The sequence below is a fragment of the Kitasatospora sp. NPDC036934 genome, from assembly GCF_055608425.1.
This window is the reverse complement of sequence record NZ_JBVJQR010000001.1, coordinates 281,476-337,241: the sequence shown is the minus strand read 5'-3', so window position 1 is coordinate 337,241 and position 55,766 is coordinate 281,476. Positions and strand designations below refer to the sequence as shown.

Sequence of the window (55,766 nt, the reverse complement as noted above, 5' to 3'; positions counted from 1 at the left end):
CCGGCACCCCGGTCGGCAAGTACGGGCTCGCCTGGGCGGCGACCATCGTGATCTCCGCCGTCATCATGGCCGCGCTCCCCGCCCCGCGCGAGAACGCGCCCGAGGGGAACGCGTCGCGGGAGAACACCCCCGCCGCCGCCGAGCGTCCGGCGGAGCAGATCGAAGAGGTAACCGTCTGACCGACGCGTCCCTGCGTTCGCCGCACCACCCCGGACCGCCCGGTCGCCCGCTCACCCGAGCGGGCGACCGGGCGGTTCGCTTTCCGACCGTGCGACGGTGTGCCCGCAGCGCGGCGGCGCGCCCGCCCAGCCCAGCCCCGGCAGGCTGCGCAGCTCCCCGGCCGGGGCTGCCCCGCCCTATGCCCCGTGTCGCAGGCCGCGCACGGAGGGGACGAGGAGGGGGCAGAGGGTGAGGGCGATCCACAGGAAGCCGCCGACCAAAGCGACCCGGGACGCCCCGAAGGCATTCGCCATGGGGGCGGCCGAGAGCTGCCCCGCCGGAATGGCGATGAAGGATCCGAGATTGTCGTAGGAGGAGATCCGGGCGATCTTGTCCTTCGGGATGTTCTCCTGGATCGTGGTCTCCCAGGCGATGCTGTACAGCCCGAAGCTCAGACCCGCGACGAACGCGGTGGCGGCGAGCCAGTACGAGTTCGCCACCAACCCCAGAGCGATCAGCGGAAGGCCCACCAGGCTCGCGCACAGCTGCGCCACGGGCAGAAGGCGCCTCACGGTGACCCGGTACATCACCACCGCGATGAGCAGCATGCCGACGGCCCTGACGCTGAGCACCATGCCCCACGAGGTCTCGCCGATCCGCTCCTTCGCGATCAGCGGTCCGAGGACCGTCCAGATGCCGACCTGGATGCAGTTCGCGACACCGAACGAGGCGACGATCGTCCAGACCCAGGTCCTGGACGTGAACTCCGTCCACCCCTCCCGGAGGGCGACGAAGGCGCCGGCCTTGCGCGGCGGGGTGTTGCCCGGCACGCCGATCCGGAACATGCAGACCGCCGCGACGGCATAGGTGGCGGCGTCGACGGCGATGGCCCACCCGCCGTTGGCGGTCACCACGATGGTGGCGGCGACCGTCGGCCCGAGTACCTTGGTCGCGTTACTGGTCGATCCCAGCGCCGAATTCGCGCGCTGGATCTGCGGCTTGGGGACGATGTCCGGAACGATGCCACGCAGCGCCGGGTTCGTGAAGGCCGCCACCGTTCCGTTGACGGCTTCCAGGACGATCAGCGAACCGAGGTCGTAATTCCCGGAGATCAGCAGGAACGCGACGACGGCCTGCGTCAGGCCGGCCCCGAGATTCGACGCCAGGAGTACCAGTCGTCGCGGGAAGCGGTCCCCGACCACACCGCCGGCCAGGGTGAACACGATGAGTGGAACGGTGTTGGCGGTGAGCACCGCACCCATGTCGCCGGCGCTGTTCGACGCGTTGAGCACGGCGAGGGAAAGCGCCACCGGAGTCATCGCACTGCCGAGCAGCGAGACCAACCGTCCGGTGAAGAACCATCGGAAGGCCGGCAGTTGGAAGGGACTGGCGACAACCGTTCCCTGATCCGGGTCGTCAGCTGTGGCTTCGGTTTTCAGGCTCGTTCCCTTGTCCTGCTCAAGACGTGCGGAACCCGGCTGGAGGCGACCGAGACTACCGCACCGACGAGTCGCAGCCGCAGTGCGGTCCCGTGCGCCGAACGCTTCACCGGCGCCTCATCGGCCTGCCGCCGACAAGGACTTGGTATGAGCACGGCAAAGGCTTCGCGCCACCGTGTCCGCCATCTGGACGGAGCCGCCGCCGAGTTGGTGTGGTGTCCGGGCTCGACCCGCACGGACAAACCTCCCACACCCTCACACTCGGGAGCAGACGCATGCGCACACCCCTCAAGGCCGCCGCCCACACCCTCACCGCGCTGGCCCTGGCCGCCTTCGGCAGTACCACCCTGGCCGCCGGAGCCGAGGCCCAACCCGCCCCGGCCACAGCCCACTTCGGGACCAAGCCGCTCCACCCCGGCGCCACCGGGCAGCACGCCGCGACCAGCAGCAACACCCTGTCGGTCCGCTCCGCCGCGACCCAGGGCGTGGTGTCCCCCACCCCCAAGGTGTACCTGGTCTTCTGGGGCACCCAGTGGTCCGCCGACCCGGCCGGGGTCGCGACCGACATGCAAAACATGTTCAAGGGACTGTACGGCAGCCAGGACACCTGGGGCACCATCCTCAGCCAGTACTGCGAGGGCGTCGCCAAGGGCACCACCAACTGCGGCACCAACGGCGTCCACGTCCAGCACCCGGCCTCCTCCCCGTTGGCCGGCGTCTGGTTCGACAAGACCGCCGCCGCGCCCACCAGCGCCACCAGCGCCCAGATCGCCGCCGAGGCCGGCAAGGCCGCCGCCCACTTCGGCAACACCACCCAGGCACCCAACCTCAACGCCCAGTACGTGGTCGTCTCCCCCACCGGCACCCACCCGGACGGCTTCCCCAACTCGGGCTTCTGCGCCTGGCACGACAAGACCAGCAGCTCCTACGGCACCCTGGCGTACACCAACCTGCCGTACATCCCGGACATGGGCGCGGGTGCCTGCACCACCTTCACGGACGGCCGGATGCTCTCCGGCATCGAGTCCACCGAGACCCACGAGTACGCCGAGACCGTCACCGACTTCTGGCCCAGCATCGGCTGGAACGGCGGCGGCGGCGAGATCGGCGACGAGTGCGAGAACCTCGACGCCTACGTCACCCTGAGCTCCGGCACCTTCGACCTCCAGGGCCTGTGGTCCAACAGCGCCAACAAGTGTGTGACGCACGGCTAGTGACGCAGCGACGTGGGCCGTGGGGCCAGCCCGGCCCCACGGCCCACGGCTCACGGCTCACGGCCCACGGCCCACGGCTCACCCCAGGCTCAGCACCGCCTCGGCGAAGGCCTCCGGCGCCTCCTGCGGCACATTGTGCCCCACCCCCGGCAGGGTCCTGACCTCGCACGGCCCGGTGAACCGCTCCGTCCCCCGCTGGTCGGCGGGCGCGATCACCCCGTTGTCCCCGCCCACCAGCACCACCGTGGGCACCTCGATCGCCGGCCGGGCGGCCAGCCGCTCCTCCAGCGCCCGGTAGCGCGGGTCGCCCTCCACCAGTCCGTACCGGTGCCGGTAGGAGTGCACCGACACCTCGACGAAGTCCGGGTTGTGCAGGCTGGCCGCCGACGCCGCGAACGCCACCTCGGCGGCCGGCCAGGTCGGCGACCACAACCGCCAGAGCAGCCGGCACAGTTCCTCACGGTTGCGCTCCAGCCCCCGGCGACCCCGCTCCGAGTGGAAGTAGTACTGGTACCAGTAGTTGTGCTCCGCCTCCGGCGCGGCCGGCTCGACCGCCCCGGCGATGTCCTGGACGGTGTAGCCGCCCGCCGTCACCAGACCGTGGACCCGCTCCGGGCCGGTGGCCGCCACCACGCAGGCCGCCCGCCCGCCCCAGTCGTAGCCCGCGAGCACGGCCCGCCCGATCCCCAGCGCGTCCATGAAGTCCGTCAAGTCCTGGCCGAGCGCGGCCTGCTGGCCACTGCGCGGGGTGTGCTCGGCCAGGAACCTGGTCGGCCCGAAACCGCGGAGGTACGGTGTCAGCACCTCCCGCCCGGCCTCCGCGAGCAACCGGGCCACCTCGTCGTAGGCCCGCACGTCGTAGGGGAAGCCGTGCAGCAGGATCACCGGAACATCGGCCTTCCGGCGCCGCTCACCGACCCGGTGGTAGGCGACCTCCAGCACCGGCGTCGTCACTCGGTGCAGCTCGCCCGGCCCGTGGGAACTCGCAGTCATCCGGCCATGCTCGCACGCCCGACACGAGAACCCCTGACCCAGGGTCAGCTGCGGCCCGGCCGGTTGCGGCCCCCCGGCCCCCCGGCCGTCAGGACGACGGCGACGCCGTCGGAGTTGGATCACTGGCGCCGGGAACCGAGGGTGAACTCCAGGTCCTCGCCGGCGAGGTAGCCGAGCAGATGACAAGCTCAAGACCCACCGCCACCACATATCCGGTTCCGTCGGCCGCGCCACCCAGTTCCTCGACCTCGGGCTGGCTACGTGAGCACCTGAGGGGCCTGCCCCTGCCGACCTCGCCGCCGGCCACGCGACAAGAACCCGATCGCCGCGCTGGCCGCGAAGGCGAACGCGAAGACGGTAGTGACTGATCTCGAGAGCACCAAGGCCACGGAAAAGGGCGACCCCGCCACCGTCCACGGCGCCTACCTGTCGGGCATCCGGGCGGCCGAGGAGATCGCCGGCTGAACCAGCCGACCGCACGACGAAACCCTCCCGAGCCCGAACACACCTCACGGGCCCAGCCGGAACTCGTCGTGCGGACCTCCGACACGGGCCGCAGTCGTCACACCAGGTCTACGAGGGTCTCCCCGGTCGCCGCAGGCGGGGTGAGCATCGGAACGTGGCGCACCGCGCGGCCCTGCCGGTCGAGCCGGCGGCCCATCCGTTTGACGGTGTGCAGGGTGACGGTGCGCTCGCGGAGCTCCAGTTCGGGAGCCCGCTCGGCCAGCATCGCCTCCACCACCGCGATGTCGGCGGCCGTGCGCAGCCACAGCGCGAGCAGCAGGTTGCACGACCCGGTGACGGAGGTGCACAGCCTGGTCTGCGGCAGCCGGGCCAGCATCGAGCCGACCCGGTCGAGTGCCTCGTGCGGAACTGCCGCGCGGTAGCCGACGATCACCGGCCAGCCCGCCAGCCGCTGAACGAGGTCGCACCGCAGCAGCAGTCCGCGCTGGCGCAGTCGCTGGTTGAGGTGGCGGCGGACGGTGGACTCGCCGATGCCGGTGCGGGCGGCGAGTTCGGTGTAGCCGGCCCGGCCGTCCTCGCCGAGGGCCATCAGCAGCGCGAAGTCGGTCGGGCCGTACGACGGCAGTCCGGGCGGCTGCGCGGCGGGGTCCGTCGGGACGGAGCCGGCCAGCCCGGCTCGCCGGTCCCGTGCCAGTGCGCGGACCTGCCAGGCGCTGCCCTCCAGGTAGGTGCGCAGGGCGAGCCGGGTGCGGGTGACGCGGACCTCCGGCCTGGTGCCGATCTCGTGGACCAGCCGTCCGAGCCCCGGCAGGTCGTTGGCGCAGACGGACAGCAGCAGGTCGAAGTCGCCCGCCACGTGGTCGATGCTGAACACCCAGGGCAGTTCGGCGAGCGCTTCGGCGAGCGGTAGCGCTGTTCCGGCCCGGCACTCGACCTCGACGTAGGCGACCGGCGCGGTACCGGGGGCGGCGTACGCGGTGACCCAGGCGAGGCCGGCAGCGGTGAGCCGTTCCCAGCGCCGGGCGGCGGTGGTGGCGTCCACGCCGAGGGCGGGACCGATCCGGGTCCAGGGCGCGCGGGGGTCCGCCTGGAGGGCGTCGATCAGAGCGAGGTCGAGTTCGGAGAAGGCGTTGCCGGATTCCGGTGCGGCGCCGGGTCCGGTGCCGGTTTCCTGCATTTCGGGTTCCTCTCCGTCGGCGGGCCGGATTCTGTGTCCACCCTCCGCGCCGCAACGGCCTACTTTAGAGAGGAACGCCCGTGGCCACCTCCCCCACTGCCGCCACGCAGGCCCCACCCCGCCCGGAGAGACGGGAGAGACTCGACCGGACGGCCCGGATCACGGTGGCGCTGCTGTTCACCGCCTGGCTGGTCGACTACGTGGACCGCCTGGTGATCAACCTGGCCCTGCCGTCGATCGGCCGGGAGTTCGGTCTGGACCGCACCGAGCAGGGCCTAGCGGTGTCCGTGTTCTTCCTGGCGTACGCGCTGTGCCAGATCCCGGGCGGGCTGCTGGCCGACCGGTTCGGCGCCAAGCGGACGGCCGGCTGGGCACTGCTGGTCTGGTCGGCGTTCACGGCACTGACCGGGCTGGCGGGCTCGTTCACGGTGCTGCTGGTGGTGCGGTTCCTGTTCGGTGCGGCCGAGGGGATCTTCCCCGCCGCCGCGATGAAGGCGATCAGCGAGCGCACCGCACCCGGTCAGCGGATGGGCGCCAACGGTCTGGTGTCCAGCTCGAACGCCCTGGCGGCGGTGGTCGCGCCGGTGCTGGGTGCGCCGCTGATCGTCGCGTTCGGCTGGCGGTCGACGTTCTTCTCGATCGCCGCGGCCGGGGTGCTGGTGTACGCGGCACTGCGGCTGTGGCTGCCCGACCGCACCCAGGCCGCGCCGAAGGCCCGGCCCGGCGGGAGCGGTGTGCGGACCGTGCTCGGCTCCGGGGTGATGTGGCGGTTCACCGGGATGTTCTTCGGTTACGACCTGATCGTCTGGGGCCTGAACACCTGGGTTCCGACCTACCTCAACGACGAGCGCGGGCTCTCGCTGACGGCGGCGGGCACGGCTGCCCTGGTGCCCGCCGTGGCGTCGGCGTTGGCCGCCGTCGCGGGTGGACGCCTCTCGGACCGCCTCGGCGGCAGGCACGGCCTGGTGGTGGCACCCGCGATGGTGGTGGCCTCCCTCGGAGTGCTGCTGATGACCACGGCCCACTCGCTGACGGTGTTCGTCGGCTGGCTGACGCTGGCGGCGTTCGGCGCGGGGCTGAGCTTCATGCCGATCTTCGCGGTGCCGATGCGGAGCCTTCCGGCCGAACTGGCGGGCTCCGGCTCCGGGATGATCATCTTCGGCGGCCAGCTCGCCGGTGTGGTGGCGCCCGTGGTGATGGGCACCCTCGCCGACGCCGTCTCCTTCCGCGCCGCCTTCGCCTTCCTGGTGCTCGGCGCGGCTCTGGCCGCCGTGCTCTCGCTGACCACTCCGCAGAACACCGGGGCCTTTCTGGCCGCCCTGCACCGCCGCCGGCCCGCCGACCCGGCCACCGACCCGGTCGCCGACCGTACCGAAACCGACAAGGAACGCGCATGACGAACACCGACCGACTCACGCTCACCGAAGGCATGGACCGCCGCCTGCCCGATCTGGAGGCGCTCTACCGGGACCTGCACCGCCACCCCGAGCTGGCCTTCCAGGAGCACCGCACCGCCGCCGTGGTCGCCGCCGAGCTGCGGGCCCAGGGCTGGGAGACCACCGAGCAGGTCGGCGGGACGGGCGTGGTGGGCGTGCTGCGCTCGGGTGACGGACCGGTGGTGCTGCTGCGCGCCGACATGGACGGCCTGCCGGTCCGGGAGGCGACCGGGCTGCCGTACGCCTCGACCGACACCGCCGTGGGCGAGGACGGCGAGGAGTTGCCGGTGATGCACGCCTGCGGCCACGACATGCACGTGGCGTGCCTGCTCGGCGCGACCGGCCAGCTGGCCGCGCACCGGGATGCCTGGCGGGGCACCGTGGTGGCGGTGTTCCAGCCCGCCGAGGAGAACGGCGAGGGTGCGGCCGCGATGGCCGCCGACGGGTTCCTCGACCGCTTCCCGCGCCCTGACGTCTGTCTCGGCCAGCACGTCGGGCCGCTGCCGGTGGGCGTCGCGGTGACCCGGCCGGGGCCGGTGATGTCGGCGTCCGACAGCTTCCGGGTACGGCTGTTCGGTCGGGGCGGCCACGGCTCCTCGCCCGAGCACACGGTGGACCCCGTGGTGCTGGCGGCGGCCGTGATACTCCGGCTCCAGACCGTCGTGTCCCGCGAGGTCGGTGCCAACCAGTCGGCGGTGGTGACGGTCGGCTCCGTCCACGCCGGCACCCGGCAGAACGTCATCCCGGACGAGGCCGAGCTGAAGGTCAACGTCCGGACCACCGACACCCGGGTGCGCGAGCGGGTGCTGGCCGCCGTCGAGCGGATCGTCCGGGCCGAGGCCGCCGCCTCGGGTGCGCCCAGGGAGCCGGAGATCACGCCGCTCACCGCGCTACCGCTGACCGTCAACGACGCGGCGGCCACCGAGCGGGCGGTCGCCGGTCTGCGCTCGGCGCTGGGCGACGCGGCGGTGTTCCCACTACCGTGGCCGCTCGCGGGCAGCGAGGACTTCGGTAACTTCGGAACGGCCTTCGGCGTGCCCTCGGTCTTCTGGCACTTCGGCGGCACGGACCCGGCGGCGTTCGGCGAGGACGGGATCACGGCGCTGATGTCCGGCGAGTTGCCGGCCGGTCTGCCGTTCAACCACTCCCCGTTCTTCGCGCCGGTACCGGGCCCGACCCTCGACCGCGGCGTTCGTGCCCTGCTGGGCGCGGCCGCCCAGTGGATCGGCGGCGACCGGTAGCACCATGTGTTTCGAGGGCTGGACCGCCGGGTCGGCGGTCCAGCCCTCGACGCGTTCGGCGTGCGGCTGAGACGGCCGCTCGGTGCGCTGAGCGTGCCGGTGGTCGGCCGCCGACGCCGACGCGGCCAGCCGAGCCGGTTCCACTGTCGGTCACCGCTTCGGGCAGGCCGGCGTGAGCCAGCCGGCGCGCGCCCGCAACGGCCGGCACCCTGACTCCGTGCGTGGTGCGTGAGACCGCGACGAAGACGGCTACCAGCGTGCCGCCGAGGACGAAGCGATTCACCGGCCCCGGCCGCTGACCGGCGCCCGGCACGCCGAAACCTTCGACCCCGTCACCCTCACCCGGCTGGCCGCCGCACTCGACACCTCCGCCCGAGAACTGCTGGGCGGCAGAACGGATGCCCCGCCCACCCGGCCCCCGTCCACGGCGCACGCCGTCCTGGCGGAGCTGCCGGAAGAGGAGTGCTGGGCCAAGCTCGCACCCGGCGGGATCGGCCGGGTGGCCCTGTCGACGGACAACGGACCCGTCGTACTCCCGGTCAACTACCGCATCCAGGACGGCACCGTGGTCTACCGCACCGGCCCCGGGAGCACCCCCGCGAGCGCCGTCGGCCACCGCGTCGCCTTCGAAGTGGACCACATCGACGAGGCATTGCGCGGCGGGTGGAGCGTCCTGCTCTCCGGCACGGCGGTCCGCGTCGACAACCAGGTGACCGTCGAACAGCTGGCACGCTGGGACGACCCGGACCCGTGGGCCGGGGGCGAACGCAACGTGTGGGTCGGCATCGCACCCGCCACCATCACCGGCCGGGCCATCCGCCTTCCACCAGCAACGTCGCCCGAGGGCGGGCCCGAACACCCGGGAGCATGAGATGAAAGCCGCAGTCGGAGACGGCATCATCGTCGAGGACGCCCGGGTAACCCACCCAGCGGTGCGGCGCGACCATCCCTCGAAGGTGGTAGGCCCCCAGGTCCGATGAGCGGGCTCGCCATGGCATACGCACGTGCGCCGGCCACCGTGGACGACGCCCGGTACATGCTCGCGCCCGCGCTGGCGGACCCCGACCCGGTGGTGATCTTCGAACACGGCTCGCTCTACAGCGCCACCGGCACCCCGGACCCGGGCGCTGCCCCGGTGGCCCTGGACAGCGCGGCCGTCCGCCGGACCGGGACCGACGTCAGTCTGATCACCCACGGCGGATCGCTCGGAAAGGCGCTGGAAGCAGCCGAGCGACTCGCCGGCGACGGCATCGACGCCGAAGTCGTCGACCTGCGGACGCTCCGCCCGCTGGACGACGCGACGATCCTCGGCTCCGTCGCACGCACCCACCGGGCGGTGGTCGTCGACGAGGGCTGGCGTACTGGAGGGCTGTCGGCCGAGGTGGCGGCGCGGATCGCGGAGCAGGGGTTCTACGACCTGGACGCACCGGTGGAGCGGGTGTGCGGGGCCGAGGTGCCGGTGCCGTACGCCCAGCAGCTGGAGGAAGCCGCCCTCCCGCAGGTCGAGGGCATCGTGGCGGCGGTCCGACGGGCGGTCGGCTGAGATGACCGAGTTCACCATGCCCGCTCTCGGCGCCGACATGACCGAGGGCACGCTCCTGGAGTGGTTGGTCCACCCGGGCGACCGGGTGGACCGCGGCGACATCGTGGCGGTCGTCGACACGACCAAGGCGGCGATCGAAGTCGAGTGCTTCGAGACCGACACGGTCGAGCGGCTGCTGGTCGAGCCCGGGACGATCGTCCCGGTCGGTACGGCCATGGCGGTCATCGCGGCGGAGGGGCCCGAGACGGCCACAGCTGCCCCGGCGCCCCGGCAGCCGACTCCCGGCGGGCGGCCGGCCCCGGGATCACCCCCCTGGTCCCGGGGAGGGACGGTGGAGGTGCCGCGATCGCGACGGCCGATCGTGCCTGTTCGGCCGGTGAGGAGTGGAAGCCATGACCGGGACCGGGGACCGTATCGCGGAGCTGTTCCGGATCAAGGCGAGCCGGGTGCTGGACCGCCTGGAGGATCCCAGGGAGGTACTGGACTTCGCCCACCTGCAGCAGCTTGAACTGCTGCAGCAGGTGCGGCGCGGTCTCGCAGACGTGGCGACCAGCCACAAACGCGTGGAGCTGCAGGAGGCCGCGCTGCGGACCTCGGAGCGGCGGCTGGAGGAGCAGGCCCAACAGGCGCTCGCCGTCGGACGGGAGGACCTGGCCCGCGACCTGCTGACCAACCGGGAGCGCGTGCGCGGCCAGCTGGCCGACCTGGCGGAACGGGAGCCACTGCTGGAAGCGGAAGAGAAGCGACTCGTCGGCGTACTGCGCGGCCTCGCGGAAAGGGTCGAGGAGTTCCGTCTGCGCAAGGAGACGCTCAAGGCCGAATACACCAGGACGGAGGCCGAGACGCGCGTCGCCGAGGCGGTGTCCGGCGTCGGCCGAGACCTGGGTGACGTGGGTGCCGCCGTGCAGCGCGCGAACGACCGGATGGAGCAACTTCGGGCTCGTTCGGCGGCGCTGGACGAGCTCATGTCCTCCGGCGCACTGGAGGACATCACCAGCCCGGCCGGGCCCGACGAAGCCCAGGGCGAGCTGGAGCGGATCGCCGCGGACCGGGAGGTGGAGGCCGAGCTCAAACGCCTGCGGGCGGGGCAACCCGCCGTCTCCGCCCCCGAGGGCGAAGGCGAGGGCGGGGGAAGCACAGACCGCAGGTGCGCCGAGTCCGGCGGCGAGTCGTCGGTGTGAGTCGGCCCGGGCCCGGAGCCGGGGGCCACCCGCCCCGGGGGCCTACCGGCCCCCTGCGGAGCCGCACGTACGCTGCACCTCGGCGGCGCGCACCGGCGACACGACGCCCGTCGTCCGGCAGGCGGAGCGGCCCGTTCGGACGTCCCGGTGGCCGTCCCACCGTTGGACGGTGGCTTTCACCCCCCTGCGGCGGTTCAGGCGAGTGGCACGACGACGACGGGAACGTGGGCGTGGTGGACGACCTCAGTGCTGGTGGAGCCGAGGGCGAGGCGGCCCCAGGCGCCGGCAACACGGGTACCGACCACGAGCAGGCCCGCGTCCCGGCTCGCGTCCAGCAGGACCTGAGCGGGGCGACCTCGCTCGCAGCGGACCTCGACCTCGACGAACGGCTCACCGACCTGCCGACGTAGCTCCTCGACGGAGTCCGTCACCTCGCGGGCGACGACGTCGTGCAGGTGGGTCGGCAGTGCGCCGCCCGTGCGGGGCCACGAGGGCGTGCCCAGGTCCGAGGGGTCGGCGCGGCCGGAGCCGTAGGCGCGCACGGCCCGTACGGCGACGCCGCGCACCTGCGCCTCCCGCAGGGCGAAGAGCACCGCCCGGCGGGAGGTCTCCGAGCCGTCCGTGCCGACCACGACCGGTCCTACGGGACCCGGCGCGGAAGTGCTGCTCACGGGGAACCTCCAATGTGCGCGCCTCAACCGTGCGGGCGGCCCGGCTCCGCGGATCCGGCTGCGCCGACGGCGTGCGGTCGCCGGAGCGCCCACCTCCCTTCATGCTCCCTCGCCACTGCCTCCCCAGCACGTCGCGCGGGGCCCGTCCGGGAGCCGACGGAAGGCCATGGCGCGCGGTCGTTCGCGCGCGCCCGGCACGAGGGGGATCGTGGGGATTGGGAGGGCAGCCCACTGAGGAGCCCCGGGCATGCCGCACTCCCCGGATCCGAAGGAGGGCCGGTCATGTACTTCGTCGACCGTGTGGACGCGGGCCGTCGCCTGGCCGAGCGGGTCAAACACCTCGCGGGCCGGGAGGTGGTCGTCCTCGGGCTCCCGCGCGGTGGCGTGCCGGTGGCGGCCGAGGTCGCGAAGGTGCTGCACACGCCGCTGGACGTGATCGTGGTGCGCAAGCTCGGCGTGCCGTTCCAGCCGGAGCTGGGCATGGGCGCGATCGGCGAGGGCGGGGTGCGCATCGTCAACGAGGCGGTCATGCGGGCGACGCGGACCTCCGAGCAGGACCTCGCCGACGTGGAGGCGCGGGAGCGGGTCGAGCTCGACCGCAGGGCACGGCGGTACCGCGGTGACCGGCCCAGGGCCGAGCTCGCCGGCCGTACGGCGGTCGTGGTGGACGACGGCGTGGCGACCGGTTCGACCGCGCTGGCGGCCTGCCTGATCGCCAGGGACTCCGGCGCGGCCCGGGTGGTCCTCGCCGTTCCCGTCGCCCCGGCGGGCTGGACCCGCAGGCTGGCGGACGCGGCGGACGAGCTGGTGGCGCTGTCCACGCCCGGGGACTTCTACGGGATCGGCCAGTTCTACGAGGACTTCGCGCAGACCACCGACGCCGAGGTGATCGCCTGCCTGGACGAGGCCGCCGTCCGGATGGGCGGACGCCGGCCGCCCGACCCCGCTTCGCGACCGCCCGCACGGCCCACCTCGGCCAGGGGCGACGATCCGGGGATCGTCGTGGACGCCGGGCCGGCACGGCTCGGCGGGCAGCTGACCGTACCCGACGGTGCGGCCGGGATCGTGGTGTTCGCCCACGGCAGCGGCAGCAGTCGGCACAGCCCGCGCAACCGCTTCGTCGCAGCCGCGCTGAACCGGGCCGGCCTGGCCACCCTGCTGTTCGACCTGCTCACCGAGGAGGAGGCGTTCGACCGGGCGAACGTCTTCGACACCTCCCTGCTCGCCCGCCGCCTGACCGACGCCACCAACTGGCTGCGCGGCCGCGGCGACCTCGGCGACCTCGCGGTCGGATACTTCGGCGCCAGCACCGGAGCCGCCGCGGCACTGTGGGCCGCGGCGGAGCCCGACTCCCCCGCCCGGGCGGTCGTCTCCCGCGGCGGACGACCCGACCTCGCCGGACCCCGCCTGCCCGCCGTCACCGCCCCCACCCTGCTCATCGTCGGCGGCGACGACCACGTGGTCCTCGGCCTCAACCAGCAGGCCCAGGCACGTCTGAACTGCGAGAACCAACTCGCCGTCATCCCGGGCGCCACCCACCTGTTCGAGGAACCCGGGACACTCGAACAGGCCGCCGACCTGGCCGCGCAGTGGTTCACCGCCCACCTCGCCCCGGCATCGGCCCCCGCACACTGAGGCCGACACCGCGGGACCGCTACGGCCGAGGCCGGTACCGGCGGGAGAACACCGCCACCGACACGAACCCGCCGGCGTACAGCGCGAGGACGGTCCCGACCGGGTGCCCGGTCGGGGCGAGGCCGTCGACGGCCAGTCGGGCCAGAGCGGGCAGGACCGCCGCCACCCGCAGACCGACCGCCGGATCCACCAGCGCGGCGTGACCCGCGAAGGGCCCAAGAGGCCGCAGGGTCGGTGCCGGGTCTCCTGTGGCAGGCTGCGCCCGCGAGGCGGAGTCTGGAGAAGAGGGGTGAAGAAGGCGGTCTTCAGCGCAAGGCGCCGTCGGCGCCACTTCGGACGCGCGCTCGAAGAGACCGGGCGATACGGCTGCGCTGGTCCCGAGCCCGGCAGCGCCGCCCGGCCCGAGCGGATGTCCAGGAGCAGGAGGAGTGATGACTGACCCCGTGATCGTGGGAGTGGACGGCTCCGAGCGGAGTCTGCGGGCGCTGGTGTGGGCCGCGAGCGAGGCGGCGCTGCGCGGGTGCCCCTTGCTGATCGCCCATGTTCTTCCAGGCTGGGAGGCCGACTTCCCGTTCTTCCCGCCAGGGCGTTCCCAAGGCCGCAGCCGCCGGGGCGCGGAGATCCTGGCCGAGGCGGTGGCGATCGCCAAGGAGAGCCATCCGGGCCTCGAAGTGGAATCCGACCAGGTCCCGGGCTCCCCGGCCGAGGTGCTCCGCGATGCAACAGAGCGGGCGCGCTGCATGGTGCTCGGCGCCCGCGGCGAGGGAGGGCTCGGCAACCTGCTGATGGGCTCCGTCAGCCTCCAGGTCGCCGGCCACGCGGCCTGCCCGGTGATCGTGGTCGGCGCGATCACCACCGGTCACGGGCGCGTCCTCGTCGGCACCGACGGCTCCGAACACTCCACCGCCGCTATGGAGTTCGCCTTCGAAGAGGCGTCCCTGCGCGGCGACCGGGTTCATGTCCTGCGGGCCTGGAGCATGCCCACCGCACCGGAACCGTCCGAGGCCGAACCCTCTCCGGACGCGGTGGAAGCCGAACACCGCAGTCAGCTCGACGACCACCTCGCACCCCTTCGGCAGCGGCATCCCGGTGTCGAGGTCGAGACGACCCTGGTCCGGGGGAAACCACTGCCCGAACTCGTCCGCGCCTCCGATCGGGCGGACCTCGCCGTGGTCGGCTCACGCGGCAAGGGCGGCTTCCACGGCCTGGCCCTCGGATCGGTCAGCCACGGCCTGCTCCACTACGGCATCTGCCCGGTCGCCGTCGTACGCCCGTAGCCCGGCCCACACCACCGCGTAACCGTCGCGCCGAGGCAGTTCCCGGCGTAGAGCGGGGTCGTCCACCGCGTCCGCGGTCCCGTCGTGGTCGGCGCCCCCGGCGGGAGGCGACGCCCGGGGGGGGGAATCGACGCCCACTGACTGTCCGGAGGAGAGCAGGCCATGCAGCACCGCGCCGTGCAGGACGTGATGACCCGGGACGTCGTCGTCGCCCACCGTGAGACCACGTTCAAGGAGATCGTCGGGCTGCTCCACCGCAACGACATCACGGCCGTGCCGGTCGTCGACGACCAGGACCGTCCGGTCGGCATCGTGTCCGAGGCCGACCTGATCCGCAAGGAGGCCGGACTGCTGGAGGAAGACCATCCGGTGCTCCGCTGGCTCCACCCCCACGAGCGCTACCGCGCCGAGGCGGAGATCGCCGAGGAGATGATGACCAGCCCGGTCGTCACCGCACGCGCCGGCTGGACCCTGGCCGAGGCCGCCCGGGTGATGCACCGCAAGAAGCTCAAGCGGCTGCCCGTGGTGGACGCGGAAGGCCGGCTGACCGGCATCGTCAGCCGCAGCGACCTCCTGCGGCCTTTCCTTCAGGACGACGCCTCGATCCTTGAGGAGATCACCCACGACGTCCTGCTCAACGCGCTGTGGCTGTCCGCGGACGCAGTCGAGGTCACTGTCGATGACGGCGTCGTCACATTGACCGGAACGGTCGCACGCAAGAGCCTCATTCCCGTCATCGAAGGCATGTGCCGCTCGCTGGACGGAGTGGTCGCCGTCCGCCAGACACTCGGCTTCGACATCGACGACACCCGCACCACCAAGTCCACGGAGCGCGGCATCGTCGGCCCGGCCCCGGGCCCCCACCACTGAGCGCCCCGGTCAGAACGGTCCCCCAGCCGGGAGGCAGCGCCTGTGCAAGGCCCTCGTGAGCGCACGGTCACGGTCAGGGCCGCTGAGGAAGGCGGACGGGAACGACGGGCGAATGCCACCGTCGCGGTGAGCACGCAGCCGCAGAGCTCGCGACGGCAACGTCCGGACGACCGAATCGGCGCATTCACATCGACGACTCGCCTCCGCACTCCGCGCGCCTGGTTCCTGCTTCCCACCCGTCCTCGGGCTGTCACCGCCTCTCCTGCCGGCATCGCCGGAGGCACTCGGCAGCGCCAAGGCGACATGTCCCGGAGGGCGACCGGACGGGCAGACTGCGGGTCCTCACGTGTGGAGTCCGTCTCCTTGCCCTTCCGGTGCTCCCGCGGCTCGTGAATGATGGGGAAACTCCGTTGACGTACGAAGCGAAAGGCTGGTTGTCCATGAGTGATCACGTCCATGTGCGGCTGTCCGGCGATCTCGCTGTGAACGGCGACGGCGAACTCGTGGAGCAGTACCACTGCCGCTGCGGCGCAGCCTGGACGAAGACCTACGAGACGGCGGGGGACACCGAGCAGTGACCCGTGGCGGGCCGCCGCGGCCGCTCGGCGCGCGGCGTGAAAGGGCCGATGCGCCCGAACATCGACCAGCCCGTCGATGCCGTACGCGTCGGGGCCGCCGCCGGCTGTGATCCGCTCCTTCGCCAGAGCGCCCACCCTCCACATGCACGCGGCGCGGCAGCGTGCGGCAGCACGACCGCGGGCCGGGGCACGCCTGGACGGACGGTCCGGCGCAGGCACGGGCGCGGGCGCTCACTCCTGCCCGCCGGGCCCCTCGAGCGTCCGCCGGATGCCGACCCCGTCGCGACTGGCAGGTGCCGGCGCGTTCCGTTCGGGAGCTGGGGAACGTCCCGGCGGCGTGCGGAGCGGAGCGGTGCGGGCGGCGGCGTCGCGCCGATGATTGCGCGCACGACGTTCCCGTCCACCGTCTCCTGCGCCATCAGCAGCGCGGCGAGGTCGTCGAGCTGGCGGCGGTGGTCGCGCAGGGGGTCCACCGCCCGCTTCTCGGCCTGCCGCAGCAAACGCGCCACCTCTTCGTCGACCAGGCGCTGGGTCTGCTCGGAGTGGGAACGGCGCAGCCGGTCCTCCAGGTTCTCGCCGAGGTACTGGGGGGTGCCGCCGGGCGCGTAGCCGACGGGCCCCGGAGCGCCGGAGAGGCCGAACTCGCGGACCATCCGGGTGGCGACGACGGTGGCGTTGGCGAGGTCGTTCGCGGCGCCGCTGGAGCCCTCACCGAAGACGATCAGTTCCGCGGCCCGGCCGCCGAGTTGGACGGCCAACAGGTCCTCCGGGTAGCCCTGGCTGTAGAGGTGCCGCTCGGCCTCCGGGAGCTGTTCGGTGGCACCGAGGCTCACGCCGGCGGGCAGGATGGTGACCTTGGCGACCGGGTCGGCATGCTCGCACAGGGCGGCCATCAGGGCGTGGCCGGACTCGTGCACGGCGACCGCGCGGCGCTCCTCCGGGAGCAGCGCGTTGGAGGAGTCCCGACGCCCCAACAGGACCCGGTCGCGGGCGGTGTCGAGGTCGTGTGCGGTGATGACGGTGCGCTCGGCCCGTACCGCGTTGATGGCGGCCTCGTTCACCAGATTCGCCAGATCCGCCCCCGAGAAGCCCGGGGTGCCCCGGGCCACGCGGTCGAGGTCGACGTCCTCGGCCAGGGTCTTGCCGCGCGCGTGGACGGCGAGGATCGCCGAGCGCTCGGCCTGGTTCGGCAGCGGCACGGTGACCTGCCGGTCGAAGCGGCCGGGCCGCAGGAGAGCCGGGTCGAGGGAGTCCGGGCGATTGGTGGCGGCGAGCACGACGATTCCGGTGGACTGGTCGAAGCCGTCCATCTCGGCGAGCAGCTGGTTGAGGGTCTGCTCCCGCTCGTCGTTCCCGCCGAGCCGCGCACCGCCACCGCGCCGGGCGCCGACGGCGTCGATCTCGTCGATGAAGATGATCGACGGGGCCCGCTTGCGCGCCTCCTCGAACAGGTCGCGCACCCGTGAGGCGCCGACGCCGACGAACATCTCGACGAACGCGGACCCGGTCACCGACAGGAACGGCGCTTCCGCCTCTCCGGCGACCGCCCGGGCCAGCAGCGTCTTGCCTGTGCCCGGAGGGCCGACCATGATCACCCCACCCGGACCCTTCGCGCCCGCGGCCGCGTACCGCTCCGGGCTGCGCAGGAAGTCGACGACCTCGCTGACCTCCTGCTTCACCCCCTGGTACCCGGCGACGTCGGCGAACCGGGTGTTCGGCCGCTCCGCCTCGATGATCCCGTCCCACCGTCCCAGCTGCACGGACGACCCTTCTTCTCCCTCCCCGAGGCTCAGCCCCGTCTGCGAAGGGTCCGGGTGCGAAGTGTGCTCGGACTTGGAGGCCACGGTCCCCGTGTTCACGCGTCCCACGCCCTTCCGGCCACGACGTCCAGGACAGCCCACAGTTCCTGGTCGTCCTCGGTGTTCCGGACCAGCACCGCCGGGCCCGCGAAGCCGAGCAGGCCATGGTGACCACGCTCAGGAAGGAGCTGATCTGCTGGACGGCGGTCTGCACCTGCTCCTCCTTCGCCGTGCTCGGCCCGTACGCCGGCTGAGGCCGCCGGGCCGGGTGCCGGACCGTCCCGTCCCTGGCCGACGACAGAACGCGTGCGCCGCGCCGATGTGATCGGTGCGGCGCACGCGCCGCTGCGGGCGGTCCGGAGGTCACCCGCCGTCGGCGGGCTCCGCATTCTCCCGCCCGGGCTCCCGGATCACGACGACCGGACAGGAGGCGTGCTGGACGCAGTGCTGCGTGACCGAGCCGAGCAGGGCCCCGGTGAAGCCCCCGTGACCGCGGCTGCCGAGGACGAGGAGCTCGGCCCCCTCGGCGGCCATCAGCAGGACTTGGGCCGCGTTGCCCCTGGCGACCCGCTCCTGCACCTCGACCGGGCAGTCCCGGCCCGCCTCCTCCGCGACCGCCTCGGCGAGGGCCTTGCCGGCGAACCCGGCGAAGTCCCCGTCCAGCATCGGCATGCCCAGGCCGTAGTAGACCGGGTACTCCCAGGTGATGACCGCCTCCACGGTGGCTCCGACCAGGGCGGCCTGCCGCAGGGCCCACCGCAGGGCAGCCCGGGAGGATCCCGAGCCGTCCACACCCACCACGATCCGCGGTTTTGCCGTCGTGTCGTTCATCTCGTCCACGGTCCTTTCCTCCGGAGGTGGGCGCGGTTCAGCTGCGCAGGTCGAAGACGAGGCGGGCTGCGACCTTGCCGCCCAGCACCTCGTCGAAGCAGGCATTCACCTCGCCCAGCCGACGGGTCTCGCGGATCACCCGGGTGCGGCCGAGAGCGTGCAGACGGAAGACCTCGGCGAGGTCCTCGCGGGTACCGACGATCGAGCCGATCACCTTGGTTCCGTTCAACACGGCCTCGAAGACCGGGAGTTCGAGCTTCCCGTCGGCAGGGAGGGCGACCAGCACCAGCGTCCCACCGCGTCGTAGTGCGCCGTAGGCCGCCTGGAAGGAGGCATTGCTGACGGCGAGGGCGATGGCGGCGTGGGCGCCGCCGAGGGCCTGCACCTCCGCGGCGACGTCCTGGGTGCGGGCGTCCAGGACGTGGTCGGCGCCGAGTTCGCGGGCGAGGGCCAGCTTGTCGTCGGTGACGTCGACGGCGATGGTCTCGGCGCCCGAGATCCGCGCGTACTGGAGGGCGAGGTGGCCGAGTCCGCCGATGCCGGAGACCAGCACCCGGGTGCCGGGGCGGGCCCCGGAGACCTTGAGCGCCTTGTAGGTGGTGACGCCCGCGCAGGACAGCGGCGCGGCGTCCAGCGGGTCGATGCCGTCGGGGACGGGGACGACGTAGTCGCCGTGCGCGAGCGCGTACTCGGCGTAGGCGCCGTCCACCGAGTAGCCGCTGTTGTGCTGGTCGAGGCAGAGCGTCTCCCAGCCGGTCACGCACTGGTCGCAGCGCCCGCAGGCGTCGGCCAGCCACGGGATGGCGACACGCTCGCCGACCCGGACGTGCCGGACCCGCTCGCCGACCGCCTCGACGACGCCCACGCCCTCGTGTCCTGGCACGAACGGCGGGGAGGGCTTGACCGGCCAGTCGCCGTGCGCGGCGTGGATGTCGGTATGGCACAGCCCGGAGGCCTCGATCCTCACCCGCACCTGGTGCGCGGCCGGCTGCGGCACCGGCCGGTCCTCGATGACCAACGGGGCGGTGAAGTCGTGGACGACGGCGGCCTTCATGGTGTTCCTGCCCTTCACGGAGTGGGGCGGCGCCCCCTGCGGTGGCGCGTCGCCTCCATCTCACCGCCTCCGCCGGGTGCGCGCCGGGGCCGGGTGGTGCACCCCGCCCGGGTCCTTGGTCCCGTTCCCCGGCCTGGACCAGCACCAGGCGGACCGGTCCATCGCGATCGCGAAGATCATCGCGAAGAAGAACACCGGCGCCCACCCCCGAGGGCGCTTGAGTGGCGCGCTGCGGAGGCCGCTGGAGAAGAACGGCCTCGGCTGAACCCACGGCCGCCGGTCGAGCGGGGATCCGGCTGCCCGGTTCAGCTCCATCGGAAGTGGCGAGCCGATCCAGGCAGCCCGCCCTCAGCCGTAGCCGTCCGACCTGCTCCTGGCCTTCGGTGCGAGGCCGGGCAGAACGCCGCCACGACCCTGGCACCGGCCGGCGCCCAGCAGCCGACGGCCGGATCAGGACCCCACGCCCGGGCCACCGGACCCTACCTGGCCGGCAGCGTCCTCGGGCAGAGGCGCTGAGGTCGGCCGCCCTTGAGCTCGGCGTCGACGCAGCCGGGAGGCAACGAGCCGTACGGGGCGGTGCCGAAGTTGGCGGTGACCTGGAGTACGGAGTCGCCGAAGGTGGTCTGCTGGACCTGGCGGTCCGGCGTGAGCCAGCGGAAGCCGGTCATCGGCTGGGTGCCCGCGCTTTCGTGCAGCGGCGCGAAGTAGCTTTGCAGTTCGGCCAGTTGCTTGCCCTGGCTGGTGAGGGACGGGCCGTCCAGCACCAGGTTCAGCGGAGTGTTGTAGAGCATGGCGAGCAAGGCCCGGTCGGTTTCGAGAGCGGGGATCTTGGTGTACGGCAGCTCCCAGCGGTCCAGGTTGACCTGGGAGTCGTGCAGCGCGCTCTCGTACAGGGGGATGCGGTACGCGGGGTCGAACATCGCCTTGGTGAGGTCGGCGGGCAGGGTCACCGGCTTGAAGAACACCCCTGGAGCGCCGGCCGGCGCGTACCCGCCCCAGGTGGCCTTGTCCCGCTCCAGGGGCCAGAGCCCGTCGGCCACCGGGGTCGACGAACCGTGGCTGAAGTCGATCACCGGACTGGCCCAGCTGCCGGCGCTCTCCGATCCCAGCACCAGCTTGTCGGCACCGGAGAGCCGGCGCATCCGGGCGAGCCGGTTGGCCTGGTCCTGCGACCGGTTCATGGTATGGGCGGGGCTGTAGTCGTCGAACAGTTCGCCCGCCGCGTCGACGTCCAGGAAGTAGCTGGTGGCTCCGTTCGCGGTCATCTGCCGGGTGCGTTCGGCCAGGTACCTGCGGCCCTGCGCGGTCTGTTCGAAGGCCTGCGAGCTGAGGTAGCAGCCGCGGTCGTGGAAGCCCGCCTTCACCCGGCCGTCCTGCTCGTGGACGCAGAAGTCCGGATAGACCGGGGCGGGCCAGGAGGAGGTCGGCGCGTCGGAGGCCTTCGGGTCCTGCCCGTTGGCGAACGAGTCGTAGGGGCCGACCAGGTAGCCCGCGCGCTGGGCAGCCGCCACCGCCTGCGCGTCCATCGGCTGGTCGTCGGCGTCGTAGCCGAGCCACAGCCGGCTCAGCCCGAGAGCCCGCATCTGCGCCACGCCCTGAGCGGTCCGGGCCTCGCCCCAGGTGTAGGCGTGGAAGGCGCCGAGCAGCTTGCCGACCTCCGGGTTTGCGGCGATCTTGCTGCTGAGGGTGACCAGTCGGCCGTCGTCGGCGAGCCAGCGCCGGTAGTCCAGTGCGGGCGCGACCGGGGACGGATCGGTGAGGGCGAAGGTGACGGTGTAGTCCGTGGTGCTCGCGCGCCGCGAGAAGGTGTGCACACCCGTGCCCTTCAACCGCCCGCCGTCGGAGGCGAAGGCGAGCGAGGTACCGGCCGGGTCCGGGACCAGGTAGCTCACACCGCGACCGCCCAGGGTGTAGCCCCACAGCGGCATGGACAGGTCGGCGGTGAGGTCGTATCCGTGCCCGGCGAGGCCCGTTTCGGCCGAGGTCCAGAACGGGTCCGCGACCGGCACCCCGAGCCCCTCGCCGCGCGGCAGCTGCACCTGCGATGCGGCCCGGTCGGTGCCGGTCACGGGCCAGGACAGCGTGGAGCCGTCCCGGGTGCCGCGAACGCTGATCCGCAGACGGCCCCGCTCCGCCGCCGCCGTCACGGTGAGACCGCGCTCGGGCAGCGTCCAACTCGCCGCTCCCCGACTGATCCTGACGGGGCCGGGCCGGCCGAGCGGTTCCGCGGCCGGCGCGGAGAGCGTCAGCTCACCGCCGTCGGCGGCACGCATGCCCACCGCCAGCGAATCGACGCGCACCTCGGCCGTCGCGCCGTCGACGGGAATCTCGATCTGCTCGCCGTTCAGCCGGATCTCGTGCCGGACGGTCGCCGCGGCGACCGGCGGCCCGACCGTACCGCACAGTGTTCCTGCGCAGGTCACGACGAGTGTTGCCGCCAGTGCGGCGCGCTGCCGCTGGGTCCGCGGCAGCTGACGGAATGTCATGGCGTTCATTCCCGCATCGTCGCGACCCGACGTAAGAGCGCTTCTTAGGAAACCTCGGGTCGCTGCGGTTCGGCGGGGGCCGACCGGTGCCCGAGGTCGTCGACCCCGTCGGGCTGGATCCGGTCGACGTCGGTGACCAGGCTGCCCTGGTCCATCAGGTCGCCGTCGACGAAGCGCTGGTCCGGGGTGAGCCTGCTGCCCCGGCCACTGCTCGGCGGGCCGTTCTCGGCACGGCCGGCGAACCTGCCGGAGCGACAAGGAATTTGCGGGACTTTCGACCCGATGGGCCCCCGCCGAGCCCTACACCTCGGCGAGGCGGGCGTCCAGGCCCAGCGAGCCGTGGGCGAGGACCCGGGTGTGCCAGGCGCGGAGGTCGAAAGCGGCGCCCTGGCGGCGGCAGGCGGCCTCCCGGCCGTCCAGCCAGACGCGTTCGCCGAGCTTGCAGCCGATGGCCTGCCCGGGCCAGCCCAGGTAGCGGTCGATCTCGCTGCTGCGGCGCGGGAGCTGGCTGCCGTGGTGGGCGGCCATGAACTCGTCGGCGAGGGCCGGGGTCCAGCGTTCGCCGGGGTGGCCGCCCCATTCGCCGGTGGCGGCGCCGGCCGGTGCCGGCCTCAGCGCCCGGCGTTCAGCACGTCGACGTACCGGGCCTGGTCGGGTTCGGTCAGCAGGTCGCGGTGGCGGCGCGGTTCCCGACACCGTCGACACCCTGCTCCGGGCGTCAGCCCTGGCAGAGGCCGCGGCTGTAGTCGAAGGTCGCGGCGGCCTGCGAGTACTGCCACTGCGGGGCGAGCAGCTGGGCGTCCAACTGCGCGGCGGCGCTGCGGTTCTCGACCACGTAGCCGAAGTCCTGCAGCCAGGCGGGGTAGAGGTTCTTCGAGCCGATGAAGAACGCCGAGCCGTCGACCGAGACCAGCTTGTGGTGCAGCGCGTACGGGTGCCCGTCGGCCCAGGTCGGCGCGGACGCGGCGCGGAACGGGGCGAGTTGGAGGTTCCGGCACATCGCCGTCCGGGCCTGCGCCGGGTCGCCGAGGCGGGCGGTGAGCCGGGCCGCGAGAGTGTCGCTGATCTCGTTCAGGGACTTGATCTGCGAGTAGCCGCCGCTGCCCACCGCGCCCCGGTTGCCGGGGTCGCTGACCACGATCCGGACCTTCACCCCGTCCGCGATCTTGCCCGCGAGCAGGTCGAAGAGCCGTGCGTCGTAGCGGGGCATCGGCGGGCAGGTGCCGGTCACGTCCTGCTGGGAGATGTCGATCCGGCTACCGGCGCCGGCGACCAGCGCGCGCAGAGCGTTCTCCTCCGGGTTGACGGTCTCGTAGCCGGGGTCGTCGTTGGTGCGGTCGTGCAGGGCGATCGGGCCGCACTTGACGTCCTCGACGCCGCTCACCGGGGCCGGGCGGTAGCCGGAGGCCGGGTCGCCCTCCCGGATGCCGACGCCCAGGCCGCCGACGGCGATCACCGGTACGGTCCCGGTGGCAGGCACCTGCCCGGCCGCCGGGTTGAGCCGCCGCTCCAGGTCGGGGGTGCAGTCGGCACCGTTCGAGGAGGCGAACCAGGCGGCCGAGAACAGTCCGCTGTTGCGGCAGGTCCAGTCCCACAGGGTGTCCAGGTAGGCGCCGGCGGAGGCGGCGGCCGGACCGCTCAGCGCGAGGTCGACGTCGGTCACCGGATGGGCGGTGTCCAGGTAGTCGCCCTTCCAGTTGTTGATCCCGCCGGTGATGACGCTCTGCCCGTCCACGACCAGCAACTTGGAGTGGTTCCAGGAGAACGCGGTCTTCGCGGTGGTCATCGAGGCCACCTCGACGGTCACCCGGTCGGCGGCCGAGCCGAGGCGGGCCACCAGGTCGTCCCGGTACCGGGACGGCAGCGCGGTGATGTTGAGCAGCGGAGCGGCCCCGGCGAGGATCCGCACGTGCGGCGAGTTCCCGGCGGCCACCGAGGCCTTGAGGCCGTCGACGATGGCTTCCTGGAACCCACCGTCCGGGAACGGGGCGAGAGTTGATATGTCGACGGTCCGGGTGGCCCTGCCGATGTTCTCCCGCATCTTGTCCAACAGCCGCTTCGTGCCACCCCGTTCGGCGCAGGAGGCGTCCCCCCAGCATCCCGGCGTCTGCAGCAGCCACCCGCCCGGGTCCCCGGCCGGCGCGTCCAGCCGATTGCCCGCCGTCCGCTGCCACACCACGCCCTCCAGCCCGGGCGACACCTGACGCAAGGCCCGTTCCACCGCGTCCAGATGCGCAGTGGCATCGCCCTGCGCCACCCCCGACGCGGGAGCCGGATCGGCGAACGCGGGAGCGACGGGCAGCACACCCACGGCGGCGGCGAGGGCCAGTGCGGAACCGGCCAGACGGCGACCGGAACGGCGGGACTGGTGAGAGAGCACGTACGAGTCCTTCATGCGGGGCCGGGGACGTTCACCCGGACGACACCGATAAATTACCTCAAAGTAACCTGATGTGCCGTCATGGCTCCATCAATCCCGGAGAACCGGCCTGACAGCCGCTCAGCGCCTCGGTGGGCTTTGCTCGGACATTACCGAAAGGCCCGCGCACGGAAGGGAGCCGCGGCAGACCGCCTTCCCGGCACCCACCGAACTCGGCCTGCGTCACGACCACCGCGACCGGGCGAACGCCCACCACGCCCTCCGCTCGCGGAACGCGAAGAAGCCGGGGCCGACGCACCAAGTGCGTCGACCCCGGCTCCTACTGGTAGCGGGGACAGGATTTGAACCTGCGACCTCTGGGTTATGAGCCCAGCGAGCTACCGAGCTGCTCCACCCCGCGTCGGTGGACCCAGCCTATGCGACCCCCGGCCAAAACGGAAATCGGTTTCCCACCACCCCTGTAGGCTCCGGGTCCGCGTTAGCAGTGTCGGTCGATCTCTAGCAGTCGGCTAGCAATCTTCCGGGTCGCGTTAGCAGCACCTACGGTCGGTGGTGGTCAGTCCCGGGAACTTCTCGGTCATCCGGCCTCTTGCCCTAGGCGGCTTCCTGCGGTCAGCCCATGGTCACCAAGCGTACAAGCGTGAGGGCTGACAGTCATGAGTCTGCGACAGCTTCGATCCGGTACGAGGACGAACCGCTCAGCCTTCGCATCACCCGCGAGGAACTCGAACAGGCCTACCTGCACCAACGCCTCAGCATCCCCGATATCGCCGAACAGTTCGGTCTCGAAGGGCACCGCCTCGACCTGCTGGCCAAGAAGTGGGGCATCGAGATCCGCCCGAACAGCGCCACCAAGCAACCCGTTCGCGCTCCTGCCGGGCGCACCGGCCCTGTCCGAGTCGATGGTCGCCGACACAGCAACGTCCGCAACTGCGTCGAACGCCTCAGACGCCTGGTCCCACTGCCCGGCCAACGGAATCTCTGCGCGGCCGCCAGAAGCCTCGGAACGCTACCGGCGACGCTCACACATCAACTCCATGCCCTGGAAAAGGCCGCGGGCGTTCAGTTGATCGAACGGACCAGTCCCCTCGCAGCCACTCCAGCGGGCGCGGCTCTCATCCATGAAGCAGAGCACCTGCTCAGCCTCTTGGACGCAGCGCAATCCTCCGTCACCTGACCGGCGGCCCGACCTACGGCTGGGGTGGTCGCATGGCGCCGGCGAGGACGGTGGTCACCATCTTGCGGATGGCGGTGGTCTGGGGCGGGGCGCTTGTCCGGTCGGCGAAAAGCAGGTGCCCGGCCCCGACGAGGGTGGGGGCGAGTGTGTCGATGTCCGCGTCACCGGCCAGGCGCCCCAACTCCCGCTCAGCGGTGAGGTACGCGGCGATCATGGCGGTGCCCTGCATGGCCAGTGGGATGCCGGTCAGACCGGCCTCGCGCAGCCGGGCGCGGAGGCCGTCGCGGAAGGTGATGAGCGCGACGATCGCCACCGTGACCGGACCGAACAGGTCCTGCAGCGCGTCTGTGAGGTTGTCCACCACGCTCCAGGTCCCGGCGGCCGCGCGCAGAGTCGTGGTCCGGTCCTCGATGCCGCGGACGCGATCGAGGACCAGTTCCGCCAGGAAAGCGTCGAAGTCGGCGAAGTGCCGGTGCAGCACACCCTTGGCACAGTTCGCCTCCTCCGTGACCGCCCGGCTGGTCAACGCGTCGGGCCCGTCCCGCAGCAGGACGCGCTCGGCAGCTTCGAACAACTGGCCGCGCACGTTGTGGATGTGCACCCCTGACGGCATTGTCTCCCTTTCCGCGCCACCCCGTCTTATCAAGTGGGCAACCGCCCATTAGTGTGGGCGCATGCCCACTTTATCGCAGGGACAGCCGGACAAGTCCGGCCCCGAACCCCACCGCCACCGGCAGACGGCCGAGTCGTTCGGCGTGGACGCCGAACGCTACGACCGTGCCCGACCGCCGTATCCCCAGGCCCTGGTGGACAGGATCGTCGCGGCAAGCCCCGGCAGGCACGTCCTCGACGTCGGAGCAGGGACCGGCATCGAGGCCCGGCAGTTCCAGGCGGCCGGCTGCACGGTGCTCGGTGTCGAGCCCGACGAACGGATGGCCGCCTTCGCGCGACGCAGCGGTGTCGAGGTCGAGGTCGCCAGGTTCGAGGACTGGCAGCCGGCCGGGCGGCAGTTCGACGCGGTCATCGCCGGCACCGCCTGGCACTGGGTGGATCCCGTCGCCGGCGCGGCCAAGGCGGCCCAGGTGCTCCGGCCAGGCGGCCGACTCGCCCCCTTCCACCACGTCCCCCAGCTCCCGTCCGAGGTGATCGACGCCCTCGCCGAAGCACTCCACCGGGTCGCCCCCGATTCCCCGTTCAACCCCGGCCTGCTGAGAGGCTCGGCCGTGGACGCCTACCAGCCACTGTTCGCGAAAATCGCCGACGGGATCCGGCAGACCGGCAGCTTCAGCGAGCCCGAACAGTGGCGCTTCACCTGGGAACGCACCTACTCCCGAGACCAGTGGCTCGACCAGCTCCCCACCTTCGGCGGCCTCACCCAACTCCCCGCAGACAAAAGAGCGGAGGTCCTGGACAGCGCCGGGACCGCGATCGACAAGCTCGGCGGCCACGCCACCATGCCCTACACATCCGTCGTGATCACCGCGACCCGCTCCCCTACGGCCTGACCGCTGCAAACGTCGGGCGTCGCCGGGCACGAGCAGACTCATGAGCTCGGCGACGCCCACGGGGAAGCGGGAAAGGTTCTCCGGCTTGTTGCACCGGACCTCAGCCCAACGGTCCTTTCCCGCGGCCACACGATTGCTAAAGATCAGCCGATCGGCCCGCTGCTAACGCAACATGGAATCCGGAGTTTCAGCAGGACCCACTGCTAACGGAGCGACTCAGCCTACAACCCCCGCGCCCCGCCCTACCCGGCCCGGGTTGCGAGCGCCGCGTCGATCAGCTTGACCGTGGGCCGGTACTTCACCACACCGGCCAGCCGGTCCAACTCGTCGTAGGCGTCCTGGTCCCCGAGCTGGACGAGGGCGTGCACGGCGGCGGAGGCCGTCCGGTGCGAGCGGATGCCGACGCCCGGAATCCGTAGCAGGGCCGCCTCCACCAAGCGGCCCAGGGCGACGGCCGATGCCGGGTCAGCGGGTGCGAGTGCCAGCAGGGCCGCGATGCCCTGCAGCGCACGGAAGTTGAAGGGATCGACCTCGAACTCCGCGCTGCCCGAACCGTGGTGCGACGTGACGGGCAGACTGCGCGGCTCGCCGGTCAGAGCGAGCCACCCGCAGATCGCCGACCGCACCCGCTCGGGCCCGAGCCCGGCGAGCAGACTCCGCCCGGCACGCTGCCACCCGGTCCCGGGGCGGGAGCCGGAGAGCGCCAACGCGTGGCCGATCAGCGGGTGCCAGGCCGGCCCTGCGACCGCCAGGTCCGCAAGCGCCCGATCGGCCCACGGTTCGCCGGGGTTGAGCGGCGGCTCGGCGATCCCGGCGGCCACGTCGAGGAGTTCACCGGGGTCCTCAGCGGCCAGCGCGGTCCGGCGGACCGTGGCGACCACCGCGTCCGGCAGCCGTCGGCCCGCCGCCAGCTCCACCTCGGCCAGGCAGCCCAGCCGCCATCCCTCCCAGAGGGTCATCACCTCCGCCGCCCGGAGCAGCAGGGGCTCGCGCCAGGCGGCCAGCTGCTCGCAGGTCATCCCCTCGGCCAGCCGGACGATCAGCGCGGCCAGCCCCGGGCACTCCCGGGGCGCGTGAACGGCCGTCTCCTCCAGCCCGTCGGTCAGCCCGCACAGCAGCAGCACCCGACTGGAGACGGGTATCCGCCCCAGCAGCTCGATCACCTCAGCGCCGCCTCCGTGGCTCCAGTCACCGTCGAGGTCGCGGTTGAGCGGGTAGAGACTCCGGACCAGGCCACCCACCTCCCCGGCCTCCGCGAACCGCCGGATCCCGGTCACCCTGGCGTCCCATGCGTCCCCTTGCGGCTCCAACTGCCCTCCCGGCCACCCGCTCCTCCAGTTCGGGCACGACACTACGCGGGGCCACCGACGGTCAGCCGCCGGGACCGGCCCGGGCGGACCCGGACCGGCCCCGGCGGACCCGGACCGGCCCCGGCGGCGCGGCGCGGCGCGGCGCGGCGGGGTCAGCAGATCCGCGGCAGTTGCTCGCCCATCGGCAGGTCGACCACCCGGGTGCCGCCGAAGCCGGTGCGGGCGACGACCATCCCGGGGTGGTCCTGGACGCACTCGCCGATCACCACCGCCTCCGCGCCGAGCGGGTGGGCCCGCATGGCGGCGAGCACGGCGTCCGCCTCGCCGCGCGGGACGAAGGCGACCAGCTTGCCCTCGTTGGCGATGTACATCGGATCCAGGCCCAGGACGGCGCAGGCGCTGGCCACCGGCTCCGGGACGGGCACGGCGCGTTCGCTGAGCACCACGCCCACCCCGGCGGCCGTCGCGATCTCGTTGAGTGCCGCCGCCAGGCCGCCCCGGGTGGGGTCGCGCAGCACGTGCAGGTCGCGGGTCGTCGCGAGCATGGCCTCGACCAGCCCGCCGAGCGCCGCGCTGTCGCTGCGCACCTCGACCCCGAACTCCAGCCCCTCCCGGACGCTCATGATCGCCACCCCGTGCAGCCCGATCGGGCCGCTGACGATCACCACGTCGCCCGGGCGGGCCCGCTGCGGCCGGATGTCGACCCCGGCCGGGACGAGCCCGATGCCGGCGGTGTTCAGGTAGACGCCGTCGCCGTGCCCGGCCTCCACCACCTTGGTGTCCCCGGTGGCCACCTCCACCCCGGCGGTGCGGGCGGCGGCGCCGATGGCGCGCGCGATCCGCTCCACCACGGCCAGCTCCACCCCCTCCTCCAGGATGACGCCGCAGGACAGGTAGGCCGGCCGGGCCCCGCTCATGGCCAGGTCGTTGACGGTCCCGTTGACGGCGAGGTCGCCGATGCAGCCGCCGGGGAAGAACAGCGGCCGCACCACGTAGGAGTCGGTGGAGAAGGCGAGCCGGGCGCCGCCGAGTTCCAGCACGGCGGAGTCGGCGAGGCCCGCCAGCGCCGGGCCGCCGTACGCGGGTGCGAAGACGTGCTCGACCAGTTCGGCGGACATCGCCCCGCCGCCGCCGTGCCCCATCACCACCCGGGGGTGGTCGCGCAGCGGCAGCGGGCAGCTCCAGCCGGAGAAGTCCGGCGCGTCGGCGTCGGTGAGCAGTTCGGTGTCAGCCAACGGGGCTCGCCTCCTGGACGGGGCCCGGCGTGCTCAGCCGCCGGTAGAGGTAGTACGCGGCGCAGGCGCCCTCGCTGGAGACCATGGTGGCGCCGAGCGGGGTGCGCGGGGTGCAGAGGGTGCCGAAGGCCTCGCACTGGTGGGGCTTGAGCAGCCCCTGGAGCACCTCACCGGCCCGGCACTGGGCGGGTTCGCTGGTGCGGATGCCCGTGACGTCGAAGCGGTGCTCGGCGTCGTGGTCCCGGTAGCGCGGGGAGAGCCGCCAGCCGCTCCGGGGGATGACGCCGATGCCCCGCCAGGCCCGGTCGGCGACCTCGAAGACGTCCTCCAGCATGGCGCGGGCCGCCGGGTTGCCCTCGGGGCGGACGGCCCGGGGGTAGGCGTTGTCGACGGTGTGCTCCCCGCGTTCCAACTGCCGGACGGTGCGCCGGATGCCCTCCAGGATGTCCAGCGGTTCGAAGCCGGTGACGACGATCGGCACCCGGTGGCGTTCCGCGAGGGCCGGGTACTCGGCGGTGCCCATCACGCTGCACACGTGTCCGGCGGCCAGGAAGGCCTGGACCCGGCAGTCCGGGGAGTCCATGATCGCCTCGATCGCCGGGGGCACCCGGACGTGCGAGACCAGCATGCTGAAGTTGCCCAGGCCCTGCTTCCGGGCCAGGTGGACGGCCATGGCGTTCGGCGGGGCGGTGGTCTCGAAGCCGATGCCGAAGAAGACGACCTCCCGGTCGGGGTTCTCCCGGGCGGTCTTCAGCGCGTCGAGCGGCGAGTACACCACCCGCACGTCGCCGCCCTCGCTCCGGACCCGGAACAGGTCGCGGTCGGTGCCGGGCACCCGCAGCATGTCACCGAAGGAGCAGAAGATCACCCCGGGCCGGGCCGCGATGGCCAGCGCCCGGTCGATCACCTCGAGCGGCGTGACGCACACCGGGCAGCCCGGTCCGTGGATCAACTCGACCTCTTCCGGAAGGAGTTGGTCGATGGCGTGCCGGATGATGCTGTGCGTCTGGCCGCCGCACACCTCCATCAGCGCCCAGGGCCGGGTGACCGTCGCCCTGATGTCCGCGAGCAGGCCCTCGGCCAGCTCGGGGTTGCGGAACTCCTCCAGGTACTTCACCGCTCGACCTCCTCGACCGCCACCGCCGTCTCGGCCACCGCCGCCGTCCGGGCCACCGCCGTCCCGGCCGCCGGATCCCCGGCCGCCGCCTCCCAGGGGTCGCCGAACTCCTCCTGGAGCAGCCCGAGTTCCTCGAACAGCGCCAGCGTCCGCCGGGCCGACTCCTCGTCCAGCCGCTGCAGCGCGAAGCCCACGTGGACGATCGCGTACTCCCCCACCGCCAGATCGGGCAGGTACTCCAGGCAGACGTCCTTGACCACGCCGCCGAAGTCCATCACCGCCATCCGGGTCCCGTCCCGCTCACCGATCTCCGTCACCCTGCCGGGCACCGCCAGGCACATCCGCTCTCACTCCTCCCGGGCGGCCGACGACCGGCCGGCCACCATCAGCTGGCCGAGCGCCAGCCCTCCGTCATTGGGCGGCACCCGGCGGTGCCGCAGCACGGTGAAGCCGTCCTCCCCGAGCCCGCGGGCGCAGGCCGAGGAGAGCAGCGCATTGGCGAAGACGCCGCCGCTGAGCGCGACCGTGGTGGTGCCGCACCGGTCCCGGGCGGCCGCGCAGACCAGCCGGACGGCCTCGGCGACCGCCGTGTGGAAGCGCGCGGCGACCAGCCCGGCCGGTGCCCCGGCGGTGACGTCCGCCACGACCCCGGACAGCACCGGCCCGGGGTCGAGGATCCAGCCGTCCCGCTGGGCGACCAGCGCGAAGGCGTAACCCTCGGCCGGGCCGAACTCCACGGCGGCCGCCTCCAGTTCGATCGCCGCCTGGGCCTCGTACCCGGCCCGGTGGCAGACCCCCGCGAGCGAGGACACCGCGTCGAACAGCCGGCCCATGCTGGAGGTCTCCACACAGTTCAGCCGGCGCTCCAACTGCCGCTCCAGCAGCCGCAGTTCCTCATCCGGGCAGGCCCGCACCGAGGGCAGTCCGGCGGTCCAGGGCAGGCCGGCGGCGCGCAGGTGGGCGAGCGCCGTCCGGTAGGGGCGCTCGACGGCGGCGTCACCGCCCGGCAGCGGCACATAGCCCAGGTGGGCCAGCCGACGGAACCCGTCGTAGTCGGCGAGCAGCAGTTCGCCGCCCCAGATCGCGCCGTCCTCGCCGTAGCCGGTGCCGTCGAAGGCGACGCCGAGCACGGGCCGGCCGCCGTCCAGGCCGTGTTCGGCCAGCACGGCGGCGATGTGGGCGTGGTGGTGCTGCACCCGGCGCACCGGCCGGCCTGCGGCGGTGCGCTCGGCGTGCCGGACGGACCGGTAGCCGGGGTGCCGGTCGGCGACCAGTAGTTCGGGCCGCACCCCGCTGACGGTGCCGAGCTGTTCGACGGCGCGGTCGAAGGCGCGCAGCGTGGCCAGGTCGTCCATGTCTCCGATGTGGCCGGAGAGCCAGGCGTAGCCGTCCCGGGCGAGCGCGAAGGTGTTCTTGAGGTCCCCGCCGACCGCCAGCACCGGCCGGACGGGTACGGGCAGCGGGAGCGGCAGCGGCGCGTAGCCGCGCGAGCGCCGCAGCGGCAGCTGTTCGCCGTCCACCACCCGCACCACCGAGTCCTCGCACGGGACGTTGATCGGCCGGTCGTGGGTGAGCCAGCCGTCGACCAGCGGGGCGAGCGCGATGAGCGCCTCCCGGTCGTCGGTGACGATCGGCTCGCCGGAGAGGTTGGCGCTGGTCATCACCAGCAGGTCCGGCCCGGGGGCGGCGAGCAGCAGGTGGTGCAGCGGGGTGTACGGGAGCATCACCCCGAGGTCGGGGCTGCCGGGGGCGACGGCCGGGAGCTGCGCCGCGAAGCCTCCGGGGCGGCGCAGCAGGACGATCGGCCGGACGGCTCCGGTGAGCAGTTCCCGTTCGACCGGCCCGACCGGCAGCAGGCCCTCGACGGTGGCGAGGTCCCGGGCCATCAGGGCGAACGGCTTGTCACCGCGCCGCTTGCGCCGGCGCAGCAGGGCGACGGCCGCAGCGTCGCGGGCGTCGCAGGCGAGGTGGTAGCCGCCGAGGCCCTTGACCGCGAGGATCGCCCCGCCGGCGAGCATCCGCCGGGCCTCGCCGAGCGCGTCCTCGCCGCCGAGGCCGCCGAGATCACCGAGGCCGCCGAGGCTGCCACGGCCGCTGCCGGGGACGGTCAGGGCGAGTCGTGGTCCGCAAGCGTGGCAGGCGACGGGCTGCGCGTGGAAGCGGCGGTCGGCGGGGTCGGTGTACTCCCGGGCGCAGTCCGCGCACATCGGGAAGCCGGCCATGGTGGTGTCGGCCCGGTCGTAGGGCAGGCCGGTGACGATGGTGTGGCGGGGGCCGCAGTTGGTGCAGCTGATGAACGGGTGCCGGTGGCGCCGGTCGGCCGGATCGGTGAGTTCGGCCAGGCAGTCGGCACAGGTCGCGACGTCGGGCGGGATCAGGGTGGCGCGGGGCCCGTCGGTGCGCGAGGGGGTGATGGCGAACCCGGTGGCGCCGGTGGCGGCGAGCGGCGCGTGCTCCACCGAGGCGACCTGGGCGAGCGGCGGCGCGTCGGCGGCGATCCGCCGGCAGAAGGCGTCCAGCGCGGCCGGACTGCCCTCGACCTCGGCGAGGACGCCCTCGCCGGTGTTGGTGACGCTGCCGGCCAGTCCGAGTTCCCCGGCCAGCGCGAAGACGAACGGCCGGAAGCCTACGCCCTGCACCAGGCCGCGGACGGCGACCCGCCGCCGTTCGCGGGCGGGCGCCGTCACGGCGTCTCCGGCACCGCGTGGTGGTGGTGACCCTCCTGCGTTCGCCCCGACCGCCCGTGCCCCGACCGCACGTCCCCCGCATGTGCGTGCCCGCCGTGCTCCTGCCCGGCCGCCATCACCGGCCGGTGCGGCACGCCGCCGTCCAGCACGCCCAGCGCCCGTTCCAGCAGCACGCCGACGCCGTCCCCGCTGCGGGCCGAGGTCCGCACCACGTCCACCCCGGGGTTGACCCGCTGGACGTTCGCCAGGAACGCCGCCTCGTCGAACTCGGCCGCCGCGGCGAGGTCCGCCTTGGTCACCAGCACGAGGTTGGCCAGCCCGAACGCGGTCGGGTACTTGAGCGGCTTGTCCTCCCCCTCGGTGACGGAGGCCAGCACCACCCGCAGCGATTCGCCGAGGTCGTAGGAGGCCGGGCAGACCAGGTTGCCGACGTTCTCCACGAACAGCAGTCGGCAGTCCGGCGGCAGCCAGCCGTCCAGGTGGCCGGCCAGCATCCGGGCCTCCAGGTGGCACAGGCCGTCGGTGAGCACCTGCTTCACCGGAGCTCCCGAACGGGCCAGCCGCAGCGCGTCGTTCTCGGTGGCGAGGTCGGCGGTGAGCGCGGCGACCTCGATCCCGCGCCGCCGGGCGAGCCCCAACTCGGCCTCCAGCAGGGCGGTCTTGCCGCTGCCGGGGCTGGAGAGCAGGTTGACCGCGACGGTCCCGCGGGCGGTCAGCGCGGCCCGCAGTTCGCGGGCGCTGTCGTCGTTGCGGGCGAGCACCGCCCGGCGCAGGTCGACCGTGTGGCCGCTCTGGCACATCGGCTTCAGCCTTTCTGTTCGGCCGGGACGCCGGGGCCCCGGGCCCACTCGACGTCGAGGATCTGGAGCTCTCGCCCGGACAGCAGCTCGACGCCGGCGCCGGTGCGGCAGTCCGGGCAGCCGAGGTCGGGCGGCATGCCGACGGCCCATTCGACGGCGCAGGGGGCGCAGCGGGCCCGCGCCGGGACGGCAACGGTGTCCAGTGCGGCGCCCTCCACCAGCGTTCCGGCGCAGGCGAGTTCGAAGCAGAAGTCGAGGGCTTCGGGCACGACGCCCGCCAACTCGCCGACCTGCAGCCGGATCCGGGCCACTCCGGGGGCCCGGTGTTCGCGTGCGGCCGTGTCCACCTGCTCGACCACGGCGGCGGCGATCGACATCTCGTGCATCGGTCCCTTCCCACGGCGGGCGGCAACGCGCCCCATTACAGGGGGCGGTGACGGCGCGGGCTCGAAGCCGCGCCGCCACCGCGCCCGGGGCTGCACCGTTCGCAGCAATCCGCGGCTCACATCCGCGAGATCTTCAGGTACCGCCGGATGTCCGGCAGGCTCTGCCAGACCAGCGCGCCGATCCCCGCCAGCAGGGCCGCGCAGAACAGTTTCCTCAGCATGGTGTCGTCCTCCTCTCCAGCTCCGCACTCGACGGCTCCGGCCGCACCGCCTCCTCGACGGCCTCCAGCACCGCCTCCTCGACGGCTTCCAGCACCGTCCGGACGGCCTCCTCCACCGCGGCGGCGACCGGGGCGCTCAGCCCGATGCCCTCCTCCAGCGAGGCCGGCTCGCAGCCGACCACCAGCACCCGCGCGGGCGGCTCGCCCCCCGTGCCGGCGGCGAGCGTGGCGAGCAGGCCGAGGACGGCGTCCGGGCCCATCCGGTGCCCGTCCAGGACGGGCACCTCCAGCGGCTCCGCGTCCGCCTCGATGAGGTAGACGGTTCCGGGGGCGCCGCCGCGGCAGGTGGCGTCCACCAGGACGGCGGTCCGGTAGCCGTCCAGCAGCCGGTAGGCGAGGTCGACGCCACGCACCCCGACGTCGACCAGCTCCACGCCCTCCGGCAGCGGATGGGCGGCCAGCCGCCGGACGGTCTCCACGCCGAAGCCGTCGTCGCCGAGGAAGAGGTTGCCCACCCCGGCGACCAGCACCTTCCCACCGGTCATGACTCCTCCAGCGGGGTGACCTCGTCGGGCTGGAAGTAGCGGAAGCGACCCTGGGCCCGCCACAGGTCGGCCCCCGGGTCGTCCTCCACCGTGACGGCCAGGTGCACGGAGCCGTCCACGTCGTGCAGGACGGCCTCGACGACGCCTGTTCGTCCGTCCAGGAAGAGGTCCTGGGCGTCGGTGCGCCGCCGGCCGGGCCGCAGCACGACCCGGCTGCCCGCGCCGACCGACCGGCCGTCGACCAGCACCCGGTCCCGTTCGGGGTCGACGTCCGGGTCGCCGGCCGGATCCCACCAGGGCTGTTCGGGATCGGAGCCGCCGCCGGTGATCTCGCGCAGCCCGCGCACGGCGCCGTGGAGGCGTTCCAGCACCTCGGGCGGCATGGACTCGGCCAGGTCGATCACCGCCCCGGCCCGGTCGTCGGTGCCCCGGGCCTCGCGCTTCTCCTGGTCGGTCAGGGCCGCCGTGCGCAGCGCCAGGATCTCGTCGATCTCGGTGGAGTCGTAGAGGGTGCCCAGGCTCTCCGGGGCGATCCTCGGGTGGTCCTCCAGGATGATCGGCGAGGACAGCATCACCTGGCATCCACCGTCCGGCCCGGCCAGGACGGGCCAGGTCCGCTCGTTGCGGCACCGCCCGACGGCCGCGCGGGCCCACTCGGGCGGATCGGTGACCGAGAGGAACCGGCCGTGCTCCAGCCCGAGCAGCAGGTGGGCGGAGACCAGCGAGCGCGGCAGCGCCTCCTCCCGGCCGTCCTTGCGGCGCGGCGTCCAGGGTGAGGCGTTCTCCACCTCGGCGGTGAGCCGCTGCGCCTGGTAGGGGCCGGGCAGTTCCTCGATCCGCAACCGCACCAGCCCGTCGACCTGTTCGCGCCGCCGCACCAGCCGGCCGACGGCGCTTCCCTGCTCGTGCACCAACTCGGTGCCGCCGACGCCCGGCAGACGGAACCCGCGCTGCACCCCCGCTCCGGCCAACTCGTCGACGGAGAGCAGGAGTTCGATCCGCTCCTCGACGCCCTCGTCCCATTCGACGAGCACCCGGTCGGCGAGCTCCAGCCGTTCCACCGGCTCGAACCCGCCGGTGGCGGTGGCCCGTTCGACGGTGCGCCGCTGGACCCGCAGGAAGCGCAGCTCGACGGCCAGCCGGTCGCCCCGCCGGGCCTCCATGACGCACTCGGTGCGCTGGTGGGAGTGCTCGCCGCCCTGCCTGGTGTACTCCGGCGGCACCAGCACGCCGAACTGCCAGCGCAGCCGGTTCTTGGCGGCCGACGCCCGGTACGGGTAGAGCACGTAGCCCTCCAGCAGCACCGCGTCGGCGATCTGCCGGGCGGCCGCGAAACCGCGTTCGATCCCCTCGGGGAAGGTCTTCACCGGGCGCCCTCCTCGACGGCCGCGGTCGCGAGCAGGGCGCGCACCGTCGCCTCCCAGGAGGGCAGGGCCCGTCCGGAGCGGTAGGCGAGCAGGTCGTCCAGGACGTCCTCGGGCAGCCGCAGCCAGCCGCAGCCGGGGAAGTGCTGGTCGACGGCCTCCCGCCAGACCCGTACCGGCATCCGCACCCGGGCCTCCCGGTCCCAGGGCACGGGGGTGACCTGGAAGCCGCCGGGGCCGGCGAAGGCGGTGCCGGAGAAGAGCAGCAGCAGCGGGACCTCGCCGTCGTCCAGCGCCCGGAAGTACCGGGCGCAGGCCACCTCCAGGTCGTAGCTGCACGGCACCACCAGGTCGGCCTCGGTCTCCCCGGTGAAGCCGGGCACCAGCAGCGGCACGGTGGCGAACTGGATCGGGTTGAGCGTGGTCGCCCAGCGCTCCCGTTCGCCGAAGAGGTCGGCCAGCCGCTCGCCCTCGGCGTCGGCGTAGGGCCGGCGCACCGGTTCGATCCGCAGCTGGCACTGGAGGGCGAGGGCGTGCACCCGGGTGTCGGCGGGCGCCGTGACGCGCAGCCGGAACACCAGGGTGGGCCCGGCCGCGTACGGGTCGGAGCGGACGCCGGTGCAGCTGAAGCCGAGCGCCGTCATGCCGTCACCGCCGTCGGCAGGGGGCGCGCCCGGTCGGCCAACTGCCCGAAGAAAGCGTCGAGTTCGGCGCGGGCCTCGGCTCCGCCGTCGAAGCCGTGCCAGCACCGCCGGAGCCGGCCGACCAGCTCGTAGCAGAGGTCGATCGGCACCAGGTAGCAGTCGACCCGGCCCTCGGTGCGGCGCAGCAGCAGCGCCTCCACGTCCGGCTCCAGGGCGGCGGCCAGCCGGCTGCTGCCGAGGGCGCGCTGCCAGGCCTCCTCGTCCACCTCGCTCTCGGTGGCGCCGGCCGGCCCGGGGTAGAACGCGAGCAGCCGGTCCAGGACGGCGTTGCGGAACAGGAAGACGGTGCCGACCGGGACGCCCAACACCGACCAGACCCGCTCGTCCACCTCGCCGTCCGGGTCGACCAGACAGCGCTCGGGCACGGTGCGGTAGCGGCCGCCGGCCGCGCCCGGCTGCTGGAACAGCAGGCCGCAGGCGGTGCAGGTGCAGGCCAGGGCGCGCTCCTCGACGTCCACCAGGTGTCGGTGGCCGGGCGGGAGGTCCCGGCCGCAGAGGCCGCACTGCTCGGGCCGCGGCGGGGCCGGCTCGCGCAGCCGGCGCAGCAGGGCGGTCCCGTCCCGGGAGACCCTGCGGGTGTTCACCGCGCCTCCGCGGGCTGCGGCGGGCGGGTGCCGATCTGGAGCAGCTGGGGGGCGCGCTCCAGCTCCAGGGCCGTCACCTCGGGGGCGTGGCAGGCGAGCGCGGCCTCGACCTCCGGCTCGCCGCAGCCGCAGCCGGAGGCGGTCCGGCGCAGCCGCAGGGTGCCGGTCGCGGGTTCGTAGCCGAGCACCTCGATCCGCTCCGGCAGACCGGCGAGCGCCCGGTCGATCCGGGCGGCCAGGTCCTCGGGGTGGAGGTCGTGCAGGAGCAGCAGCCCGGCCACCGCCGGGTCGTCCAGCATCCGCTCCAGGGCGGGCGGGGGCAGCGCGGGCACCAGCCGGGCCAGCCCCTCGCCGTAGAACTCCATGAGGTCGCGGACGAGTTGCTCGCCCGCCTGCTCGGCGCCGCTGCCGGCCAGCGCGTCCAGGGCCTGCTGGATCCGCAGCCCGGTCTGTTCGGCCGTCATGCGGTGAGCCCGCTCAGGCCGGTGGGCACGTGCATGGACTTCAGGGTGCGCCCGTTGCCGACGTACATGTGCACGCCGCAGGGCAGACAGGGGTCGAAGCTGCGCACCGCGCGCATGATGTCGATGCCCTTGAAGTTCTCCGGGGAGTTCTCCTCGAAGATCGGCGTGTTCTGCACCGCGTCCTCGTACGGGCCGGGCGTGCCGTAGCTGTCGCGCACGCTGGCGTTCCACGGCGTGGGCGGGTACGGGTGGTAGTTGGCGATCTTGCCGTCGCGGATCACCATGTGGTGCGAGAGCACGCCGCGCACGGCCTCGGTGAAGCCGCAGCCGATCGACTCGTCCGGCACCTCGAACCGCTCCCAGGTCTGGCTCCGCCCGGCGCGGACCTCGTCGAGCGCCTTCTCGGCGAAGTGCAGGGCGGCGGCGGCCGCGTAGGCCTGGAAGTAGGTGCGGGCGCGGTTGCGCTCGATGGCGTTGCTCCACTGCGGGATCTTCCACTCGAAGGTGACCTCGGGCTTGGTCATCGAGCGGGGCAGGTTGATCTGGACGCTGTGGCCGGTGGCCTTGACGTAGCCGATGTCGACCAGTCCGGACAGCGCGGTGGACCACAGCCTGGCGATCGGGCCGCCGCCGGTGTCGAGGGCGAGGTGGTCCTTGCCGTCGAACCAGCGCGGGGACATCACCCAGCTGTACTTGTCGTCGAAGTTGCGCTTCTGCGGCTGGGGGATGGTGTGCTGGTTCCACGGGTGCCGGGGATCGACCGGGTTGCCCAGCGGATCGTGGGTGACGAACAGGTCCTTGCCCTGCCAGTCCTCGTAGTAGGAGCTGCCGAGCAGGATCCGGATGCCGAGGTTGATCTGCGTCAGGTCGTTGGTGACGAGCTTGCCGTCCACCACCACGCCTGGGGTGACGAACATCCGCCGCCCCCAGTCCGTCATGTTGCGGTACGTGAAGTCGCAGTGGTCCGGGTCGTTGAGGCTGCCCCAGCAGCCGAGCAGGACGCGGCGCCGGCCGACCTCCTCGTAGCCGGGGAGCGCCTGGTAGAAGAAGTCGAAGAGGTCGTCGTGCAGCGGCACGACCTTCTTCATGAACTCGATGTAGCGCATCAGCCGGGTCAGGTAGTCGGTGAACAGCTGCACCGTGGCGACGGTGCCGACGCCGCCGGGGTAGAGCGTGGAGGGGTGCACGTGGCGGCCCTCCATCAGGCAGAACATCTCCCGGGTGTAGCGGCTGACCTGGAGCGCCTCGCGGTAGAACTCGCCCTCGATCGGGTTGAGCGAGCGCATGATGTCGGCGATCGTCTTGTACCCGTGCTCGCCGGCGTGCGGGGCCTCGGTGCGTTCGGCCAGTTCCAGGACGCCCGGGTTGGTCTCGCGGACCATCTTCTCGCAGTAGTCGACCCCGACCAGGTTCTCCTGGAAGATGTTGTGGTCGAACATGTACTCGGCCGCCTCGCCGAGGTTGATGATCCACTCCCCCAGGTGCGGGGGCTTCACGCCGTACGCCATGTTCTGGGTGTAGACCGAGCAGGTGGCGTGGTTGTCGCCGCAGATCCCGCAGATCCGGCTGGTGATGAAGTGGGCGTCGCGCGGGTCCTTGCCTCGCATGAAGACGCTGTAGCCGCGGAAGACCGAGGAGGTGCTGTAGCACTCCGCGACCCGCTTCTGCTTGAAGTCGATCTTCGTGTGGATGCCCAGGCTGCCCACGATCCGGGTGATCGGGTCCCACGACATCTCGGTCAGGCCGCTGCCGTCGCCGGCCGCCCTGGTCGTCGGTGTTGCCATCGTCTCTGCGTGTCCTTGTCTACGGGGTCTGCGAGGTCCGCGAGGTCTGCGGGGTCGGCGGGTTCTGTGGGTTCTGCGGGGTCCGCCGGCCGGGCCGGGGTCCTACGAGGGCCGCACACCGGGGCGGTGTGCGGCCCTCCCCTGTCACCAGGGCGGGCGGTAACCCGTGGTCAGGTGGCGGCCGGTGCGGCGCCACTTCGGTTCCTTGTCGACGGTCTTCTGGGTGATCGCGCGCAGCCGGCGGATCAGCGTGCCGTACGCGCTGCTGGCACCGGTGGAGACCCGCGAGCCGGGCGGCGGGTCCATGAAGGGCATGAACTTGTCGGGGAAGCCCGGCATGGTGCAGGCGATGCAGATCCCGCCCACGTTCGGGCAGCCGCCGACGCCGTTGATCCAGCCGCGCTTGGCGACGTTGCACTTGACGACCGGGCCCCAGCAGCCGAGCCGCACCAGGCACTCGGGGGTGCCGTAGTCGGTGGCGAACTGGCCCTGTTCGTAGTAGCCGCCGCGGTCGCAGCCCTCGTGCACGGTGGCGCCGAACAGCCAGGCGGGCCGCAGCTTGTCGTCGAGCGGGATCATCGGCGCGGAGCCGGCCAGTTGGTACAGCAGGTAGGTGAGCGTCTCGGCGAAGTTGTCGGGCTGGATCGGGCAGCCCGGCACGCAGACGATCGGCAGCCCGGCCTTGGACTTCCAGTCCCAGCCGAGGTAGTCCGGCACGCCCATCGCACCGGTCGGGTTGCCGGCCATCGCGTGGATGCCGCCGTACGTGGCGCAGGTCCCGATCGCGACCACGGCGGTCGCCTTGGGGGCGAGCCGGTCCAGCCACTCACTGGTGGTGATGGGCTGGCCGGTGGCGGGGTCGTCGCCGAAACCGCACCAGTAACCCTCCTTCTTGATCTTCTCGTTGGGGATGGACCCCTCCACGACCAGGACGAACGGCTCGATCTCGCCGCGGTCGGCCTTGAAGAACCACTCGACGAAGTTGTCCGCGCCCTGGACCGGGCCGCACTCGAAGTCGATCAGCGGCCAGTGCACCGCGACCTGGGGCAGGCCGGGCAGCGCGCCGGTGACGATCTCCTCGATGCTCGGCTGCATCGCGGCGGTCAGCGAGACGGAGTCCCCGTCGCAGCTGAGGCCGGCGTTGATCCAGAGAATGTGCACCACGTCGGTGTCGGTTGTTGCAGCACCCATGAGGATGCCTCCTCGGGGATGGGAGCCGGACGAAATGGCTCGAACCCAGTCATAGCAACGGTTCGGACGGCTCGCCGGTCCGCGCGTCCGGCGGGGCCGCCCCTCGCGCGCAAGCCCTGCGGGGCCGTTCGGGTCAGTGCGGGGCGAGCAGCCCGGTGGGCACCGGGCGCTTGCGCACGAACGCGGACCGCAGCGCGTGGTACGGCGATTCGGGTGTGAAGAACTGCCGGCGCATCACCGCCAGCTCCTCCTGCCGGTACGCGTCGAGCGGCTTGACCCGCTCGTCGGCCTCGCGCGCGGCCTTCTTCGCCGCGATCCGGCGCTGGGTGGCGGGCGAGGCCGCCAGCAGCCCGGCCAGCCGGGCCGCGCCCGCGCCGAACTCCGCCGGCCCGCCGTCGAGCACCCGGTCGACCAGGCCGATCCGCTCGGCGGCCGCCGCGGACACCGGGAGCGCCTGGCCGGTCAGCCGCTCGGCCTCCGCCGCACCCACCCGGCGCGGCAGGGTGTACGTCCAGTACTCCGAGCCGTACAGGCCCATCAGCCGGTAGTGCGGGTTGAGCACCGAGCCGCGCCGGCACCAGACCTCGTCGGCGGCCAGCGCCAGCATCACCCCGCCGGCCGCGGCGTTGCCCCCGAGGGCGGCGACCACCAGCCGGTCGGTGGTGGTGAGCACCTCGGCGACCAGGTCGTCCATCGCGGTGATGTTGGCCCAGGACTCGGCGGCCGGGTCGGGCGCGGCCTCGATCACGTTGAGGTGGATGCCGTTGGAGAAGAAGTCCCGGCCGCCGCCGAGCACCAGCACCGAGGTCGGCCGGCCGAGGGCGAAGCGGTACGCCGCCAGCAGCCGGCGGCAGTGCTCGGCGGACATCGCCCCGCCGGGGAAGGAGAACCGCAGGAAGCCCACCGGGCCGTCCTCGCGGTAGCGGATGTCGGACCACCCGGCCCGGTCGCCGTCCTCCGGCATCAGCGGGGCCGGGCGCTCCGGCAGGGGCGGCAGCAGCGCGCCGAGCGCCGTCACCGCGGGTAGCTTGACGGTCGCCGGGCCGCCCGGGGCACGGCGGCGGCGCAGTTCGGGGAGCCACACTGCGCCGTTCGAGGTAGCCCGGCAGACGGCACCGGCCCGGGTGGCGAGCAGCTCGCCCGGGCGGCCGCGCAGCCGGGGCTCCGGGTGGCCGCCGTGCAGGAACCACTCGGCACCGCACAGCTCGTCCAGCACCCCGGGCTGGGAGTCCCCGGCGCGGAGGCGGCGGAGCACCTCCTCGGTGGGGTCGGCCGCCCAGTCGATCCGGCGCTCCTCCTGGCGCAGCAGCGGCCGGGTGCGGACGGTCGCCCGCCAGCCGGGGCCGTGCTGGGGCTGGGGCGCGTGGGTGCCGGACGCGACCCGCTCCACGGCGAGCAGCGCGGCCGCCACGGCGGCGTCGGAGACCTCGTTGCGGTACAGGTCGCTCTTGCCCCGCTCGGGGAGTCGGCAGGGCGCCCAGGCCCAGACCGGTCCGGCGTCCATCTCCTCCTCGGCCTGGAGCACCGTGACGCCCCACTCGCTACGGCCCTCCTGGACCGCCCGGTCGAGCGAGGAGGGGCCGCGGTCGCCCGGTGGGCCGGGGTGGACGATCAGACAGGTGAGCTGCGACCAGACGCTCCGCGGGATCGCGGTGCGCAGCATCGGCGCGAGCACCACGTCCGGCCGTAGGCGGTGCACCGCTGCCGTCAACTCATCCTCTTCACCGGCCAGTTGGACGTCGACCCGGTGGCGCCGGTCGCGCAGTTCGGCGTGCAGCCGCTGGCTGAGGCTGTTGAACGCGCTGGCGAGGAGCAGGATCCGCATGTCCGCCTCCGACGGTGAGGGCCTCCGGGAACCCGGCGATCATCACCTCCGGCCCGTCCGGCCCCCGGCCCGTCGCTCCCGCCGCGCCGCCCGTTCACCCGGGCGGCGGGGCGGTCTCCGGGCGTGCCCGACGCGGGCGGCCGTCCGGGCGGTTTCGCCCGGCGCCACCCACCCGGGCCGGGCGGCGGTGACCCCAACGGCGGCCCGTTCTTCGTCGGGTTCCGCTGACCGGCGAGGTGCTCGGCGGACCCTAGAGGCGGCGCGGGCGGCGGACGGACAGCAGGACGGTGAGCGCCACCAGGGCGGCGCCCTCGGCCCAGGCGGCGAGCGTCTTGTCGGCGAACCAGAGCGGCTCGTACATGTCGGGCAGCGGGCCGAGGGCGCCGACGTCGACGTAGCGGTAGAGCAGCAGCGCACCGAGGCCGGAGGCCGCGACCAGCCAGGCGAAGAGGTCACCGCTGCGCCGGCGCAGCAGCAGGACGAGCAGCACGGCGAGGCTCGCGGCGGCGGCCTCGGCGCGGAACAGGGTGCCCTGGCTGAGGGTGTCGCCGACGGCGTCGTAGCGCTCGGCGAGCCGGGCGTGGACGGCCGCGTCCACGGCGAGTCCGGCGGCCGCGACCAGGCGCAGGAGCAGGTGGACGGCGCGGTGGCGGCCGGGCAGGGGGGTGGCCACGGCGGCTCAGCCGACGGTCAGGGTGCCGTGCATGAACGGGTGGATGGTGCAGATGTACGGGTGGGTGCCGGTCTGCTGAGGCACGGTGAAGGTCGCGCTGGCGCCCGGCTGGATCGTCCCTGTGTCGAAGGACTTGTCGGCGGCGGTGAGGGTGTGGGCGACGGAGTCCTGGTTCAGCACGGTGACGGTCTGGCCGGGGCCCGCGGTCAGCGCTGCGGGCGCGAAGGTGAAGTTCTTGATGGTGACCTGGAGGGCGCCGGCACTGGCCGCGGTGCTGGTCTCGGCGGGACTGCTCATGGCGGGGCTGGTGGCGGCGGGGCTGCTCACGGCGGGGCCGGGCGCGCTGCTCGTGGCGCCCTTGGACGGCGTGCCGGAGCTGGAGCAGGCCGCGAGGACGGCGGAGAGCAGCAGCGCGGCGGCTGCCTGGAGGGGCCGGGGGCTGGTCACGTGGGGGCTCCGTTCGGGAGGGGTGCGCCGGCGGGGGCGGCGCGCCTTCCAGCGTGCTGCGGTACGGGCCCGGCGTGGCCAGGCCAAGACCGCCGGACAGCCCGTCAATTCATTCCTACGAGTGAAAGCGCTCACCGCCGAGCTGACGCCAGGCGGACCGTACGACCGGGCGATGCGGGGGAATTGTGGAGATTCCTCCCCCGGACGCTGCTCCTCGACGCACCGGGTAGGCGCCCCGGGTAGGCCGGGCCCCCTCGCCCGGCGCGTCGCGATTGCAGGAGGCCGAACCGATGCAGCTGTCCACCGTCCGCCCGGTGCCCGTCACCTTCCCCGACAGTGCGGAGCCGGACGTCCCGGTCGACGCGGAACTCCGCTTCGACTCCAGCCTCCCCTACGCGGCCTGTCTGGCGTTCCCGCTGACCCCGTGCCGGTGCACCGGGGACGGCGCCCGGGTGGCCTGGTACTTCAGCCGCGAACTGCTGAACGAGGGCCGGCTCGGCCCCGTCGGCAGCGGTGACGTGCGGATCTGCCCGGGGATCGAGGGCGAGGTCCTGATCACGCTGCGCGGGCCCGTCGGCCGGGCCCTGGTCAGCGCCCCGGAGGACCTCGTCACGGCGTTCCTCTCGGACTCCTTCGCCCTGGTGCCGGCCGGATCGGAGTCCGACCACCTGGACGTGGACGCCGCCGTGGCCCGGCTGCTCGCCGCCGACTGAGCCCGGTGCCGCGCTCCTCCGTAGAATCCACGGGCCGGCCCGCCCGTACCCACCGTCAGGAGACCGCGTTGACGCCCCACCCCGGACCGGGTGTGCTCACCCACCTGGAGTCCCTGCTGCACCAGACCCCCGCCGACCGGAGCGGGGCACTGTGGCGGCTGGCGGAGGAGGGACGCCAGCTGGACGCCAACATCATCCGGCTGCCGGCGAACGCCGAGGTCGCCGCGCACGTGGAGCCGGACCTCGACGTGCTGGTCCAGGTACTCGGCGGCGGTGGCCACCTGGAGACCGACAACGGCCGGCAGGCCCTCTCCCCCGGTTGCACCGCCTGGCTCCCGCACGGCGCCCGCCGCGCCCTCGCCGCGGGCGAGGACGGCCTGATCTACCTCACCGTCCACCGCCGCCGCCCCGGCCTCACCGTCCGCCCCGCGCCGGCCGGGTAGCCGGACGACAACCGGGAGGGTGGCCGGGCGGCGCGGGTCAGCGGGTCAGCGGGTCAGCGGGTGGGCTGCGGGAGCCGGGCGGCGAAGGTGCCGGGGCCGGCCGGGCCGGGGAGTTCCCGGCCGTGTGGCGGCGCAGTTCACCCTCGGTGAAGCGGCCGGAGCGGCCGTGCCGGTCCAGGTTGCCGGCCATGAAGGCCCGCAGGTGGCGGACGTGCCGGTCGACGGCCCGCCGGGCGGCCGCACCGAGCCCGAAGGCCACCACCGCGGCGGTGGCCGCTCCCGCCGGTGGCCCGGGAGCCGTCCGCCGGGTGCGCACCCGGAGAGTTACTTGACAGCCTCAACCTTTCAGGCCTAGCGTCGTCGCGATTGTTTCAGCTGATGAAAAATTGAGACCGCAAGCCATCGGGCGCTGTCCGGCCCGGGGCACCGCGACACCCGTAGCACTGGAGACAGCCCTCATGACCACGCTGGACCACGGCGCCGCCGTCGCCGCCGAGACCGCCCGCTTCGTCGCCGCCGTACGCGAGGCCGACCTCACCCTCCCGGTGCCCGGTTGCCCGGACTGGACGCTCGCCGACCTCGTCCGCCACACCGGCAGCGCCCAGCGCTGGTTCACCGCACTGCTCCACCAGCGGATCCAGGAACGGCCGCTCAGCCGGGACGTCGACCTTCGACTGCCCGAGCGGGCCGAGGAGCTCCCGGACTGGCTGGCCGAGGCCGCCGAGCAGGCCGGCGCCGCGTTCGCCGAGGGCGGTCTCGACGCGCCGATGTGGGCCTGGGGCGCCGATCAGCACGCCCGGTTCTGGGTCCGGCGGATGCTGTTCGAGACCCTGGTCCACCGGGTCGACGCCGAGACCGCGCTCGGCCTGGCACCGGAGATCGACCCGGCCCTCGCGGCCGACGGCGTGGCCGAGTTCCTGACCAACCTGCCCTTCGCCACCCCGTTCGCCCCCGGCACGGCCCAGCTGCGCGCCGAGGACCGGACCATCCGCTTCACCCGCACCGACGGCGAGGGCGACTGGCTGGTCCGGCTGCGCCCCGACGGCTTCGGCCTCGACGAGACCACCGCGGCGGCCGACGCCACCGTCCGGGCCTCCGCCGCCGACCTGCTGCTGGTTCTCTACGGGCGATTCGACCGCACCGCGGCCGGCGTCGAGCTCGCCGGGGACGAGGATCTGCTGGCGCACTGGTTCGCCCACTCCGCCTTCTGAGCACCGCCGGGCGCCAGGGCATGGAACCGGCCGGACCGTTACGGGTGCGGCCGGTTTCGTCGTCACAGCGCGGTGGCGGCGGGGACATCCAGTAGCTGCCCCCTGCCGAGCGGTTCAGGCGGTCGCAGCCAGGGTGCCGTCGAAGGTGGCGGCCGCCAGGCCGAAGGAGAGCGTCATCCCGATCCCGGAGGTGACCGAGAGGACCCGCGCCCCCGGCGCCAGGTCGCGCACCAGCAGCGGGCCGCGCGCACTGCTGGCGTAGACGCCCTGCCAGCGCTCCAGGATCCGCAGCTCCGGCACGCCCAGCACCCGAGCGACGGCGTCGCTCAGCAGTTCGTGGGTGCGCTCGTCGACGAACGGCGGGGTGGTGGCGTCGTAGTGGTGCGAGTCGCCGATCAGCACGGTGCCGTCCGGCAGCCGGGCGAACATCACATTGGCGCCGATCTCCAGCAACTCCGCACTGTGGCCCAGCACCTCCTCCCGCAGCCGGGTGGCCGAGGACTGGGCGGTGAAGGCGTCGTAGCGCAGCATCGACGTGGCCGTCAGCACCGCGGAGTCGGTGCGGAAGGCCGCCGGGGCCTCGGCGCGGGCCATGGTCAGCCGGCAGCGCTGGACCTCGTGCTCCTCGGCGAGCTCGGGGAAGAGGTAGTCCACGTCGTGGCCGACGCAGACCAGGATCCGGTCGCCGAGCACCGGGCCGCGGGTGGTGTGCACCGTGCCGGACTCGACGCCGGTGACGGCGGTGCCCCACAGGACCCGGCCCTGCGGCTGCTCGGCCACCCAGCGGGCCAGCGCGGGCGCCGCCTCGCGCGGGTTGACCCGCAGGTCGGCGGGGAGCAGCGCGCCACCCACCAGGTCGTCGGTCGCGCCCTCCGGACGGCCGAGCGCCGCCGCCGTCTGCGCGGCGGTGCGCAACCGCACGGCGTCCCCGCCGCGTTCGGCGCTCAGTTCCTCCAGGACGGCCGCCTCGGTCGCCGACCGGGCCACCACCAGGGCGCCGGCCTCCTCGGCCCAGAAGCCGGCCGCCTGTGCGGCGCGCAGCCAGCCGGAGCGGGAGCGCCGGGCGAGGCCGAGCAGTTCGCCGTCCTGGGCGGTGATGCAGCAGTGGCCGAAGTTGCGGACCGAGGCGCCGACCGGCTGCCGGTCACGCTCCACGACGGTGACGGACAGTCCCCGGCTCAGCGCCTCGAAGGCGTGGGCCAAGCCGACGATGCCGGCACCGACGATCACCACGTCGCTACGTCCGGGCGTGCCCGGGGTGCGGGGGTGGGATGCGGCGCGGGCGGTTGCGGGTGCGGTGCTGCTGCTCATGGGCCCAGCTAACGGGTTTCCCTGCGTCGCAGTCAAGAGCTGTATGTACAAGTTACCTTCTGTTCACCCGCACGCCGATCGCTGGGGGGCAGCCTGAGTGAACCGGAGAAACCGCAGGTGGACCGGGGTTGAGAAGTTCCGACTCGGGGTGCCATAGTCAACTTGTGAAGACAAGTGAGGACCTCCCTCTCCACCAGAGGCTCGGCGCCGAGTTCCTGCGCCGCATCGAGTCCGGTGAGTGGCCCGAGGGCAAGCCGGTGCCCAGCGAGTCGCAGCTCTGCGCCGAGTTCGGCACCTCCCGCGGCCCGGTCCGCCAGGCCCTGGCCATGCTGCGCAGCGCGGGCAGCCTGGTCGGCGGGCGCGGCAAGCCGCCCGTCGCCCACCGCACCACGCCCTCCCAGCCCTTCGGCACGTTCCTGTCCTTCACCCAGTGGGCCCGCGGCATCGGCCGCGAGCCCGGGCAGCGCACCGTCGAGGTGGCCCGCCGTCGGGCCACCCCCCAGGTGGCGGCCCGGCTCGGCCTGGCCGAGGGCGAGCCGGTCGTCGAACTCCTCCGGCTGCGGCTGCTGGACGGCGTCCCGGCCATGCTGGAGCGCTCGACGTTCGTCCAGGAGGTCGGCCGGATCCTGTTCGACTTCGACCCGGACACCGGCTCGGTCTACCAGGAGCTGCTGCGCCGCGAGGTCGACCTGCACCACGCCCGGCACACCATCGACGCCGTCGCCGCCGGGCCGCAGGACGCCGAACTGCTGCGGATCGCCGCCGGGGACCCGCTGCTGCGGGTGCGCCGGCTCACCACGTCCGGCCAGGGCGTGCCGCTGGAGGACGCCGACGACCGCTACCTGCCGGCGATGGCCACCTTCACCGTCGAGAACACCGTCGAAGGCCGTACCGTGATCGGCCGCTACCGCACCGAAGAGGACTGACACCGTGATCGAGCTCGCCGCCCTGGACATGGCCGGTACCACCGTCAACGAGTCCGGCGCCGTCTACCGTGCGCTGCGCACCGCCGTCGAGCGCAACGGGGTGACCGTCGCCGAAGCCGACCTCCAGACCTGGATGGGCACCGACAAGCGCGAGGCCATCGCCGCCCTGGTCCGCATCGGCGGGGGCGCCCCCACCCCCGAGCTGGTCGAGGAGAGCTACCGGGCGTTCGCGGAGTTCCTGCGCGAGGCCTACCGCACCAACCCCCCGCAGGCCATCGAGGGCGTCGAGGAGGCCCTGGCCGAGCTGCGCCGGCGCGGCATCAAGGTCGCGCTGACCACCGGGTTCAGCGACGACGTCGCCTACCCGCTGCTGGAGTCGCTGGGCTGGTCCACCGGCGAGGGCGGCAACCTGGACGCCGTGGTCACCTCGGACGAGGTCCCGCGCGGCCGTCCGGCGCCGCACATGATCCACCGGGCGATGGAGAAGACCGGGGTGATCGACACCCGCCGGGTGCTGACCGCCGGCGACACCGTGGTCGACGTCGAGGCCGGCCGCAACGCCGGGGCCGGGGTCGTCGTCGGGGTGCTGACCGGGGAGCTCGACCGCGCCGACTTCGAGGGCCACCCGTACACCCACGTGCTGGCCGGCGTCACCGAGATCCCCGGCCTGGCGGAGGCCCGGCGGACGGTCTGACGGCTCCGCACGGCAGGCGCGGAGGCGGCGGGCGGAGGCGGCGGGAAGAGGCGGCGAGAAGGACGCGTCAAGAACGCCGCCCCGGACCCCCGCCCGGCGCGTCGCCCGGGCCGACGCGCTAGCCTGGACGGCTTCCGCACCCCGAGGTCCACCGAGGAGCACAGCGCCGTGTCCGACAGCTTCGCGCACCTGCACGTCCACACCGAGTACTCGATGCTGGACGGGGCGGCGAAGAACGGCAAGCTGTTCGCCGAGGCGGAGAGACAGGGAATGCCCGCCATCGCGATGAGCGACCACGGCAACATGTTCGGCGCGTACGAGTTCTTCCACTCCGCCGCCAAGACCGGGGTGAAGCCGATCATCGGCATCGAGGCCTACGTCGCGCCGGCCTCGCGCTTCCTGAAGAAGCAGGTGTTCTGGTCCCCCGGCGGCCAGCGCCCGTCCGGCGCCGACGGCGAGGGCGGCAAGGACGTCTCCGGCGGCGGCCGCTACACCCACATGACCATGTGGGCGCAGAACGCGACCGGCCTGCGCAACCTGTTCAAGCTCTCCTCGCTCGCGTCGATGGAGGGCTACTACATGAAGCCCCGGATGGACCGCGAGCTGATCGCCGCCAACGCCACCGGGATCATCGCCACCACCGGCTGCCCCTCGGGCGAGGTGCAGACCCGGCTGCGGCTGGGCCAGTACGACGAGGCGGTCAAGGCGGCCGGCGCCTACCAGGACATCTTCGGCAAGGAGAACTACTTCCTGGAGCTGATGGACCACGGCCTGTCCATCGAGCAGGACGTCCGCGAGGACCTGCTGCGGCTGGCCAAGCAGTTGAACATCCCGCTGCTGGCCACCAACGACTCCCACTACGTCACCGCCGACCAGGCCGACGCCCACGACAGCCTGCTCTGCGTCGGCGTGGGCAAGAACAAGGACGACCCGAACCGCTTCAAGTTCCAGGGCACCGGCTACTACGTGAAGACCGCGGAGGAGATGCGCGAGCTCTTCCGCGAGCTACCGGAGGCCTGCGACAACACCCTGGCGATCGCCGAGCGGGTCGAGTCGTACGAGGAGGTCTTCACCTACGTCGACCGGATGCCCCAGTTCGACGTGCCCGAGGGCGAGACCCAGGCCTCCTACCTGCGCAAGAAGATCGAGGTCGGGCTCAAGCACCGCTACGGCGACAGCCCGAGCCAGGAGGTGCTGGACCGGATCGAGCTGGAGATGGGCGTGATCACCCCGATGGGGTTCGACGCCTACTTCCTCGTGGTCGCCGACATCTGCCAGTACGGCCGGGACAACGGCATCCCGGTCGGCCCGGGCCGTGGTTCGGCGGCGGGCTCGATGGTCGCCTACCTCACCGGCATCACCCAGCTGGACCCGCTGGAGCACGACCTGCTGTTCGAGCGCTTCCTCAACCCCGAGCGCATCAACCCCCCGGACGTCGACATCGACTTCGACGACCGCCAGCGCGACCAGATGGTCCGCTACGTGACCGAGAAGTACGGCGCCGCGTACACGGCCCAGGTGAACACCTTCGGCACGATCAAGGCCAAGGCGGCCGTGAAGGACGCCAACCGCATCCTCGGCTACCCGTTCGCCATGGGCGACCGGATCACCAAGGCCATGCCGCCGGACGTCATGGGCAAGGGCGTGCCGCTGGCCGACCTGTTCGACGAGAAGCACTCCCGGTACAACGAGGGCACCGAGATCCGGGCGCTGTACCAGAACGAGCCCGACGTCAAGAAGATCATCGACACCGGCCGGGGCATCGAGGGCCTGATCCGCGGCACGGGTGTGCACGCCGCGGCCGTCATCCTCTCCTCCACCCCGCTGCTCGACCTGATCCCGCTGCACATGCGGGACAAGGACGGCGTGATCATCACCGGCTTCGACTACCCGTCGTGCGAAGCCATGGGCCTGATCAAGATGGACTTCCTGGGTCTGCGGAACCTGGGCATCATCGACCACTGCATCAAGATCGTGAAGGCCAACCGGGGCGTCGACGTCGACATCGAGAAGATCCCGATCGACGACCCCACCACGTACCAGCTGCTGGCCCGCGGCGACACCCTTGGCGTGTTCCAGCTCGACGGCGGCCCCATGCGCGCCCTGCTCAAGCTGATGAAGCCGACCGAGTTCGCCGACATCTCCGCCGTCTCCGCGCTGTACCGGCCCGGCCCGATGGGCATGAACTCGCACACCAACTACGCGCTGCGCAAGAACGCCCAGCAGGAGATCATCCCGATCCACCCCGAGCTGGAGGAGCCGCTCAAGGACGTCCTCGGCCCGACCTACGGCCTGATCGTCTACCAGGAGCAGGTGCAGCGAGCCGCCCAGGTGCTGGCCGGCTACTCGCTCGGCCAGGCAGACCTGCTGCGCCGGGCGATGGGCAAGAAGAAGAAGGAGGTGCTGGAGAAGGAGTTCGTGCCCTTCCACGCAGGCTGCAAGGAGCGCGGCTACTCCGACGAGGCCATCCAGGCGGTGTGGGACGTCCTGGTCCCGTTCGCCGGCTACGCCTTCAACAAGTCGCACTCGGCCGCGTACGGCCTGGTCTCGTACCAGACCGCCTACCTGAAGGCCAACTACCCGGCCGAGTACATGGCGGCGCTGCTCACCTCCGTCGCCGACGACAAGGACAAGATGGCCGTCTACCTGGCCGAGTGCCGGCAGATGGGCATCAAGATCCTCTCCCCGGACGTCAACGAGTCGGTGGTCGACTTCACCGCCGTCGGCAGCGACGTCCGCTTCGGCCTGAAGGCCGTCCGCAACGTCGGCGTGCCGGTGATCGAGTCCCTGGTCGCCACCCGGGAGGAGAAGGGCAAGTACACCTCCTTCCCCGACTTCCTGGACAAGGTCGAGCTGGTGGTGTGCAACAAGCGCACCGTCGACTCCCTGGTCAAGGCGGGCGCCTTCGACTCGCTCGGGCACACCCGGCTCTCGCTCAGCACCGTGCACGAGAACGCGATCGACGCCGTCACCGGGGTGAAGAAGCAGCAGGCCATCGGCCAGGACGACCTGTTCGGCGCCCTGGACCTGGGAGACGACGCCGGCCCGGGCATCGGGCTGGACTTCCAGCTCACCGACAACGAGTGGCCCCGGCGCCAACTCCTCGCCCTGGAGCGGGAGATGCTCGGCCTGTACGTCTCCAGCCACCCGCTGGACGGCGCCGAGCACATCCTGTCCCAGAACCGCGACACCTCAATCGCCGAACTCCTCGGCTCCGGCCGCTCCGAGGGCGAGGTCCGGCTCTCCGGCCTGATCACCGGGGTGGACCGGCGGATCAACAAGGCGGGCAACGCCTGGGCGATCATCACCCTGTCCGACCGCGACGGCTCGGTCGAGGTGCTGTTCTTCCCGGCCACCTACAACCTGATGGCCGAGCAGATGATCGAGGACAACGTGATCTCGGTCCGCGGCCGGCTCAACGAGCGCGACGGCTCGCTGAGCATCTTCGGCCAGGAGATCACCACCCTGGACGTCTCCTCCGCCGAGCTGGGCACCAAGCCGCCGGTGCAGATCACCGTCCCGGTGCACCGGATCACCCCGCAGACGGTCGCCGAGCTCAAGCTCGCCCTGGAAGCCCACCCGGGCGACGTGCCGGTCCGGCTGCTCACCACCAACTGGGACAAGAACACCCTGTACGAGCTGGGCTTCCGGGTGAACCCGGACAACGGGCTCGCCTCGGACGTCAAGACCCTCCTGGGCAACCGCGCCTGGGCGGGCGCGGCCGTCCGCGCCGTGCCCGAGCAGTCCGCCGGCCGGTAGGCCGCAGGGTACCGACCGGGGCGGGGCGCAGCGGCGTCCCGCCCCGGGTCCGTCGCATCCCGGCTCCGCCGCATCCCGGGTTCATCGCGTCCCGGTTCCGTCGCGCCCGCCCATCAGATGAAAACGGATATCATTACGACACAGGTGGTGGATCGCGCCGGTTCCATTGCCAATCCGGATGGACATGACAGACATTGGCGGAACGGGGACTGCGCATGCGCACGGACACAGCGGGAGTCGGAATGCCGGTGGACGCGACCCTGGCCGGAGCCTGGGTGGAGCGCTGGGAGCGCCAGCAGGAGCGCTACGCGGTGGAGCGCGAGGAGCGGTTCACCGTCATCGTCGACGTGGTGGAGCAGGTGGTCGGCCACCGCGAGCGCCCGCTGATCGCCGACCTCGGCTGCGGCCCCGGCTCGCTGTCCGCCCGCGTCGCCGACCGGCTGCCGCACGCCGAGGTGATCGCGGTCGACATCGACCCGCTGCTGCTCGCCCTCGGCCGCGCCGGACACCCCCGGATCACCCGCTGGGTGGAGACCCTGATCGGCCGGCCGGGCTGGATCGAGGACCTCGGGCTGGACCGCCCGCTGGACGCCGTGCTCTCCTCCACCGCGCTGCACTACCCGCCGCCGGAGGCGCTGCTGCGGATCTACCGCGACCTCGCGGGCGCGCTGAGCCCCGGGGCCGTCCTGGTCAACGGCGACCACCTCGTCCCCGAGGAGCCCTCGCTCGCCGAACTCGCGCTGGCGATCGGCCGGCGCCGCTCCCAGCGCCGGGGCCTCGGCGGGGAGGAGGACTGGTCGCAGTGGTGGGCCGCCGCCGGGCGGATCCCCGAGTTCGCCGAGCTGCTGGCGGCCCGGGAGCGGCAGCTGCCGCCCTGCGAGAGCGGTGACAACGGCCTGTCCGCCACCCAGCACGCCGACTTGCTGCGGGTGGCGGGCTTCCGCCAGGCCGGCTCGGTGTGGCAGTACGGCGCCAGCTCGGTCCTGGTCGCAGTGCGCTAACCCCGAAGCTGACTGGATTTCAACTCTTGATTGTCACAAGTGGATTGAGTTCTTTCGCATGGACACGGTCTTTGCGATGGGGTGGCAGAAAGTCCTGTTGAATCAATGTGAAAAAAGTTACCGTTTCCCTCGGTCGGCGACGCCCACCGCGGTGAGATCCGTGCGCGCCGGACGACCGCACGCCGACCTCCGACGGGAAGCAGATTCGCCGATGCGGCCCTCACCGCTCTATCTGGAACCACGGCTGGAGCCGCGGCTCCGATCCCTCCTGGAGACCCCCGACTTCCTGCACATGCTGGTCGACGCACTCGGGTCCCCGCTCAACCTGCTGCTGCCCGAACAGATCGCCGACAACCTGGCCCGCTTCCGGGCCGTCTACCGCAAGCACCACCTCACCGGCCGGATCCACTTCGCCCACAAGGCGAACCGCTCCAGCGCCCTCGTCCGCCGGCTCGCCGCCACCGACGCCGGGCTGGACGTCGCCTCGCTCGGCGAACTCCAGCACGCCCTCGGCGCCGGCTGCACCCCCGAACGGATCATCGCCACCGGCCCCAAGAGCCGCGAGTTCCTCTGGCTGGCCGCCCGCACCGGCGCCACCGTCCACCTGGACTCCCGGGCCGAACTCGACGACCTCGCCGAGCTGGTGCGCAAACACGCCCTCCCCCGGGTGCCCGTCCTGCCCCGCCTCTCCGGCTTCCACTCGCCGGGCACCACCGTCCTCACCCGGCCCAGCCGCTTCGGCTCCCCCGTCGGCGAACTCGACGAGCTGCTAGACGCCCTCGAACGCCACCGGGACGCCGTCGAACTCACCGGCGTCGCCTACCACGTGGACACCACCGGGGTGACCGAGAAGGCCGTCGCCCTGGAGGCCTGCCTCCGGGTGATGGACGAGTGCCACCGCCGCGGCCTACGCCCGCGCACCATCGACATCGGCGGCGGCTTCGGCGTCAACTACCTGGCCCACGCCGCCCAGTGGGAGCAGTACACCACCGAGCTCACCGCCGCCGTCCTGGGCCGGCGCCCCCCGCTCACCTGGCAGGGGCACGGCTACGGGCTGCGCAACGAGTCCGGCACCCTGCGCGGCGCACTCGGCCTGTACCCCGCGCACCGCCCGGTGGCCGCCGAGGCGTACCTGGACGAACTGCTCTCCCACCGGGCCCCCACCCTCGGGCGGCCGCTCGGCACCCTGCTGCTGGAGCACATGTACGACCTCACCGTCGAACCCGGCCGGGCCCTGGTCGACCAGTGCGGAGCCACTCT

General features: G+C 72.9%; 54 protein-coding genes, 1 tRNA gene and 1 pseudogene (2 of these 56 only partly in view). 23 read left to right on the top strand and 33 right to left on the bottom strand.

The window, feature by feature from the left end; genetic code table 11:
• Positions 1-179, top strand: partial view of a purine-cytosine permease family protein gene (locus ACZ7BZ_RS01550; protein ID WP_470356579.1) — the final stretch only. Its footprint begins 1,321 nt before the window's first position; only the last 179 of its 1,500 coding nucleotides appear in the window; its start codon lies beyond the left edge, outside the window; its stop codon occupies positions 177-179.
• Between the two features lie 177 nt (positions 180-356).
• On the opposite strand, the gene ACZ7BZ_RS01545 is transcribed toward ACZ7BZ_RS01550, so the two are convergent.
• Entirely contained in the window at positions 357-1,535 is a 1,179-nt protein-coding gene (locus tag ACZ7BZ_RS01545; protein WP_470356804.1) for an MFS transporter, read from the bottom strand.
• A 338-nt stretch (positions 1,536-1,873) separates the two neighbouring features.
• Between ACZ7BZ_RS01545 and ACZ7BZ_RS01540 the strand changes: the two genes are divergently transcribed.
• On the top strand, positions 1,874-2,812 hold the full coding sequence (locus ACZ7BZ_RS01540) for a hypothetical protein (RefSeq protein WP_470356578.1): 939 nt from the start codon (positions 1,874-1,876) through the stop codon (positions 2,810-2,812).
• Between the two features lie 78 nt (positions 2,813-2,890).
• Here ACZ7BZ_RS01540 and ACZ7BZ_RS01535 read toward each other — a convergent pair whose 3' ends face one another.
• Both ACZ7BZ_RS01535 and ACZ7BZ_RS01530 read right to left on the bottom strand, forming a co-directional pair.
• A complete protein-coding gene (locus tag ACZ7BZ_RS01535; RefSeq protein ID WP_470356577.1) occupies positions 2,891-3,805 on the bottom strand; it encodes an alpha/beta fold hydrolase in 915 nt (304 codons plus the stop codon).
• Positions 3,806-4,367: 562 nt separating this feature from the next.
• Positions 4,368-5,447, bottom strand: a complete 1,080-nt coding sequence (locus ACZ7BZ_RS01530) for an Lrp/AsnC family transcriptional regulator (protein ID WP_470356576.1) — start codon at positions 5,445-5,447, stop codon at positions 4,368-4,370.
• A gap of 80 nt (positions 5,448-5,527) precedes the next feature.
• Between ACZ7BZ_RS01530 and ACZ7BZ_RS01525 the strand changes: the two genes are divergently transcribed.
• From ACZ7BZ_RS01525 to ACZ7BZ_RS01500, 6 genes are all read left to right on the top strand, one after another.
• On the top strand, positions 5,528-6,844 hold the full coding sequence (locus ACZ7BZ_RS01525; RefSeq protein WP_470356575.1) for an MFS transporter: 1,317 nt from the start codon (positions 5,528-5,530) through the stop codon (positions 6,842-6,844).
• Entirely contained in the window at positions 6,841-8,124 is a 1,284-nt protein-coding gene (locus ACZ7BZ_RS01520; RefSeq protein WP_470356574.1) for an amidohydrolase, read from the top strand. Before ACZ7BZ_RS01525 ends, ACZ7BZ_RS01520 begins: the two co-directional genes overlap by 4 nt.
• Positions 8,125-8,401: 277 nt before the next feature.
• Positions 8,402-8,995 carry a pyridoxamine 5'-phosphate oxidase family protein gene (locus ACZ7BZ_RS01515; RefSeq protein WP_470356803.1) on the top strand — a complete coding sequence of 198 codons (594 nt, stop codon included), beginning with the start codon at positions 8,402-8,404 and terminating at the stop codon, positions 8,993-8,995.
• Positions 8,996-9,115: 120 nt separating this feature from the next.
• Positions 9,116-9,667 (top strand): alpha-ketoacid dehydrogenase subunit beta, encoded by a 552-nt coding sequence (locus tag ACZ7BZ_RS01510; protein WP_470356573.1) that lies wholly within the window; start codon positions 9,116-9,118, stop codon positions 9,665-9,667.
• Position 9,668: 1 nt separating this feature from the next.
• A complete protein-coding gene (locus tag ACZ7BZ_RS01505) occupies positions 9,669-10,175 on the top strand; it encodes a biotin/lipoyl-containing protein (protein ID WP_470356572.1) in 507 nt (168 codons plus the stop codon).
• The gene (locus tag ACZ7BZ_RS01500; protein ID WP_470356571.1) at positions 10,060-10,848 is read left to right on the top strand and encodes a PspA/IM30 family protein; all 789 of its coding nucleotides are present in this window, start codon (positions 10,060-10,062) and stop codon (positions 10,846-10,848) included. The genes ACZ7BZ_RS01505 and ACZ7BZ_RS01500 overlap by 116 nt, the downstream gene beginning before the upstream one ends.
• 194 nt (positions 10,849-11,042) lie before the next feature.
• Here ACZ7BZ_RS01500 and ACZ7BZ_RS01495 read toward each other — a convergent pair whose 3' ends face one another.
• Positions 11,043-11,519: a universal stress protein gene (locus tag ACZ7BZ_RS01495; RefSeq protein ID WP_470356570.1), complete on the bottom strand. Its 477-nt coding sequence runs from the start codon at positions 11,517-11,519 to the stop codon at positions 11,043-11,045.
• 282 nt (positions 11,520-11,801) lie between these two features.
• On the opposite strand from ACZ7BZ_RS01495, the gene ACZ7BZ_RS01490 reads away from it, so the two are divergent.
• Positions 11,802-13,154, top strand: coding sequence for a phosphoribosyltransferase family protein (locus tag ACZ7BZ_RS01490; RefSeq protein WP_470356569.1), 1,353 nt, complete (start codon positions 11,802-11,804; stop codon positions 13,152-13,154).
• Positions 13,155-13,173: 19 nt separating this feature from the next.
• Here the strand turns inward: ACZ7BZ_RS01490 and ACZ7BZ_RS01485 are convergent, their stop codons facing one another.
• The gene (locus ACZ7BZ_RS01485; RefSeq protein ID WP_470356568.1) at positions 13,174-13,344 is read right to left on the bottom strand and encodes a hypothetical protein; all 171 of its coding nucleotides are present in this window, start codon (positions 13,342-13,344) and stop codon (positions 13,174-13,176) included.
• 241 nt (positions 13,345-13,585) lie between these two features.
• Between ACZ7BZ_RS01485 and ACZ7BZ_RS01480 the strand changes: the two genes are divergently transcribed.
• The 3 genes from ACZ7BZ_RS01480 (at position 13,586) to ACZ7BZ_RS01470 (ending at position 15,879) form a co-directional block, all read left to right on the top strand.
• Positions 13,586-14,431: a universal stress protein gene (locus tag ACZ7BZ_RS01480; protein WP_470356567.1), complete on the top strand. Its 846-nt coding sequence runs from the start codon at positions 13,586-13,588 to the stop codon at positions 14,429-14,431.
• Between the two features lie 162 nt (positions 14,432-14,593).
• Positions 14,594-15,301: a CBS domain-containing protein gene (locus ACZ7BZ_RS01475; RefSeq protein WP_470356566.1), complete on the top strand. Its 708-nt coding sequence runs from the start codon at positions 14,594-14,596 to the stop codon at positions 15,299-15,301.
• A 440-nt stretch (positions 15,302-15,741) separates the two neighbouring features.
• Positions 15,742-15,879 carry a hypothetical protein gene (locus ACZ7BZ_RS01470; RefSeq protein WP_470356565.1) on the top strand — a complete coding sequence of 46 codons (138 nt, stop codon included), beginning with the start codon at positions 15,742-15,744 and terminating at the stop codon, positions 15,877-15,879.
• Here the strand turns inward: ACZ7BZ_RS01470 and ftsH are convergent.
• The 3 genes from ftsH to adhP all read right to left on the bottom strand — a co-directional run bounded on the left by ftsH (position 15,849) and on the right by adhP (position 19,563).
• Entirely contained in the window at positions 15,849-17,639 is a 1,791-nt protein-coding gene (gene ftsH / locus ACZ7BZ_RS01465; protein WP_470356564.1) for an ATP-dependent zinc metalloprotease FtsH, read from the bottom strand. The genes ACZ7BZ_RS01470 and ftsH overlap by 31 nt on opposite strands.
• Before the next feature lie 402 nt (positions 17,640-18,041).
• Positions 18,042-18,509, bottom strand: a complete 468-nt coding sequence (locus tag ACZ7BZ_RS01460; protein WP_470356802.1) for a universal stress protein — start codon at positions 18,507-18,509, stop codon at positions 18,042-18,044.
• A 37-nt stretch (positions 18,510-18,546) separates the two neighbouring features.
• Positions 18,547-19,563 (bottom strand): alcohol dehydrogenase AdhP, encoded by a 1,017-nt coding sequence (gene adhP, locus ACZ7BZ_RS01455; protein ID WP_470356563.1) that lies wholly within the window; start codon positions 19,561-19,563, stop codon positions 18,547-18,549.
• 115 nt (positions 19,564-19,678) lie between these two features.
• Here adhP and ACZ7BZ_RS01450 point away from each other — a divergent pair, with 115 nt between their 5' ends.
• Positions 19,679-19,828, top strand: a complete 150-nt coding sequence (locus ACZ7BZ_RS01450) for a hypothetical protein (RefSeq protein WP_470356562.1) — start codon at positions 19,679-19,681, stop codon at positions 19,826-19,828.
• 214 nt (positions 19,829-20,042) lie between these two features.
• Here ACZ7BZ_RS01450 and ACZ7BZ_RS01445 read toward each other — a convergent pair whose 3' ends face one another.
• The 4 genes and pseudogenes from ACZ7BZ_RS01445 to ACZ7BZ_RS01430 form a co-directional block, all read right to left on the bottom strand.
• Positions 20,043-22,049: a glycoside hydrolase gene (locus ACZ7BZ_RS01445; protein WP_470356801.1), complete on the bottom strand. Its 2,007-nt coding sequence runs from the start codon at positions 22,047-22,049 to the stop codon at positions 20,043-20,045.
• Between the two features lie 300 nt (positions 22,050-22,349).
• Positions 22,350-22,619, bottom strand: a pseudogene (locus tag ACZ7BZ_RS01440) (DUF885 family protein); the annotation flags it as partial.
• 148 nt (positions 22,620-22,767) lie between these two features.
• A complete protein-coding gene (locus ACZ7BZ_RS01435; RefSeq protein WP_470356561.1) occupies positions 22,768-24,429 on the bottom strand; it encodes a phospholipase D-like domain-containing protein in 1,662 nt (553 codons plus the stop codon).
• 323 nt (positions 24,430-24,752) lie between these two features.
• A tRNA-Met gene (locus ACZ7BZ_RS01430) sits at positions 24,753-24,829 on the bottom strand.
• A gap of 219 nt (positions 24,830-25,048) precedes the next feature.
• On the opposite strand from ACZ7BZ_RS01430, the gene ACZ7BZ_RS01425 reads away from it, so the two are divergent.
• Positions 25,049-25,606: a LysR family transcriptional regulator gene (locus tag ACZ7BZ_RS01425; RefSeq protein ID WP_470356560.1), complete on the top strand. Its 558-nt coding sequence runs from the start codon at positions 25,049-25,051 to the stop codon at positions 25,604-25,606.
• A 13-nt stretch (positions 25,607-25,619) separates the two neighbouring features.
• On the opposite strand, the gene ACZ7BZ_RS01420 is transcribed toward ACZ7BZ_RS01425, so the two are convergent.
• Positions 25,620-26,207, bottom strand: coding sequence for a TetR/AcrR family transcriptional regulator (locus tag ACZ7BZ_RS01420; protein WP_470356559.1), 588 nt, complete (start codon positions 26,205-26,207; stop codon positions 25,620-25,622).
• 73 nt (positions 26,208-26,280) lie between these two features.
• Between ACZ7BZ_RS01420 and ACZ7BZ_RS01415 the strand changes: the two genes are divergently transcribed.
• A complete protein-coding gene (locus ACZ7BZ_RS01415; RefSeq protein WP_470356558.1) occupies positions 26,281-27,111 on the top strand; it encodes a class I SAM-dependent methyltransferase in 831 nt (276 codons plus the stop codon).
• A 242-nt stretch (positions 27,112-27,353) separates the two neighbouring features.
• Here the strand turns inward: ACZ7BZ_RS01415 and ACZ7BZ_RS01410 are convergent, their stop codons facing one another.
• The 18 genes from ACZ7BZ_RS01410 to ACZ7BZ_RS01325 all read right to left on the bottom strand — a co-directional run bounded on the left by ACZ7BZ_RS01410 (position 27,354) and on the right by ACZ7BZ_RS01325 (position 44,448).
• Positions 27,354-28,388, bottom strand: coding sequence for a hypothetical protein (locus tag ACZ7BZ_RS01410; protein ID WP_470356557.1), 1,035 nt, complete (start codon positions 28,386-28,388; stop codon positions 27,354-27,356).
• Positions 28,389-28,573: 185 nt separating this feature from the next.
• Positions 28,574-29,656, bottom strand: coding sequence for a hydrogenase expression/formation protein HypE (gene hypE, locus ACZ7BZ_RS01405; RefSeq protein WP_470356556.1), 1,083 nt, complete (start codon positions 29,654-29,656; stop codon positions 28,574-28,576).
• Entirely contained in the window at positions 29,649-30,773 is a 1,125-nt protein-coding gene (gene hypD / locus ACZ7BZ_RS01400; RefSeq protein WP_470356555.1) for a hydrogenase formation protein HypD, read from the bottom strand. Before hypD ends, hypE begins: the two co-directional genes overlap by 8 nt.
• Positions 30,770-31,114 (bottom strand): HypC/HybG/HupF family hydrogenase formation chaperone, encoded by a 345-nt coding sequence (locus tag ACZ7BZ_RS01395; RefSeq protein WP_470356554.1) that lies wholly within the window; start codon positions 31,112-31,114, stop codon positions 30,770-30,772. The genes hypD and ACZ7BZ_RS01395 overlap by 4 nt, the downstream gene beginning before the upstream one ends.
• Before the next feature lie 6 nt (positions 31,115-31,120).
• On the bottom strand, positions 31,121-33,460 hold the full coding sequence (gene hypF, locus ACZ7BZ_RS01390; protein ID WP_470356553.1) for a carbamoyltransferase HypF: 2,340 nt from the start codon (positions 33,458-33,460) through the stop codon (positions 31,121-31,123).
• Complete coding sequence (gene hypB, locus ACZ7BZ_RS01385) at positions 33,457-34,260, bottom strand: hydrogenase nickel incorporation protein HypB (RefSeq protein WP_470356552.1); 804 nt, start codon at positions 34,258-34,260, stop codon at positions 33,457-33,459. The genes hypF and hypB overlap by 4 nt, the downstream gene beginning before the upstream one ends.
• A 5-nt stretch (positions 34,261-34,265) precedes the next feature.
• Complete coding sequence (hypA, locus tag ACZ7BZ_RS01380) at positions 34,266-34,646, bottom strand: hydrogenase maturation nickel metallochaperone HypA (RefSeq protein WP_380461036.1); 381 nt, start codon at positions 34,644-34,646, stop codon at positions 34,266-34,268.
• A gap of 116 nt (positions 34,647-34,762) precedes the next feature.
• Positions 34,763-34,867 carry a DUF6893 family small protein gene (locus ACZ7BZ_RS01375; RefSeq protein ID WP_380461038.1) on the bottom strand — a complete coding sequence of 35 codons (105 nt, stop codon included), beginning with the start codon at positions 34,865-34,867 and terminating at the stop codon, positions 34,763-34,765.
• The gene (locus tag ACZ7BZ_RS01370) at positions 34,861-35,412 is read right to left on the bottom strand and encodes a hydrogenase maturation protease (RefSeq protein WP_470356551.1); all 552 of its coding nucleotides are present in this window, start codon (positions 35,410-35,412) and stop codon (positions 34,861-34,863) included. The genes ACZ7BZ_RS01375 and ACZ7BZ_RS01370 overlap by 7 nt, the downstream gene beginning before the upstream one ends.
• Entirely contained in the window at positions 35,409-36,779 is a 1,371-nt protein-coding gene (locus ACZ7BZ_RS01365; protein ID WP_470356550.1) for a hypothetical protein, read from the bottom strand. The genes ACZ7BZ_RS01370 and ACZ7BZ_RS01365 overlap by 4 nt, the downstream gene beginning before the upstream one ends.
• Complete coding sequence (locus ACZ7BZ_RS01360; protein WP_470356549.1) at positions 36,776-37,420, bottom strand: DUF6084 family protein; 645 nt, start codon at positions 37,418-37,420, stop codon at positions 36,776-36,778. Before ACZ7BZ_RS01360 ends, ACZ7BZ_RS01365 begins: the two co-directional genes overlap by 4 nt.
• On the bottom strand, positions 37,417-38,064 hold the full coding sequence (locus ACZ7BZ_RS01355) for a DUF5947 family protein (protein WP_470356548.1): 648 nt from the start codon (positions 38,062-38,064) through the stop codon (positions 37,417-37,419). The genes ACZ7BZ_RS01360 and ACZ7BZ_RS01355 overlap by 4 nt, the downstream gene beginning before the upstream one ends.
• Positions 38,061-38,528: a thioredoxin gene (locus ACZ7BZ_RS01350; protein ID WP_470356547.1), complete on the bottom strand. Its 468-nt coding sequence runs from the start codon at positions 38,526-38,528 to the stop codon at positions 38,061-38,063. The genes ACZ7BZ_RS01355 and ACZ7BZ_RS01350 overlap by 4 nt, the downstream gene beginning before the upstream one ends.
• On the bottom strand, positions 38,525-40,312 hold the full coding sequence (locus tag ACZ7BZ_RS01345) for a nickel-dependent hydrogenase large subunit (RefSeq protein ID WP_470356546.1): 1,788 nt from the start codon (positions 40,310-40,312) through the stop codon (positions 38,525-38,527). The genes ACZ7BZ_RS01350 and ACZ7BZ_RS01345 overlap by 4 nt, the downstream gene beginning before the upstream one ends.
• Before the next feature lie 144 nt (positions 40,313-40,456).
• Positions 40,457-41,503 (bottom strand): NADH-quinone oxidoreductase subunit B family protein, encoded by a 1,047-nt coding sequence (locus ACZ7BZ_RS01340; protein WP_470356545.1) that lies wholly within the window; start codon positions 41,501-41,503, stop codon positions 40,457-40,459.
• 133 nt (positions 41,504-41,636) lie between these two features.
• The gene (locus ACZ7BZ_RS01335; protein ID WP_470356544.1) at positions 41,637-43,328 is read right to left on the bottom strand and encodes an enoyl-CoA hydratase-related protein; all 1,692 of its coding nucleotides are present in this window, start codon (positions 43,326-43,328) and stop codon (positions 41,637-41,639) included.
• A gap of 250 nt (positions 43,329-43,578) precedes the next feature.
• Positions 43,579-44,001 (bottom strand): hypothetical protein, encoded by a 423-nt coding sequence (locus ACZ7BZ_RS01330; RefSeq protein ID WP_470356543.1) that lies wholly within the window; start codon positions 43,999-44,001, stop codon positions 43,579-43,581.
• A 6-nt stretch (positions 44,002-44,007) separates the two neighbouring features.
• Positions 44,008-44,448, bottom strand: a complete 441-nt coding sequence (locus tag ACZ7BZ_RS01325; RefSeq protein WP_470356542.1) for a cupredoxin domain-containing protein — start codon at positions 44,446-44,448, stop codon at positions 44,008-44,010.
• Positions 44,449-44,738: 290 nt separating this feature from the next.
• Here ACZ7BZ_RS01325 and ACZ7BZ_RS01320 point away from each other — a divergent pair, with 290 nt between their 5' ends.
• Both ACZ7BZ_RS01320 and ACZ7BZ_RS01315 read left to right on the top strand, forming a co-directional pair.
• Complete coding sequence (locus ACZ7BZ_RS01320) at positions 44,739-45,161, top strand: SsgA family sporulation/cell division regulator (protein ID WP_470356541.1); 423 nt, start codon at positions 44,739-44,741, stop codon at positions 45,159-45,161.
• A gap of 68 nt (positions 45,162-45,229) precedes the next feature.
• Positions 45,230-45,604 carry a cupin domain-containing protein gene (locus tag ACZ7BZ_RS01315; RefSeq protein WP_470356540.1) on the top strand — a complete coding sequence of 125 codons (375 nt, stop codon included), beginning with the start codon at positions 45,230-45,232 and terminating at the stop codon, positions 45,602-45,604.
• A gap of 37 nt (positions 45,605-45,641) precedes the next feature.
• Here ACZ7BZ_RS01315 and ACZ7BZ_RS01310 read toward each other — a convergent pair whose 3' ends face one another.
• Entirely contained in the window at positions 45,642-45,920 is a 279-nt protein-coding gene (locus tag ACZ7BZ_RS01310) for a hypothetical protein (RefSeq protein WP_470356539.1), read from the bottom strand.
• A gap of 142 nt (positions 45,921-46,062) precedes the next feature.
• On the opposite strand from ACZ7BZ_RS01310, the gene ACZ7BZ_RS01305 reads away from it, so the two are divergent.
• On the top strand, positions 46,063-46,815 hold the full coding sequence (locus ACZ7BZ_RS01305; protein ID WP_470356538.1) for a maleylpyruvate isomerase family mycothiol-dependent enzyme: 753 nt from the start codon (positions 46,063-46,065) through the stop codon (positions 46,813-46,815).
• A gap of 114 nt (positions 46,816-46,929) precedes the next feature.
• Here the strand turns inward: ACZ7BZ_RS01305 and ACZ7BZ_RS01300 are convergent, their stop codons facing one another.
• A complete protein-coding gene (locus ACZ7BZ_RS01300) occupies positions 46,930-48,126 on the bottom strand; it encodes a TIGR03364 family FAD-dependent oxidoreductase (RefSeq protein WP_470356537.1) in 1,197 nt (398 codons plus the stop codon).
• Between the two features lie 164 nt (positions 48,127-48,290).
• Here ACZ7BZ_RS01300 and ACZ7BZ_RS01295 point away from each other — a divergent pair, with 164 nt between their 5' ends.
• The 5 genes from ACZ7BZ_RS01295 to ACZ7BZ_RS01275 form a co-directional block, all read left to right on the top strand.
• Entirely contained in the window at positions 48,291-49,052 is a 762-nt protein-coding gene (locus ACZ7BZ_RS01295) for a GntR family transcriptional regulator (protein ID WP_470356536.1), read from the top strand.
• Between the two features lie 4 nt (positions 49,053-49,056).
• The gene (locus tag ACZ7BZ_RS01290; protein ID WP_470356535.1) at positions 49,057-49,746 is read left to right on the top strand and encodes a phosphonatase-like hydrolase; all 690 of its coding nucleotides are present in this window, start codon (positions 49,057-49,059) and stop codon (positions 49,744-49,746) included.
• Between the two features lie 168 nt (positions 49,747-49,914).
• A complete protein-coding gene (dnaE, locus tag ACZ7BZ_RS01285; protein ID WP_470356534.1) occupies positions 49,915-53,505 on the top strand; it encodes a DNA polymerase III subunit alpha in 3,591 nt (1,196 codons plus the stop codon).
• Between the two features lie 215 nt (positions 53,506-53,720).
• Positions 53,721-54,506 (top strand): class I SAM-dependent methyltransferase, encoded by a 786-nt coding sequence (locus ACZ7BZ_RS01280; RefSeq protein ID WP_470356533.1) that lies wholly within the window; start codon positions 53,721-53,723, stop codon positions 54,504-54,506.
• A 211-nt stretch (positions 54,507-54,717) separates the two neighbouring features.
• Positions 54,718-55,766, top strand: the 5' portion of a protein-coding gene (locus ACZ7BZ_RS01275; RefSeq protein ID WP_470356532.1) for a Y4yA family PLP-dependent enzyme. It continues 448 nt past the right edge of the window; the window shows 1,049 of its 1,497 coding nt (coding positions 1-1,049); its start codon is at positions 54,718-54,720; the stop codon falls past the right edge of the window.

Bases quoted from the DNA above. Each gene is read 5' to 3' on its own strand.
- ACZ7BZ_RS01540 (WP_470356578.1), top strand. From the start codon at position 1,874: ATGCGCACACCCCTCAAGGCCGCCGCCCACACCCTCACCGCGCTGGCC.
- ACZ7BZ_RS01535 (WP_470356577.1), bottom strand. From the start codon at position 3,805: ATGACTGCGAGTTCCCACGGGCCGGGCGAGCTGCACCGAGTGACGACG.
- ACZ7BZ_RS01530 (WP_470356576.1), bottom strand. From the start codon at position 5,447: ATGCAGGAAACCGGCACCGGACCCGGCGCCGCACCGGAATCCGGCAAC.
- ACZ7BZ_RS01520 (WP_470356574.1), top strand. From the start codon at position 6,841: ATGACGAACACCGACCGACTCACGCTCACCGAAGGCATGGACCGCCGC.
- ACZ7BZ_RS01510 (WP_470356573.1), top strand. From the start codon at position 9,116: ATGGCATACGCACGTGCGCCGGCCACCGTGGACGACGCCCGGTACATG.
- ACZ7BZ_RS01505 (WP_470356572.1), top strand. From the start codon at position 9,669: ATGACCGAGTTCACCATGCCCGCTCTCGGCGCCGACATGACCGAGGGC.
- ACZ7BZ_RS01500 (WP_470356571.1), top strand. From the start codon at position 10,060: ATGACCGGGACCGGGGACCGTATCGCGGAGCTGTTCCGGATCAAGGCG.
- ACZ7BZ_RS01490 (WP_470356569.1), top strand. From the start codon at position 11,802: ATGTACTTCGTCGACCGTGTGGACGCGGGCCGTCGCCTGGCCGAGCGG.
- ACZ7BZ_RS01480 (WP_470356567.1), top strand. From the start codon at position 13,586: ATGACTGACCCCGTGATCGTGGGAGTGGACGGCTCCGAGCGGAGTCTG.
- ACZ7BZ_RS01475 (WP_470356566.1), top strand. From the start codon at position 14,594: ATGCAGCACCGCGCCGTGCAGGACGTGATGACCCGGGACGTCGTCGTC.
- ACZ7BZ_RS01470 (WP_470356565.1), top strand. From the start codon at position 15,742: ATGAGTGATCACGTCCATGTGCGGCTGTCCGGCGATCTCGCTGTGAAC.
- ACZ7BZ_RS01460 (WP_470356802.1), bottom strand. From the start codon at position 18,509: ATGAACGACACGACGGCAAAACCGCGGATCGTGGTGGGTGTGGACGGC.
- adhP (WP_470356563.1), bottom strand. From the start codon at position 19,563: ATGAAGGCCGCCGTCGTCCACGACTTCACCGCCCCGTTGGTCATCGAG.
- ACZ7BZ_RS01445 (WP_470356801.1), bottom strand. From the start codon at position 22,049: ATGACATTCCGTCAGCTGCCGCGGACCCAGCGGCAGCGCGCCGCACTG.
- ACZ7BZ_RS01425 (WP_470356560.1), top strand. From the start codon at position 25,049: ATGGTCACCAAGCGTACAAGCGTGAGGGCTGACAGTCATGAGTCTGCG.
- ACZ7BZ_RS01415 (WP_470356558.1), top strand. From the start codon at position 26,281: ATGCCCACTTTATCGCAGGGACAGCCGGACAAGTCCGGCCCCGAACCC.
- ACZ7BZ_RS01395 (WP_470356554.1), bottom strand. From the start codon at position 31,114: ATGTGCCTGGCGGTGCCCGGCAGGGTGACGGAGATCGGTGAGCGGGAC.
- hypB (WP_470356552.1), bottom strand. From the start codon at position 34,260: ATGTGCCAGAGCGGCCACACGGTCGACCTGCGCCGGGCGGTGCTCGCC.
- hypA (WP_380461036.1), bottom strand. From the start codon at position 34,646: ATGCACGAGATGTCGATCGCCGCCGCCGTGGTCGAGCAGGTGGACACG.
- ACZ7BZ_RS01375 (WP_380461038.1), bottom strand. From the start codon at position 34,867: ATGCTGAGGAAACTGTTCTGCGCGGCCCTGCTGGCGGGGATCGGCGCG.
- ACZ7BZ_RS01370 (WP_470356551.1), bottom strand. From the start codon at position 35,412: ATGACCGGTGGGAAGGTGCTGGTCGCCGGGGTGGGCAACCTCTTCCTC.
- ACZ7BZ_RS01360 (WP_470356549.1), bottom strand. From the start codon at position 37,420: ATGACGGCGCTCGGCTTCAGCTGCACCGGCGTCCGCTCCGACCCGTAC.
- ACZ7BZ_RS01350 (WP_470356547.1), bottom strand. From the start codon at position 38,528: ATGACGGCCGAACAGACCGGGCTGCGGATCCAGCAGGCCCTGGACGCG.
- ACZ7BZ_RS01345 (WP_470356546.1), bottom strand. From the start codon at position 40,312: ATGGCAACACCGACGACCAGGGCGGCCGGCGACGGCAGCGGCCTGACC.
- ACZ7BZ_RS01340 (WP_470356545.1), bottom strand. From the start codon at position 41,503: ATGGGTGCTGCAACAACCGACACCGACGTGGTGCACATTCTCTGGATC.
- ACZ7BZ_RS01335 (WP_470356544.1), bottom strand. From the start codon at position 43,328: ATGCGGATCCTGCTCCTCGCCAGCGCGTTCAACAGCCTCAGCCAGCGG.
- ACZ7BZ_RS01320 (WP_470356541.1), top strand. From the start codon at position 44,739: ATGCAGCTGTCCACCGTCCGCCCGGTGCCCGTCACCTTCCCCGACAGT.
- ACZ7BZ_RS01305 (WP_470356538.1), top strand. From the start codon at position 46,063: ATGACCACGCTGGACCACGGCGCCGCCGTCGCCGCCGAGACCGCCCGC.
- ACZ7BZ_RS01300 (WP_470356537.1), bottom strand. From the start codon at position 48,126: ATGAGCAGCAGCACCGCACCCGCAACCGCCCGCGCCGCATCCCACCCC.
- ACZ7BZ_RS01280 (WP_470356533.1), top strand. From the start codon at position 53,721: ATGCGCACGGACACAGCGGGAGTCGGAATGCCGGTGGACGCGACCCTG.